We start from the raw sequence: 41,617 nt of genomic DNA, 5'->3' as shown, positions 1-41,617 counted from the left end.
CTCCTACACTTGTAGGAGCCGGCTTGCCGGCGATGCTGGCTCAGATATCCCAGACCAGGTTGATCGCAAAGTTGCGGCTAGGCATGGTCAGGCGGTCGAGGTTGGCGGGAGCGGTGACGGCGGCTTCGCCGAGGCCGTCGTAGCCGCGCACGTCATCCCACTGCCAGTACTTTTTGTCGGTCAGGTTGTACAGGCCGGCGTTGACCGTGATGTCGTCGGTGACCTTGTAGAAGCCGGCCAGGTCGAGCACACCGTAGCCGGGCGTGCGGAACTGCTTGCTGGTGCCGTCGGGAGCGAAGAAGGTGGTGTCGTCAACACGGTCCTTGCGCTTGACCAGCGTCCAGCTCAGCAGTGCACCGTATTGTTCCTGCTCATAGCCCAGTCCCATCACCGCCGTCAGCGGGTTGACGCTGTTGAGCGGCTGGCCGGTGTCGTCGTTGCGGCCACGGGCATAGGCGATCGAGCCCTGGGTGTACAGGCCGTTGGCGGCACCGAAGTGATCCAGGTTCAGGCGGCCCTTGAACTCGGCACCCTTGATGGTGGCGTGCTTGATGTTGTTGGCTTCGAAGGTCTGGCCGAGGTTGCTGCCCTGCACGGCGTCTTCGTTGATGAAGTCGCGGTACTTGTTGTAGAACACCGCCACATCGAAGTTGCCGGCGTCGAAGTTGCCACGCAGGCCGGTTTCGTAGCTTTTGCTCTTCTCCGGTTCCAGGTCGGAATTGCCGCGTACGCTGTAGCCCAGGCCAGGGTTCTCGAAGCGCCCGTAGAGGGATTTTGCCGTAGGGGTACGGAAGCCTTCAGCATACTGGCCGTACCAGGTGTAATTGTTGTTGAAGGCGTACGTCACACCGAGTTTTGGCGATACGCGATTCCAGGTCTTTTCGTCGTCATCGATCGGGTCGGTGCTCGATGCGCCGATGCCGCGCAGGAATTCGTCGGTGATGTGCGGCTTGAGCTGGGTGTAGTCGTAGCGCAGGCCGGGCAGGAAGGTCCATTGATTCCAGCGGATCTCGTCCTGGGCAAACAGGCTGTAGGTGTTGACGGTCGGGTCCGGGAAGTCGCTGACCAGTACCTGGGCGTCGCTGACCTGGCCAATGGCGCGGCAGCTGCCACCCACGTTCAGGCAGGTGCCGGTGCCGCTGCGTGAACCGGTCACTTTCTGGTGTTTGAGGGTGGTGCCGTAGGTCAGCAGATGCTCGGTTTCACCCACGCTGAAGGCCTTGTCCAACTGCGCGTCAAACAGCCATTGACGGTCTTTGTAGGTGGTCTGGCGATCGCGCAGTACCTGGCGGCCAGAGGCGAAGTAGAGCTCTTCGGTGCGCTGGTCGGTCTTGCCGATCTGGTAGTTCAGGCTCCATTTGACGTTGTCGGCCAGCACACTGCCCAGGGCAAACTCGTGATTGATGCCGAAGCGCTCACGGGTCACGGTGTCTTCACCGGTGCGGGCGCGGTAGGAGTTCATCGCCCCGAAGCCCGGAATGAACGGACCACCCACGGCGCTTTTCTGATTCAGGTCGCGGTCGTCCTTGTAGTGCTCATAGGTCAGCGCGAGGCGCGAGTCGTCGGCGTAATTCCAGCCGGCCTTGGCCAGGATGTTGGTGGTGCGGACGTCCTCCGGGTTGGCCTCGGTACGGTTGAGGCCGGTACCGCCGTGTTCGCCGTAAGACTCGGTCTCGTGGCCATTGCGCTGGCTCAGGTGCAACAGGCCGTCGAAGTCGCCTTGACGCCCGGCGACGGTGGCCGAGTTCAGCCAGCTTTCATCCGCCGAGCTGTAGCCGGTTTTCAGCCGTGCACCGACGTCCTGACCCGGCTTGATGATGTCATCGGGGTCGAGGGTGAAGTAGCTGACGGCACCGCCGATGGCGTTGCTGCCGTACAGCACCGAGGCCGGCCCGCGCAGGATCTCCACGCGCTTGATGATTTCAGGGTCGACATAGTTGCGCTGCGTCTGCGCGTAGGGGCCAAAGAAAAAACTGTCGGGAATCGACACGCCGTCGATCTGGGTCAATACCCGCTCACCATCGATGCCGCGGATGTTGTAGCCATTCAGACCACTGCGCTGGCCGGTACCGCTGACCGATACGCCTGGCTCGTAGCGCACCAGGTCCTTGATGTTGTTGACGTTCTGGCGGTCGAGCTGTTCGCGGGTCTGTACGCTGACGGTGCTCGGCACCTGGCTGACATCCTGGGCGCTGCGGGTGGCGCTGACGGTGATCTGCTGCAGGGCGATGGCGTTGGAGCTGCTGCGCTCGATTACTACGTTGCCGCTTCCAAGGGTGCGGTAGCTCAGCCCGGTGCCGCTGAGCAGGCGTTGCAACGCGGCTTCAGGTTTGAGCGAACCCTGTACGCCTGGGGAGGCCACGCCTTCGGCGATCTCTGCGGAGAAACCGACCTGCCAGCCGGTCACCGTGGTAAAGGCGTTCAGGGCCGAGACCAGGGGCTGCTGTTTGATGGCGAAGCGGTAATCACCCATGCGCGGGGCGCTGGCCTGGGCGGGTTCAGCCGCCAGCGCGGGCAGGCTGCAGGCGCCGCTGGCGAGCAGGGCCAGGGTCAACAGGGAGAGCGTGCAACGCTGCAGGCCGGGTTTACGTGAAGTGTCTGAAGACCGACGAGTGAAACCAGTAGACATCGATAGCGCTCCCTGTCGCGCAGTTATAGGTATGACCGATTCAAAAATAAGAATCAGTTGCATTGGCTATAACGAGACGTATCGCCTCAAGGGATCGCGTAAAAAAACTTTCCAGTCAGTTAATAATGACCACGGCGGGGAACTCGTGGAGTTGCGCCGAGGTGATGTGCGCCAGGGCACGCAAGGTTTCCAGTGGCTGGTCCAGGCGGTAGTTGCCGGTGACCGCGACCTGCTCCAGACGTTCGTTGCGGGAAATGATCAGGCCCGGGTAGTAACGGCGCAGTTCGGCCAGCACCTGGTTCAGCGGGCAGTTCTCGAACACCAGCCGGCCCTGAACCCAGGCCAGGTCCTTCTGGGCGTCAACGCGTTCACGCTGGCCGAAACCGTTGGGGCCGACGCGAATGCTGTCGCCGCTGGACAGGCGAATGCGCTGGTCGCTGCTGGCCTGCAGGTCGACATCGCCACGCTGAACGCGCACCTGGGCTTCGCCATCGAGGTAACGCACGGCGAAATCGCTGTCGCGGACACTGGCGCGCAACGGGCCTGCCTGCAGTTCCAGTGGCTGGTTCAGGCCGGCGGGCACTTCGAAGAACGCCTCGCCCTGGTACAGGCGGGCGACGCGCTGGCGGGCGTCGATGTCGCTGGAGAATGCCGAGTTGGTGTTCAGCAGGACCTTGGAGCCATCCTCCAGCTGCAGGCGCTGGCGTTCGCCGACCACGGTGAGGTGATCGGCCTGCAGGCGGACGGGCAGGTTACCGACGGTGAACACGCCGATCAGCAGCACGGCGGCAGCGCTGAGTGGCTTCCAGTGCGGGCGCAGGCGTGCCAGGCGCGATGGCCGTTGGGCCTGGGCAATCTGGCTGGCGGCCTGGCGCAGGGTATCGCCTTGCCACAGCGCTTCGGCTTCGACGTAGGCCTGGGCATTGGCCGCATCAGCTTCCAGCCAGGCCTCGAAGGCCCGGGTGTCTTCGGCGGTGGCGCACTGCAGGCGGATCAGCCAGTCCAGCGCCTGGTCCATGGCGCTGTCGCTAGCGGCCACGTGGGGCGGCGAAGGGCGATCAGGGGCGCTATCGGTCACGGCAAATCCTGCGGGGTCTTGTAATTCTAATTATGATCAAGCGTAACGGCGTGCGTGGCAAGCCGGGGTCAATCGCGATTCAGACGGTTGGCGACGCCGACACAGATGGCCATGATCAGTTTCAGTTCCTTCTGAACCGTGCTCGACGACACATTCAATTGCTCGGCAATTTCCAGATAGCTGGCACCATGCAGGCGGCTGAGGATGAAAATTCGTTGCTGACGCGAGGTCAATTGGCCCAGGCTGACACTCAGGCGCTTGAGCAGTTGCTCGGCATGGGCGGCGTCTTCGGCGCTGCTGCTGGGGGCTGCGACGTTGTGCAGGACCTGCTCGGGGACATCGTCCACCAGGTTGCGCGCTTGCGTGCGGCGGGCGCGCAAATGGTCAAGTGCCAGGTTGCGGGCGGTCTGGAAAACAAAGGGTTCCAGGTGCTCGATCGGGCGTTCGCCCAAGGCCCGGGTGACGCGCAGGTAGGTCTCCTGCAGCAGGTCTTCGGCGGTGCTGGGGTTATCGACCATGCGCTGCAAGGTTCGCAGCAAGCTGACCCGCTGGGCGAGAAATACAGTGTTGAACTGAGACTGGCTCACAGCAATACCCGACCAATACGAAGCGAATGATAATGCTTATCATCAACGTATTGGTCAAGTCCTACTTTTTTTGTGGCGGATACCTACACGGCGTTACACAGTGCCAGGCAGTTATCCAGCATGCGGTTGGAGAAGCCCCATTCGTTGTCGTACCAGGCCATGACCTTGAGCATGCGGCCACTGACCCGGGTGTGGTTGGCATCGAAAATCGACGACAGCGGGTTGTGGTTAAAGTCGCAGGACACCAGCGGCAAGCTGTTGTACCCCAGCACTTTGGAGTGGCGGCTGGCCTCCTTGAACAGGTTGTTGACCTCCTCGACGCTGGTGTCGCGCTTGAGGTTGACCGTCAGGTCGACCAGCGACACGTTGATCACCGGCACCCTTACTGCCATGCCGGTGAGTTTGCCGGCCAGCTCCGGCAGCACCAGGCCAACGGCTTCAGCCGCGCCGGTTTTGCTCGGGATCATTGACTGGGTTGCCGAGCGCGCACGGTACGGGTCGCTGTGAAATACGTCGGTCAGGCTCTGGTCATTGGTGTAGGCATGGATAGTGGTCATCAGGCCCTGCTCGATGCCCAGCTCGCGTTGCAGCACCTGCGCCACGGGCGCCAGGCAGTTGGTGGTGCACGATGCACTGGAGATGATCTGGTGCGAAGGGCGCAGAATGTCATGGTTGACCCCATACACAATGGTCGCGTCGGCACCCTTGGCCGGTGCCGAAATAATGACTTTGCCCGCGCCGGCAGTAAGATGGGCGGCAGCCTTGGCCCGCTCGGTGAATAGCCCCGTGCATTCGAACACCACATCGATGGCTTCTGCTTTCCACGGCAGCTCCGCGGGGTTGCGAATGGCGCTGACCGCAATACGGTCGCCATTGACCGTCAAACTTTCATGATCGGACTCGACGCTGGCAGCGAAAATGCCATGGACACTGTCGTACTTGAGCAGGTGCGCATTGATCGCGCTGTCGCCCAGGTCATTGATCGCGACGACCTGCAGGTCCTGGCGGTAGCCTTGGGTATAGAGTGCGCGAAGGACGTTGCGACCGATGCGGCCAAAGCCATTGATTGCGATACGAAGGGTCATGGAGCTACCTCTGGCAGACCGGGTGAAGCCCGTGGCAAATGAGGAACTGCTTCACTGAATCTGATTTTGTTGTTGGAATTACAAGATTATTCGTAAAAAAATAGAAAACAAGCGTTTTTGCTGGCAGTATTTTATTCAATCTACAACGAGCGATCGGCCAAGCCGTCCCTCCTGCAACCGTTGCCCCTGCCTTTGAGCCTAGGTGGCGATCGTTGAAATGGGAAACTGCCGCAGAGGTCGCAACCACCGTTAGCCTGGAGTCCAGTACATGCATCCGCGCATTCTTGAGGTCACCCAACGGCTGATCGCACGCAGCCGTCCCACCCGCGAGCGCTATTTGCAGTTGATTCGCGGGGCGGCCAGTGACGGGCCGATGCGGGCCAAGCTGCAATGCGCCAACTTTGCCCACGGCGTGGCCGGTTGTGGCACCCAGGACAAGAACACCCTGCGGATGATGAACGCCGCCAACGTCGCGATCGTCTCCGCCTACAACGACATGCTCTCGGCGCACCAGCCTTACGAGCATTACCCCGAGCAGATCAAACAGGCCCTGCGTGAAATCGGCTCGGTCGGCCAGTTCGCCGGTGGCGTGCCGGCGATGTGTGACGGTGTCACCCAGGGTGAGCCGGGCATGGAACTGGGCATCGCCAGCCGCGAAGTGATCGCCATGTCCACCGCCATCGCCCTGTCGCACAATATGTTCGACGCCGCGCTGATGTTGGGTATATGTGACAAGATCGTGCCGGGTCTGTTGATGGGCGCACTGCGTTTCGGTCATCTGCCGACCATTTTCGTGCCGGGCGGGCCGATGCCTTCGGGGATCTCCAACAAGCAGAAGGCCGACGTGCGCCAGCGCTACGCCGAGGGCAAGGCCAGCCGCGAAGAGCTGCTGGAGTCGGAGATGAAGTCCTATCACAGCCCCGGCACCTGCACCTTCTATGGCACCGCCAACACCAACCAGTTGCTGATGGAAGTGATGGGCCTGCACCTGCCGGGCGCTTCGTTCGTCAACCCGTACACCCCGTTGCGTGATGCCCTGACCATCGAGGCGGCGCAGCAGGTTACGCGCATGACCAAGGCCAGCGGTGACTTCATGCCGCTGGGCGAGATTGTCGACGAGAAATCCCTGATCAACTCGATTGTCGCCCTGCATGCCACGGGCGGCTCGACCAACCACACCTTGCACATGCCGGCGATTGCCCAGGCGGCCGGCATCCAGCTGACCTGGCAGGACATGGCCGAGCTGTCCGAGGTGGTGCCGACCCTGTCGCACGTCTACCCGAACGGCAAAGCCGACATCAACCATTTCCAGGCTGCCGGTGGCATGGCCTTCCTGATTCGCGAGCTGCTCGATTCAGGGCTGCTGCATGAGGACGTGAACACCGTGGCCGGCCATGGCCTGCGTCGTTATACCCGGGAACCTTTCCTCGAGAACGGCAAGCTGGTCTGGCGCGAAGGGCCGCAAGCGAGCCTGGATGAAGCGATCCTGCGTCCGGTGGCCCGGGCGTTTTCGCCTGAAGGTGGCTTGCGGGTGATGGAGGGCAACCTCGGTCGCGGGGTCATGAAAGTCTCGGCGGTCGCGCCCGAGCATCAGGTGGTTGAGGCCCCGGCGCGCGTGTTCCATGACCAGCAGGCACTGGCCGATGCCTTCCAGGCCGGTGAGCTGGAGTGTGATTTCGTTGCCGTGATGCGCTTTCAGGGGCCGCGCTGCAATGGCATGCCTGAGCTGCACAAGATGACGCCGTTTCTGGGCGTGCTGCAGGACCGTGGTTTCAAGGTCGCGCTGGTTACCGACGGGCGCATGTCTGGCGCGTCGGGGAAAATTCCTGCCGCCATTCACGTCTGCCCTGAAGCCTTCGACGGCGGGCCGCTGGCCCGTGTGCGTGATGGCGATATCGTGCGGGTCGACGGCGTCGCCGGCACCCTGAGTGTGAAGCTCGATGCTGCGGAACTGGCCGATCGTGAGATCCCGCCGGCACCCACCGGCAATGACCTGGGCTGCGGCCGCGAACTGTTCGGTTTCATGCGCATGGCCCTGAGCCCGGCAGAGCAGGGCGCCAGTGCCTTTACCTCGGCGCTGGAGACACTCAAGTGAAGCGCGCCCTGGTCGGAGATATCGGCGGCACCAACGCCCGCTTTGCCCTCTGGGAAAACGACCGCATGCACGCTGTGCAGGTCTTCGCCACCGCCGATTACACCAGCCCCGAACAAGCCATAGGTGCCTACCTTGCCGCGCAAGGGCTGGCCAAGGGCGATCTGGGGGCGGTGTGCCTGGCGGTCGCCGGTCCGGTCAGCGGTGATGAGTTTCGCTTCACCAACAACCACTGGCGGCTCAGTCGCCGGGCATTCTGCGAGACCCTGCAGGTCGAGCAGCTGTTGTTGATCAACGACTTTACCGCCATGGCCCTGGGCATGACCCGTCTGCAGGACGGTGAGTACCGCACGGTGTGCGAGGGACACGCCGAACCGGGGCGCCCGGCCGTGGTGATCGGTCCGGGTACCGGTTTGGGTGTGGGTACCTTGCTGGGCCTGGCCGATGGCCGCTGGATTGCCTTGCCGGGTGAAGGCGGGCATGTCGACTTGCCGGTCGGCAATGCCCGTGAGGCGCAGATCCGTCAACACATCGAAAGCGAGATTGGCCACGTCAGTGCCGAAACGGTGCTCAGTGGTGGCGGCCTGCTGCGTTTGTACCAGGCCATCTGTGCGCTGGAGGGGCAACCACCGGTGCTGCTCACCCCGGCGGCCATCACCGATGCGGCATTGGCCGGTGAGCCGCTGGCGCTGATGGTCATCGAGCAGTTCTGCCGCTTTCTCGGGCGGGTGGCGGGCAACAACGTGCTGACCCTGGGTGGGCGCGGTGGTGTCTATATCGTCGGGGGCATCATTCCGCGCTTTGCCGAGTTGTTTCTGCGCAGCGGTTTTGCCGACAGCTTTGCTCAGAAGGGCTGCATGAGCGGTTATTTCAACGATGTGCCGGTGTGGTTGGTGACAGCCGAGTTTTCCGGTTTGCTGGGGGCGGGCGTCGCCTTGCAACAGACGCTGAACTAAGGTGAACAGCGGGCGTTTCGACCCGCGTCGACAAGGATGAGCTGTAGTGAGTACTGCCGGTAGATCGATCCTGATGGTCGACGACGATCAGGACATCCGTGAGCTGTTGCAAACCTACCTGAGCCGCGCCGGTTTCAGTGTGCAGGCGGCCGCCGACGGTCAGGGCTTTCGCCAGGCGCTGGACAGCAGCGACTGCGACCTGGTGATCCTCGATGTCATGCTGCCCGATGAAGACGGCTTCAGTCTGTGCCGCTGGGTGCGTCAGCACCCGCGCCTGGCCCAGGTGCCGATCATCATGCTGACCGCCAGTTCCGATGAGGCCGACCGCGTCATCGGCCTGGAGCTGGGGGCGGATGATTACCTCGGCAAGCCCTTCAGCCCTCGCGAACTACAGGCGCGAATCAAGGCCTTGCTGCGCCGCGCCGGCTTCGTTCACGAGCGCAACGGCGGCGATGTCCTGGCGTTCGATGACTGGCGGCTTGATACCGTCAGCCACCGCCTGTTTCACCGTGACGGTGAAGAAGTGATCCTGTCGGGCGCCGACTTTGCTTTGCTCAAGCTGTTCCTCGATCACCCGCAACAGATCCTCGACCGCGACACCATCGGCAACGCCACCCGCGGCCGCGAACCCATGCCGCTGGATCGTATTGTCGATATGGCGGTCAGCCGCTTGCGTCAGCGCCTGCGCGATACCGAAAAGCCGCCCCGGCTGATACGCACCGTGCGTGGTAGCGGTTACCTGTTGGCGGCCAGCGTTGCGCCCGCGCACTGAAGGGGGCTGGCGATTGCCGCTGCCGCGTTCATTGCTGGGGCGCATGCTGCTGTTGACCCTGCTGGTGGTGTTGCTGGCCCAAGGCTTGTCGAGCCTGATCTGGTTGTCGCAACTGCGCGCCAGCCAGCTGGAAGGCCTGGTGGCCAGCGCACGCAGCCTGGCGCATTCGATGAGCGCCAGCGTCAGTTACTTTCGCTCCCTGCCGTTGGCCTATCGGCCGATGGTGCTCGATCAGTTGCGCAGCATGGGTGGTACGCGCTTTGTCGTGTCGCTCAACGACAAGCCGCTGCAGATGCAGGCCATGGCGAACACCCCACGCAAACAGGCGGTGATCGAGGCGGTGGATGATGTGCTGCGCCAGCGCCTGGGCGCGCAGATGGACATCAGTGTCGAGTTCGTCAGCCCCCAGGACCTGAGGATCTTCAACAGCGGTTTGAAGCTCGATGAGCTGCCCCGTTCCTGGGCGCACTATGCCTTGACGCTGGAGCCGGTCAACCCGCCGGTGCTGGTCACCCAGATCCGCCTGGGCGAGGAAGAATGGCTGTACATTGCCTCGCTGATGCCCGAGCCCTACACCAGCCTTGAGGATGAGGGGCTGCCACGTCAGCAGGTGTGGTTCATCGGCCTGACCAGCTTCTTCCTGTTGCTGTTCATCGGTTTGCTCGTGCACTGGCAGAGCCGCCCGCTCAAGCGCCTGGCCCGTGCGGCGCGGGAAATGTCGCTGGGTGCCGACGTGCCGCCGGTGGCGGAGGGTGGTGGTAGCGAGGTGGTCGAGGTCGGGCGGGCGTTCAATGCCATGCGTGAACGTATCAGCCGTTATTTAACCGAGCGTAGCCAGTTGTTCAGTGCCATTTCCCATGATTTGCGCACGCCGATCACCCGCCTGCGCCTGCGTGTCGAACTGCTTGAAGACGAACAACAGCAGGCCAAGTTCAGCCGCGACCTGGACGAGCTGGAGATGCTGGTCAAAGGCGCCTTGCAGTGCGTCAAGGACACCGACATCCACGAGAACATCGAACCGATCGACCTCAATCAGGCCCTTGACTGCCTGATCGAACCCTACCTCGCCAGTGGCCGGGTGACCCTGCAGGGCAGGGCGCTGGCGCCGTACCCGGGCAAGCCGCTGGCCCTGCGCCGGTGCATGGGCAACCTGATCGACAATGCCTTGAAGTACGGCGAGCGTGCGCACCTGCGTGTGCTCGACAGCGAGTCGGGCTTTGTGCTGCAGGTTGATGACGAAGGGCCAGGCGTGCCCGAGCAGCGCCAGGAGCAGGTGTTCGAGCCGCATTTTCGCCTGGCCGGGCAGCAGCAGGGCTACGGCCTGGGGTTGGGGATTGCCCGCAATATCGCCCACAGCCATGGCGGTGAAGTAAGTTTGCGCAACCTGCGCGAAGGTGGCTTGCGGGTGACCTTGAGCCTGCCGCGCAGCAACGACTGAGCGAATGTCACCGGTCGGTGACAATTGCACATCCCTTCGTTACTTCCGCCGGTCGGGGGGCTGGTTAGACTCCGATGCAAGCGCAAGCACCACGACTTGCACCTGCATAACAACAAGAAAAGGTTACTTTTGATGAATGCGATCAATCGCCTCGCCGCTGTCATTTCTCTCGCCTCCTTGTTGCCCCTGAGCGCCCTTGCTGCCGATACCGGCACCGTTGAAGTCCTGCACTGGTGGACCTCCGGTGGCGAAGCCAAGGCCGTGGAAACCCTCAAGCAGCAAGTCACCAAAGACGGATTCATCTGGAAGGACAACGCCGTGGCCGGTGGCGGTGGCGCGGCGGCCATGACCGTGCTGAAGACCCGCGCTATTTCCGGCAACCCGCCGGCAGCGGCGCAGATCAAGGGGCCGGATATCCAGGAGTGGGGCGCGCTCGGCCTGCTCACCGAGCTGGATGAAGTGGCTGCGGCCAACCAGTGGGACAAGCTGCTGCCCGCTAAAGTCGCCGAAATCATGAAGTATGACGGTCATTACGTGGCAGTACCGGTGAACATTCACCGGGTCAACTGGCTGTGGATCAACCCGCAGGTGTTCGAGAAAGCCGGCGCCAAGGTCCCGACCACCCTCGATGAGCTGTTTGCCGCGGCCGACAAGCTCAAGGCGGCCGGCTTCATTCCGCTCGCCCACGGCGGGCAGCCGTGGCAGGACAGTACCGTATTCGAAGACCTGGCCCTGAGCATTCTCGGCCCCAAGGGCTATCACGCCGCCTTTGTCGATCTGGATGAGAAGACCCTCACTGGCGAGCAGATGGTTGCCGTGTTCAAGACCTTGCAGCGCCTGGGCACCTACATGGACCCCAACCGTGCAGGGCGTGACTGGAACATCGCCGCCGCCGAGGTCATCAACGGCAAGGCGGGCATGCAGATCATGGGCGACTGGGCCAAGAGCGAATGGACTGCGGCCGGCAAGGTTGCGGGCAAGGACTACCAGTGCGTCGCCTTCCCGGGGACCCAGGGCAGCTTTGCCTACAACATCGACTCGCTGGCGATGTTCAAGCTCAAGAACGACAACGACATCAAGGCCCAGAACGACCTCGCCAAGGTCGCCCTGGAGCCTGAGTTCCAGACCGTGTTCAACCAGAACAAGGGCTCGCTGCCGGTGCGCCAGGACATGGACATGAGCCAGTTCGACGCCTGCACGCAGAAATCGGCCTTGGACTTCAAGGAGGCCGAGAAGGGCGATGGCCTGCAGCCGAGCATGGCCCACAACATGGCCACGACCCTGGCGGTGCAAGGCGCGATCTTCGATGTCGTGACCAACTTCCTCAATGACCCGAAAGCGGATCCCGCACAGGCGGTCAAACAGCTGAACTCGGCGATCAAGTCAGCCAAGTAATCCTGCAATCCACTGTGGGAGCTGGCTTGCCAGCGATGCGGTGCACAGCACCGCCCTCCAACCGAGATCAAACCGATGAGCACTGTTGCCACAATCAACAAGGCCTCGCCGTTCGATGCCTTGCAGCGCTGGCTACCGAAACTGGTGCTGGCGCCGAGCATGCTGATTGTCCTGGTGGGCTTTTACGGCTACATCCTCTGGACCTTCGTCCTGTCGTTCACCAACTCCAGCTTCATGCCCAGCTACAAATGGGTGGGCCTGGCGCAATACGCCCGGCTGATGGAAAACGACCGCTGGTGGGTCGCGAGTAAAAACCTGCTGGTGTTTGGCGGGATGTTCATCGCCATCAGTCTGGTGATCGGCGTGTTGCTGGCGGTGCTGCTGGATCAGCGCATCCGTCGCGAAGGGGTTATCCGCACGATCTATCTGTATCCCATGGCGCTGTCGATGATCGTCACCGGTACCGCCTGGAAATGGCTGCTCAATCCGGGCCTGGGCCTGGACAAAATGCTTCGCGACTGGGGCTGGGAAGGCTTTCGCCTGGACTGGCTGGTCGACCCGGACCGGGTGGTCTACTGCCTGGTGATCGCCGCCGTGTGGCAGGCCTCGGGTTTTGTCATGGCGCTGTTTCTGGCCGGCTTGCGCAGTGTTGACCAGTCGATCATCCGCGCCGCCCAGGTCGATGGTGCGAGCCTGCCGAGCATTTACCTGCGCATCGTCCTGCCGAGCCTGCGCCCGGTATTCTTCAGTGCGCTGATGATCCTTGCACACATCGCCATCAAGAGTTTCGACCTGGTGGCGGCCATGACCGCAGGTGGGCCGGGCTATGCTTCCGACCTGCCGGCCATGTTCATGTACTCCTTCACCTTCAGCCGCGGACAAATGGGCATGGGCTCGGCCAGTGCCATCCTGATGCTGGGGGCGATCCTGTCGATACTGGTGCCTTACCTGTATTCGGAACTGAGGAACAAGCGCCATGACTAGATCCCTGGCTCCCCGCGCTTTCAGTTTCAGCCGCCTGGCGATCTACTCGACGCTGTTGCTGGCCTGCGCGCTGTACCTGATTCCGCTGATCGTGATGCTGCTGACCAGCTTCAAGTCACCGGAAGACATCCGTACCGGCAACCTGCTGAGCTGGCCGGCCGTGATCACCGGCATCGGCTGGATCAAGGCCTGGGACACTGTCGGTGGCTACTTCTGGAACTCGGTGAAAATCACTGTGCCGGCCGTGGTGATTTCCACCCTGCTGGGTGCCCTCAACGGCTATGTCCTGTCGATGTGGCGCTTTCGCGGCTCGCAGCTGTTCTTCGGGTTGTTGCTGTTTGGCTGCTTCCTGCCGTTCCAGACCGTGCTGCTGCCGGCATCGTTCACCCTCGGCAAGCTCGGCCTGGCCAGTACCACCAGTGGCCTGGTACTGGTGCATATCGTCTACGGCCTGGCCTTCACCACGCTGTTCTTTCGCAACTACTACTGCAGCGTGCCTGACGCCCTGGTGCGGGCGGCACGCCTGGATGGCGCGGGATTTTTCACCATCTTCGGGCGCATCCTACTGCCGATGTCGGTGCCGATCATCATGGTCTGCCTGATCTGGCAGTTCACCCAGATCTGGAACGATTTTCTCTTTGGTGTGGTGTTCGCCAGTGGCGATGCGCAACCGATCACCGTGGCCCTCAACAACCTGGTCAACACCAGCACCGGGGTCAAGGAATACAACGTCGACATGGCGGCGGCGATGATCGCCGGGTTACCGACCCTGTTGGTCTATGTGCTGGCTGGCAAGTATTTCCTGCGCGGGCTCACGGCCGGCGCGGTCAAGGGGTAAGACAACATGGCAACGCTTGAACTGCGCAACGTCAACAAGACCTACGGCAACGGTTTGCCGGACACCTTGAAGCACATCGACCTGTCGATCGACTCGGGAGAGTTCCTGATTCTGGTCGGGCCTTCGGGCTGCGGAAAGTCGACCCTGATGAACTGCATCGCCGGCCTGGAGCAGATCACCGGCGGGGCGATCCTGGTGGACGATGCCGACATCAGCGGCATGAGCCCCAAGGACCGTGACATTGCCATGGTCTTTCAGTCCTATGCGCTGTACCCGACCATGAATGTGCGCGACAACATCGCCTTCGGCCTGAAGATGCGCAAGATGCCAGCGGCCGCCATCGACGAGGAGGTGGCGCGGGTGGCCAAGCTGCTGCAGATCGAGCATTTGCTGACGCGCAAGCCCGGTCAGCTCTCCGGGGGCCAGCAACAGCGGGTGGCCATGGGCCGGGCATTGGCGCGGCGGCCGAAGATCTACCTGTTCGACGAGCCGCTGTCCAACCTCGACGCCAAACTGCGGGTGGAGATGCGCACTGAAATCAAGCTGATGCACCAGCGCCTGAAAACCACCACGGTGTATGTCACCCACGACCAGATCGAGGCCATGACCCTGGGTGACAAGGTGGCGGTCATGAAAGATGGCTTGATCCAGCAGTTCGGTACCCCGCAGCAGATCTACAACGATCCGGCCAACCTGTTTGTCGCCAGTTTCATCGGTTCGCCTCCCATGAACTTCATTCCTGTGCGCCTGCAGCGCAAAGAAGGGCGTTTGCTGGCCGTGCTCGACAGCGGGCAGGCCCGTTGCGAGCTACCGTTGGGCATCAGTGATGCGGAGCTTGAAACACGTGACCTGATTCTCGGCATACGCCCTGAGCAGATCAGCCTGGCGCCGGCAGTTGCCAACGGCTTGCCCGGTGTTCAGGCCGACGTGCAGATCACCGAACCCACCGGGCCGGACCTGCTGGTGTTCGTCACCCTCAACCAGACCAAGGTCTGCTGTCGGCTGGCGCCGGATGTGCCGACCCGGGTCGGCGACACCCTCAACCTGCAGTTCGACCCGGCGCGGGTGTTGCTGTTCGATGCTGCCAGCGGTGAACGCCTGGGGGTCAACGTCACGCCACGGCAAACCGGTGCAGATAACGTGGCGCAATTCAAAGGCCGCTGAATTCGTTTCAAGTCGTACAAGCCCATCAAGAACAATAAAATGAGGAAACAAAGGATGGATCACTTCAAACGCATCAAGCCACTGTCGCCGCTGACCTTGCTGGCGGCGCTCGGGGTCAGTTGCGGAGTGCAGGCTGCCGATGCCTTTGCCCCGGAGTCGCAATGGATGACCGGCGACTGGGGCGGTACCCGTACCGAACTGCTGGAGAAGGGTGTCGACATCAAGATCGACTACGTCGGTGAAGTCGGCGCAAACCTCAATGGCGGTTTCAACGATGACAAGACGGCACGCTACAGCGACCAGTTCGGTCTGGGGGCCGCGCTTGATCTGCAAAAGCTGCTGGGCTGGGATAACACCCAGGCCAAGATCCAGCTGACGAACCGAAACGGCGAGAACATTTCCAATGACCGCATCGGCGACCCGCGTGCCGGCACCCTGAGCTCATCGCAGGAAGTCTATGGCCGGGGGCATATGGTGCGCCTGACTCAGCTGTGGATTCAGCACCAGTTCTTCGACAACAAACTCGACATCAAGGCCGGTTACTTCGGCGAGGGCGAAGACTTCAACACCTTCCCGTGCGAGTTCCAGAACCTGGCGTTCTGTGGCTCCCAGGTGGGTAACTGGGCAACCAACATCTGGTACAACTGGCCTGTCAGCCAGGCGGCGATCCGCTTCAAATACAACATCAATGATGAACTCTATGCGCAAGTCGGGGCGTACAACCAGAATCCCTCTCAGCTGGAGCACGGCAACGGCTTCAAACTCAGCGGCAGCGGTACCGCCGGTACGGTTTTGCCGGTGGAACTGGTCTGGTCACCGAAAATCAACAGCCTGCCGGGCGAATACCGTGTGGGTTACTACAAGAGCACGGCCGATGCCGATGACGTGCGTGAGGACGACAACGGCCAGGATGCGGCGACCACGGGTAACAGCTATCGCGTGCATGACAGCAAGCACGGCTACTGGTTTGTCGCGCAACAGCAGCTCACCCGTCATAACGGCGATGCCAGCCGTGGCCTGAACATCGCGGCAAACGCCACCTTCCATGACAAGGACACCAACTTCATCGACAACTACCAGTCGCTGATGCTCGTCTACAAAGGCCCGTTCGATGCACGTCCGAAGGATGACATCGGTATCGGTTTTGCCCGTATCCATGTCAATGACGACGTGAAGAAAAACGCCGAGTTGATCAATGCCGCCAACGGTGTCAGCAATTACGAAGACCCGCTGTTCTCGCCGTTGCGCACTACCGAGTACAACTACGAGCTCAATTATGGCTTCCACGTCACCAACTGGCTGACTGTCCGTCCCAATCTGCAGTACATCACCCACCCGGGTGGGGTTGATGAAGTGGACAACGCGCTGGTCGCGGGTTTGAAGATTCAGTCGTCGTTCTGAGGCAATATGTTGTAAATTTACGCCATATTGCGGCCGGTCGCTGGCAAGCAGCTCCGTAGGGGCTGTTTGGCCAGCAATCAGGCACTCACTAACAACAAGAGTTTCCAGTCATGCCAGAGCACCCGCTACAACGTTTCTTTACTTCGCAGCGGCCCAGGCCGACCTTCGAGTGGGAGCGTTATCAACAGCGCGATGTGCTGATCATCGATCACCCGCAGTGCCAGGCCGTGTTCAGCCGCCAGGGCGCACAGTTGTTGCATTTTCAACCCAAAGGCGAACGCCCCTGGCTGTGGTGTGCGGCGCAGTGGCCGCAGGTCGGCGCCATTCGTGGCGGCGTTCCGGTGTGCTGGCCCTGGTATGGGCGTCACCCTAGCGAAGACATGTGGCCGGCGCATGGCTGGGCACGGTTGCTCGACTGGAAACTGATCGACAGCGATGAAGATGAGCACGGCGTGAGCCTGAAATGGCGTTTGCAGCTGTGTGACTGGCAGGTGGACCTGTCGGCGCGCCTGGGCAGCAGCATGGAATTGCAGCTCAGCACCGAACACCAGGACAGCTTGCCTTGTCAGTTGAGTCATGCTCTGCTGGCTTACTGGCGTATTAGTGACGTTTCTGAGATAGCGCTATCTGGGCTAGAAAACATTGAGGGTTACGACCGCTTGAACCGTCAGGCCTGCCGCCAGAAAGGCGCGCTGAAGGTGCATGGCGGCTGTCAGCGGGTGTTTCCCGGGGCACCGACCGTGCGGTTGCATGATTCGGCCTGGCAGCGTCAGCTGAGCATCGATACCGGTGACAGTGAAGACACCGTGGTCTGGCACCCGGGCAGTCGGCCGTTGATGGGTGTCAGCAGCAGCGAAACATTGGGCTTCGTCTGCGTCGAGGCGGCCAGTGGCAGCAGTGACAGCCTGAGCCTGGCGCCGGGCGAACAGGCACACCTGCGGTTGCAGGCACAGATGCTCAGTTGAGTTCGTCGTCGACCGGGTAACGGCTGGCGTTCAGGCTTTCCTTGATCTTGCGCAGGTGCGGCTGGAAGTCCACGCCACGACGCAGGGTCATGCCGGTGGCCAGTACGTCGAGCACGGTCAACTGGATGATCCGCGAAGTCATCGGCATATAGATGTCGGTGTCTTCCGGTAGCGGAATGTTCAGGCTCAGGCTGCTGGCTTTGGCCAGGGGCGAGTCGGCGGCGGTCAGGCCGAGTACCGAGGCGCCGTTTTCCCGGGCCAGGCGTGCCACCTCGACCAGTTCGCGGGTGCGTCCGGTATAGGAGATGATCACGAACAGCTCGCCGGTGTGGGCGACCGACGCCAGCATGCGTTGCATCAGCACGTCGGCATGGGCCGAAACGGCAAGGTTGAAACGGAAAAACTTGTGCTGGGCATCCAGTGCCACTGGCGCGGAAGCACCGAGGCCGAAAAAGTGGATCTGCCGGGCCTGGATCAGCATGTCGACAGCGCGGCTGATCAGCTGTGGATCGAGCTGCTGGCAGGCGCTGTCGAGCGAGGCAATGGCGCTGCCGAAGATCTTTTGCGTGTAGGACGCCGGATCGTCGTCGGCTTCGACCGCACGGCTGACATAGGCAGCGCCGCTGGCCAGGCTTTGCGCCAGTTGCAGTTTGAGCTCCGGGTAGCCGCTGACGCCGAACGAGCGGCAGAAACGGTTGACCGTCGGCTCACTGACCTTGGCCGCCTGGGCCAGGGCAGCAATGCTGAAACGGGTGGCTTGCTGGGGGTTGAGCAGGATGACTTCGGCGACTTTGCGCTCAGCCTTGTTCAGTTCTTCGAGGCGTCCCTGGATCTGCTCCAGGAGATTTCGCACACGGTCCATGGGTAGGGTCCTTGGGTCGATGAGACAGCCCGCTGCCGGCAGCGGCGGGCGTGTGACACGGTGGCCTATCGTACTGATGGCATGAATGGCACACCACTTGAATCTGTTTGTCGGATGTAATGTTGTTGTTTTTACTACATTACCCCTTGAAAACTCGGTTTGAAACCGGTATTTCTACGTCAACTTGATAAAAGAACCAACATCATGGCATTGATCAGCGTTGAACCTTGCACCTTTGCCCTGTTTGGCGCTCTTGGCGACCTGGCCTTGCGCAAGCTGTTTCCGGCGCTCTATCAGCTGGATCGCGCCGACCTGCTGCATGCCGACACCCGCGTGCTGGCCCTGGCGCGTGAGCCCGGCAGCGCCGAGGAGCACCTGGCGTCGATTGAAGCGCACCTGCAAGAATTCGTGCCGGCCGGGCAGGTCGAGGCCTTGGTGTTGCAGCGCTTTCTGGCGCGCTTGCGCTATGTGCACGTGGATTTTCTCAAGTCCGAGGACTATGCGCTGCTGGCTGCCGAGGTGGATGACAACAGCCAGCTGATCGCTTACTTCGCCACACCAGCGGCAGTGTACGGTGGCATCTGCGAGAACCTCGACAAGGCCGGCCTTGCTGCGCGGACCCGGGTTGTACTGGAGAAGCCCATCGGTCATGACCTGGAGTCTTCACGGCGGGTAAACGACGCGGTGGCGCAGTACTTTCCGGAAAACCGCGTGTATCGCATCGATCATTACCTGGGCAAGGAAACCGTACAGAACCTGATCGCCTTGCGCTTTGCCAACAGCCTGTTCGAAACCCAGTGGAACCAGAACTCGATCTCCCACGTTGAAATCACCGTGGCCGAAAAGGTCGGAATCGAGGGGCGCTGGGGCTACTTCGACAAGGCCGGGCAGTTGCGCGACATGATCCAGAACCACCTGTTGCAGCTGCTTTGCCTGATTGCCATGGACCCGCCCAGCGACCTGTCTGCCGATAGCATCCGCGACGAGAAGGTCAAGGTGCTAAAAGCCCTGGCGCCGATCACCGGCGAAAGCCTGAGCACCTGTGTGGTGCGTGGCCAGTACATTGCCGGCTACAGCGAAGGCAAGTCGGTGCCCGGCTATCTGGAAGAAGAAAACGCCAACGCGCAGAGCGATACCGAAACCTTTGTTGCCCTGCGCGCCGACATCCGCAACTGGCGCTGGGCCGGGGTGCCGTTCTATCTGCGTACCGGCAAACGCATGCCGCAAAAACTGTCGCAGATCGTCATCCACTTCAAGGAAACCCCGCACTACATCTTCGCCCCGGAACAGCGTTTGCAGATCGGTAACAAGCTGATCATCCGCCTGCAGCCGGACGAAGGCATTTCGTTGCGGGTGATGACCAAGGAGCAGGGGCTGGACAAAGGCATGCAACTGCGCAGCGGCCCGTTGCAGCTGAATTTTTCCGATACCTGGCGCAGTGCGCGGATTCCGGATGCCTATGAGCGTTTGTTGCTGGAAGTGATGCGTGGCAATCAGAACCTGTTTGTGCGCAAAGACGAAATTGAATACGCGTGGAAGTGGTGCGACCAGCTGATCGCAGGCTGGAAGAAAAGCGGCGATGCGCCCAAGCCCTATGCGGCGGGTTCCTGGGGGCCAATGAGCTCGATTGCACTGATTACCCGTGATGGGAGGTCTTGGTATGGCGATATCTGAACTGCAACTGCCGGCGAACGTGACGGCGCACACCTTTGATTCTGCGTCGCAACTGGCGACCGGGCTGGCGAACGATGTTGCCCGGCGACTGGAGGCGGCCATCGTCAGTAAAGGCGAGGCGACCCTGGTGGTGTCGGGCGGTCGTAGCCCGGTGGCATTCTTTGAAGCACTGGCCAGGCAGCCGCTGGCGTGGTCGAAGGTGCTGGTGACCCTGGCTGATGAGCGCTGGGTGCCGGTTGAACACGCCGACAGCAATGCCGGGCTGATCAAGCGTCATCTACTGGCCGGTAATGCGGCCAAGGCGCGCTTCCTGAATCTTTATCGCAGCGCGGCCAGCCTGGAGGCGGCCGCACTGAACGCCGATCAGGCCCTGGCTGAACTGCCGGGTATTGATGTACTGGTGTTGGGCATGGGCGATGACGGTCACACGGCGTCGTTGTTTCCCAATAGCCCTAACCTTGAAGAAGGGCTCGACCCGCTTGGCACCCGGCGCTGCCTGCCGATGCTGGCGCCGACGGTGCCCCATCAACGCCTGAGCATGACCCGCGCCCTGCTGGCGACTGCCGGTTTTACCGCCTTGTCCGTGCAAGGCCCGGGCAAACTCGCTACCCTGCGCGCCGCGCTGGCAGGTGCAGACCTTGCTGAGATGCCGATTCGCGCCTTTCTACACGACCCTCTGGATATTTACTGGTGCCCATGAGCCAAGGATCCGCTGTTATGACCACCCATGAACTGAAGCAGCCGGGAGTTTCCATGGCCGATAAAATTGCCCGGATCGATCAGATCTGCACCCAGGCGCGCATTCTGCCGGTGATCACCATCGCTCGCGAAGCAGACATCCTGCCGCTGGCCGATGCCTTGGCCGCCGGAGGCATCAGGACCCTGGAAGTAACCCTGCGCTCGCAGCACGGCCTGAAGGCCATCCAGGTACTGCGAGAGCAGCGGCCGGAGCTGTGTGTCGGCGCTGGGACGGTTCTCGATCGCAAGATGTTTGCGGCCGTAGAAGCTGCGGGTGCGCAGTTTGTGGTCACGCCAGGTATCACCGAAGACATTCTCAAGGCGGGTGTGGAAAGCGAAGTACCGTTACTGCCAGGGATCAGCACGCCGTCGGAACTGATGATGGGTTATGCCCTGGGGTATCGCCGCTTCAAACTGTTCCCGGCGGAAATCAGCGGCGGGGTGGCAGCAATCAAGGCTTTCGCCGGCCCGTTTGGTGACGTGCGCTTTTGTCCCACCGGCGGGGTCAACCCCGGCAACGTGCGCAACTACATGGCGTTGGCCAATGTGATGTGCGTGGGCGGCACCTGGATGCTGGACAGTGGCTGGATCAAGAATGGCGACTGGGCAAAGATCGAAGCCTGCAGTGCCGAGGCGCTGGCCTTGCTGGACTGAAACTGAATTTGTTGTGTGCTTTACGGCTTATGGGGCGCTTGGTCAGCGCCCCTTTTTTTGTGCCAAAACTTGTGTTCTGTACATGCTGTGCTGCCTGGGTCAGGGTGCACGGCAGGCATATTTTTATAAGCTTTTTCGAGATGAGGAAAGACATCCGTATGGGTGCGCTCGACCAGGTCTCATAGTCTCATGCACTCCAATAGTATTCAGAGGTGTGTGATGGAAGAGTATGAGCATTTATCACCCGATGACTTTCCACGCTTGAGCGGTTCCTATCTGATTGAGAAGTACCTTGTTGGCGTAGATGAGTTTCATCGAGGCTGCTGGGTAGAGGGTGAAACAGTTCATGGCAAGTTTGCGCTCCCCACAGGAAGCAATAATGTATTTACCCGACCTGTGTTTGCCTACCTTGATTACTTGGGTACCTATCCTGCGCTAGGGATTGAAGAGTGTGAGCTTGAATTCCGTCGCACCCGCGGACATGAAGTCTGGTTTGCTCATCAGGCCGAGCGCTTTGCTGCGCCCAAAGCGCTTGAACTGGTCAATGTGGTTTCGGAGTTGCTTTCTGGCATCTGCCCTTCGGAAAGTTGGCAACCGCAATCATTGGTAGAGCATGCGGTGCGTGTGGCCGGGGCTGAGCGCTATGTAGCGTGTCAGATGAAGGTGGTTTATGCGCATTGGTTGAAAGGGGGCGCGTCCGAGTGTGCGGATTTGTTCTCTGTGCAGCCAGCGTCTGTACGGGATGCCAGGGAAGGGGGTTTTTTTCTCTCCACGGTTGCCACGGACTTGGTACTGGTAAGGCCGGCATCAATCGAAATCAATGCGCCACTTTCGCGCAAGATGATTTACCACTTGGTATTCAACCTGGCATTTGAAGCGACCGGTTCCAATGGCTGGAACTTCAATGAGCAGGCAGCCGATAGCAATTTTTTACAATACTGACCAAGTGGAGATGATGTTATGAGTAACTTGATAGATGAAGTCCCTCGGTATCCGTTAAAGAGGGGGTCCTACGAAATCGAGCAGTATTTGATTGGCGATGAGCTCAAGGCCGGTTGCTGGATCGATGGTGATACGAAATATGGTGATGTGCACTGTGGCAACCAGAATTGGACCACCTATACGCGGCCTGTCTTCGCCTACCTGCAGCATGTCGCCACGATTCGATCCAATGTACAGACGGAGCATGAGCGTGAAGTGGTCGTTTGCGAGGGTTTCAGCAGGAACTTTTCCAAAAGTGTCCAGTTTTCGGTAGGTTTCTCTGCCGACTTCGGTGCAGTCAATGTGGGGGCGGAACTGTCCGCCATGTTTTCGGCAACGGAAACCATCAGCAGTTCTGAATCAATCAAGCGCACCCTGAAGGTCAAAGGAGAAGGGACAATCATGGTGTATCAAGTGCACCTGGTTTACGCCCACCATTTGACGTCTGCCGGTGTTCTGGGGGGGGTAGTCCCTTACACCAGGCGTGCAGATGTATTCGATAAAAATGGTCGGCTCATGCGCGAAGACCTTACTATGCTTTCTTCAGTGGTTTGTGATCAGCTTGTTCCGGTTGAACTGGAAAAATCAATAACACCCTTGACCTGGAAGCAAGTCAATCAGGCTGTCTTGTTCAATCAATATGAGAAAGAGCCAGGCGCCAGGCGATGGACCTTCGATTTCTCCGTCGGGTGAACGACGACTCGTAATAAAAAGCCCGCTTCCAGGAAGCGGGCTTGATGCATGCCGATATTACTCAGGCTGCCTTGGCATCCTGCAGGCTCAGCGAACGGTTCAATGCACTGAACAGGGCCTTGAAGCTGGCCGTAGTGATGTTTTCATCGATGCCCACGCCATGCACCGGGCGGCCACCGGCCACGCGCAGTTCAATGTAGGCCGCGGCCTTGGCATTGGTGCCTGCACCAATGGCGTGCTCGTTGTAGTCCATGATCTCCACGGCAATCGGCAGGCCGGCGACCAGCGCTTCCAGGGCGCCGTTACCCTTACCGCGCCAGTGCAGGGTGGTTTCGCCTTCACCGGCAACTTCCACTTCCACGGCGCTGTGGCCGTTTTCTTCCTGCAGGCGGTGGCTAACCAGCGCATACGGGGCATTGGCCTGGAGGTATTCCTTCTGCAGCAGGCTGTAGATCTGCTTGGCGGTCATTTCCAGGCCCAGGCGATCGGTTTCACCCTGTACCACCTGGCTGAACTCGATCTGCATGCGGCGCGGCAGGCTGATGCCGTATTCCTGCTCGAGCAGGTAGGTAATGCCGCCTTTGCCCGACTGGCTGTTGACGCGGATCACCGCCTCGTAGCTGCGGCCGATGTCGGCCGGGTCGATCGGCAGGTACGGCACTTCCCACAGTTCGCTTTCCTGCTGCTTGGCGAAGCCCTTGCGGATGGCGTCCTGATGCGAGCCGGAGAACGCGGTGTGGACCAGATCACCGACGTACGGGTGACGTGGGTGGACCGGCAGCTGGTTGCACTCTTCGACGACCTTGCGCACGCCGTCGATGTCGGAGAAGTCCAGTTGCGGGTCGATGCCCTGGGTGTAGAGGTTCAGCGCCAGGGTTACCAGGTCGACGTTGCCGGTACGCTCACCGTTGCCGAACAGGCAGCCTTCGGCACGGTCGGCGCCAGCCATCAGGCCCAGCTCGGTGGCGGCGATGCCGGTGCCACGGTCGTTGTGGCAGTGCAGGCTGATGATCACGCTGTCACGGCGGCTGATGTTGCGGCAGAACCACTCGATCTGGTCGGCGTAGATGTTCGGCGTGGCAACTTCCACGGTAGCCGGCAGGTTGAGGATGAGCTTGTGCTCAGGCGTCGGGTTCCACACTTCGATGACCGCGTCGCAGACTTCCTTGGCGAACTCCAGTTCGGTGGCGCTGAAGGTCTCTGGCGAGTACTGGAAGGTCCACTGGGTTTCCGGTTGCTGGGCGGCGTACTTGACGAACAGCTTGGCCGCGTTCACCGCGATGTCCTTCACGCCTTGCTTGTCCTGGTTGAAGACGATGCGGCGGAACGACGGGCTGGTGGCGTTGTACAGGTGGACGATGGCCTTCTTCGCACCGCGCAACGATTCGAAGGTACGTGCGATCAGGTCTTCACGGGCCTGGGTGAGTACCTGGATGGTGGTGTCGTCCGGGATGTGGCCGTCTTCGATCAAGGTGCGCACGAAGTCGAAGTCAGTTTGCGAGGCGGACGGGAACGAGGCTTCGATTTCCTTCACGCCCACCTGCACCAGGGTCTTCCAGAAGCGCAGCTTTTTCTCCGAGTCCATCGGCTCGATCAGCGACTGGTTGCCATCACGCAGGTCCGAGCTGCACCAGATCGGCGCTTCGGTGATGGTCTTCGACGGCCAGGTACGGTCAGGCAGGTCGATGGTCGGGAAAGCGCGGTACTTCTTCGATGGGTCTTTGAGCATGGTCATGAAAGCAATCCTTGAGTGTGCGGCCTGGAAAAGGGCCTGCCGTACGAAAACGAGATGAAAAGGCGAGGCGACGCGATTCAGCTTGGTAGTCGTGCACTGACCAGGCAGAGGCTGCGATGTTGACGAAGCAGGATGAGGGTGTGAAAGGTCTTCATGGCTTCAACCCTAACCAGTGGGGTTAAAGATGGCAAGCCTTGATGGAAAATTGATAGGAATGCTTAAAAAGTGAAAATTGTCGAGATTTTATAGCGCCCCGCAAATAAAAAGACCGCGCCAGTTGCGCGGTCTTTTTGATTGGCGCAAGCCAGGGCTCAGGGCTGGAATGCCCCGATGAAAATTGCCGGATCAACCCGGGCGTCGTTGAGGCTGATATTCCAGTGCATGTGCGGGCCGGTGGCGCGCCCCGTCGAGCCGACCCGGCCGACCACCGCGCCACGACTGAGTTGCTGGCCCGGTTTCACGTCGATCTTCGACATGTGGCAGAACATGCTGATAAAGCCCTGGCCATGGTCAACGAAGACGGTGTTGCCGTTGAAGAAGTAGTTGCCGACCAGGATCACTTTGCCGTTGGCCGGGGTCTTGATCGGCGTACCGGCAGGCACGGCGAAATCCAGGCCGGCATGCGGATTGCGTTCTTCGCCATTGAAGAAGCGGCGCACGCCGAATTTGCTCGACAGCGGGCCGTTGACCGGTTTGTCGAGGATCAGGTTGCTCGGCAGGGTCGGGCTGAAGCTGCGGTAGGCCTTGATCTGTTCGGCAAGCTCGGCCTCGATGCGCTTGAGGTCGGCCGGGTCGGGGTTGACCTGGCGCTTGTTTTTCAACGTGATGCGTTGCTCCGGGTACTTCTTGCTGCCGACGGTGAAAGTCAGCGTGCGAGTGCCCTGGGTCAGCTGCGCCTGGCCGGGCTTCTGCGTCAGCGGCAAACCGACAATGGCCAGCCAGTTGTCCTGCTCCCTGACCACCAGTACCGGTTTGCCGTCAAAACGCGCACTCGGGGCCTGGGCCGCCGGGCCGAGGTCTACGACCGCGACGCCACCGGGGACGGGCTTGTTCAACTGACGGGTGATGTAACTGGCCTGGGCACTGCTGGCAAACGCCAGGCACAACAGCAACAGCGGGGCAAACAGACGGGGCATGGTTCAGTCCAGTAGTGAAAGCGTGACCGGGGTCAGGTGGTTGTCTTCGACCCGCACGTGCAATTCGCCCTCACCCAGGCGCGCGCTCAGGCGTTGACCGTTGTGGGTCTGGGTTGCGCTGCGGATCGCCTGGCCGCGTTCGTCGAGGAGAATGCTGTAGCCACGACCGAGCGTGGCCAGCGGGCTGACCACATGCAGGGTTTGTACCTGGGCCTGAAGACGCTGGCGGCGGTCCTTGAGCGTTTCGCGCATGGCCCGTGGCAGGCGTTCGGCGAGGCTGTCCAGGCGCTGCTTGAGCAGGGCCAGGGTACGGCCGGGGTGTTGCGCTGCCAGGCGGGTGTCGAGGCGCGCGAGGCGTTCGCGGCGCTGGTTCAGGCGCTGCTCGAAGGCCCGGCGCAGGCGCATGTCCAGGTCGTCCAGGCGCTGCGCCTGCTGGCGCAGGCGTTCGCCCGGGTGGCGCAGGCGTCGGGTCAGGCTGTCGAGGCGCAGGCGGTCGTGCGTCAGGCGGCTCTGGATGCGCAGCAGCAAGCGCCGTTTGAGGCTGTCGATGCGCCGCTGCAGGTCGCTGCTGTCGGGGGCCAGCAACTCGGCAGCGGCCGAGGGTGTAGGCGCCCGCACATCGGCGACAAAGTCACTGATCGAGACATCGGTTTCGTGCCCGACGGCGCTGACGATGGGTGTCACGCAGGCGGCGATGGCACGTGCCACAGCTTCTTCGTTGAAGCACCAGAGGTCCTCCAGCGAGCCGCCGCCGCGGGCCAGGATCAGCGCGTCGAAGCCGCGGCCGTCAGCCAGTTGCAGGGCACGAACGATCTGGTTGATCGCCTCGCGGCCCTGCACGGCGGTTGGGATCAAGGTCAGCTCGACCTGCGGTGCCCGACGCCCGAATACACTGATGATGTCGCGGATGACCGCGCCAGTGGGCGAACTGACGATGCCGATGCGTTGCGGGTGCGTGGGCAGGGCTACCTTGCGCTCGGCGCTGAACAGGCCTTCGGCGCCGAGCTTTTCCTTCAGCGCCTCGAAGGCCAGGCGCAGGGCGCCATCACCGGCCGGTTCGACGGTGTCGAGGATCAGTTGATAGTCGCCGCGGCCCTCGAACAGCGAGACCTTGCCGCGCACCTTGACCGCCAGGCCATCGCGCAGGGCCTGGCGAACGCGGGTGGCGTTCTGCCGGAACAGTGCGCAACGCACCTGGGCGCCGCTGTCCTTGAGGGTGAAGTAGATGTGGCCGGAGGCCGGGCGGGCGAGGTTGGAAATCTCGCCTTCAACCCAGACATTGCGGAACACGTCTTCAAGCAGCACCCGGGCGCGGCCGTTGAGCTGGCTGACGGTGAGGACTTCGCGGTCCAGACCGAGTCTTTCGAAGGGGTCTTTGATCATGGGCTGCATCATAAAGGATTGTGGCGAAGGGGTGTCAGTGGTTCGGCCCGCGCATATGGGCGATGAACTGCTGCACCAATGGCCCGGCATCGCGACGATAGGCAATTGCTACGGTGCTGCTGCAACCTTCGTCCGTCAGGCCGATAAAGCGCAGTGATGGCGGAGCGATCTCCTGCATGCATTGCGGCAGCAAGGCCACGCCAAAGCCGGCCTGGATCAACTGCAACTGCGTGGTCTTGCGCGACACGACCCGGGCAGCGGTCGGGAAGAACCCTGCAGCCATGCACAGTTCGGCGGACAGGTAACTCAAGCCGCCGCGCTGACGATGGGGGATGGATATGAATGGCTCGTCACGCAGTTGCGCCAGGGCAACGCGGGTTTCACCGGCCAGTGGATGATCGCCGGCCACCGCCAGCAGCAGGGGTTCTTCGAACAGCGGCAGCACACTCAACCCTTCATGCTGGCGCAGCACCGGCAAGCGCAGCAGGCCGACATCAAGACGATCGTCGGCGAGCTCTGCAAGCTGCGCCTCGGATGAATGCTGGGCGATCTCCATGGCCACGCCCGGGTGGTCGTGCAGGTAGCCACTGAGCCGGGTCAGCAACTGCCCGGTCAGTGGCACCGTGCTCGAATGGTTCAGGCGCAGGCTGCCCTGCACGCCATGGCCGACATCGCGGGCCAGGCGCTGGGCTTTTTCCAGATCGACCAGCAGGGTGCGGGCCCTGGGCAAGAACGCCAGGCCTGCCGCTGTGAGGCGCGGCTGACGAGCAGTACGTTCGAACAGCAGGGTGTCGAGCTGCGACTCCAGTTCCTTGATCTGGCGGCTCAGGGCCGATTGGGCAATGAACAGCCGCTCGGCGGCGGCGCTGAAACTGCCGCTTTCGGCAATTTCAACGAAGTAGCGCAACTGACGGGTAGAAATCATGGCTGATATGCTGTTTTGAGATGGCTGAAGGCATAATTGCATATTAGTCGCATGACTGGGTGCTGGCTAAAGTTTGCGCACCACTCCTGTTGGCGATCTCCATGCTCTCGACCCTGTTTGCCCAGCAACCCTTCATGCCCCTCGACTGGCTGCCGATCCTGCTCGGTGTGGGCGCCGCCTATATCGTCTTCGGCATCGCCGGTTTCGGCACAGCGCTGGTCGCCGGGCCGGTACTGATCCACTTCATGCCCCTGTCGCGGATCATCCCCTTGCTGGTGTTGCTGGATTTTCTTGCTGCGTTCGGCAACTGGTTGCCTGCGCGTCAGGCGGTGGCGCGCTCGGAGTTGCTGCGCCTGCTGCCGTGCATGGCGCTGGGTTGCACCCTCGGCGTGCTGTCCTTGCTTAGCCTCAAGTCTGACCTGCTGTTGCTGTTGATGGGGTTATTCATCAGCGCCTATGCCCTGTACAGCCTCGCAGTGAAGGTCAGGCCGGCCCGGCTCTCGGCTGCCTGGGCGGTGCCGGTGGGCACGATGGGCGGCCTGTTTGGTGCCTTGTTTGGCAGCGGCGGCTTTCTTTATGCGCTCTACCTTAATGCCCGCCTGCCTTCCAGTGAGCAGGCGCGGGCGACCCAGAGTGCGCTGATCAGTTGCAGTACGGTGGTGCGCCTGAGCCTGTTTCTGGTCGCCGGCGTGTATGCCGACGCGTCGCTGTGGTTACTGGCCCTGTGCTTGCTGCCGATGATGGCGATCGGGCTGTACCTGGGCCGGCGCCTGACCCTGAAGCTGTCGCGCGAAGCCTTCGTGCGCCTGGTTACCTGGCTGGTGCTGGCCAGCGGCATTGCCCTCATCGGTCGCTACCTGAGTGAGGTAAACTGGTCGCTTTGAGCATGTTTGGCTGCCGTCATGATTACCCAGAGCATCATTGTCCCGAAGATCTCCACTGTTCCTGTGCATGAGGCGCGCGCGCGGGCGATTCTGCGCTGGCTGGTGCGCGAGAAGGTCATCGAGGAGCAGTTGAGCACCTGCGGCAGCACCGGCAACCGCATGGCCTATGCCATCGCCGAGGGCGCGCGCAAGGTGGTGGAACGCCCGGAACTGTTGCCGTTCGGGCAGATGATCAATGGCCTGGAAGTGATCACCAAGCGTTGCATCTATACCCCTCTGGACGGCTTCCTCGAGGAAGCCGGCTGCGCTGAATGCCGCCGCGAGGTGGGCGTGGCGCTGTTCGAAAGCCTGGAGGAGTGGATGCCGGGGCAGACGGACAATTTCATTTGCCCGCTGTGCGCGCATGAAGATGACATCAACGGTTTTCTGTTCCTGCAACCCTGCGCGTTTTCCAACCTCGGCTTTATCTTCAACAACTGGGGCGCGGCGGGTTTCAGGCAGGCTTTTCTCGACGACTTTGCCGATTGGCTGGACCAGCCAGTGGCCGTGGTGCAGGTAACCCACGCAGACAACTGACCGAAGGCCCATCTTTGCATTGAGCGAAGGGCTCTGGATGAGTATAATGGCGCGCTTCCATTTTTCCCGCCCGGGAGCCCCCGCGATGCTGCGTATCAGCCAAGAAGCCCTGACCTTCGACGACATTCTCCTAGTGCCTGGTTATTCAGAGGTACTACCCAATGAAGTCAGTCTCAAGACCCGTTTGACCCGTGGCATCGAGCTGAACATTCCGTTGGTTTCCGCCGCCATGGATACCGTGACCGAAGCCCGCCTGGCCATTGCCATGGCACAGGAAGGCGGCATCGGCATCATCCACAAGAACATGACCATCGAGCAGCAAGCTGGCGAAGTGCGCAAGGTCAAGAAGTTCGAGGCCGGCGTGGTCAAGGACCCGATCACCATCGAAGCCGATGCTACGGTGCGTGACCTGTTCGAGCTGACGCGCCTGAACAACATCTCCGGCGTTCCGGTGCTGCACAATGGCGACCTGGTCGGCATCGTCACCTCCCGCGACGTTCGCTTCGAAAACCGCCTGGACGCCACTGTCCGTGAAGTGATGACGCCTAAAGAGCGCCTGGTCACGGTCAAGGAAGGCGCCGACAAGAACGAAGCGCGCGAACTGCTGCACAAGCACCGCATCGAGCGCGTGCTGATCGTCGACGACAACTTCGTGCTCAAAGGCATGATGACCGTTAACGACATCGAAAAAGCCAAGGCCTACCCGCTGGCCAGCAAGGACGACCAGGGTCGTCTGCGCGTTGGTGCTGCGGTCGGTACCGGTAAAGACACCGGTGACCGTGTTGCGGCACTGGTAGCAGCCGGCGTTGACGTGGTGGTGGTTGACACCGCTCACGGTCACTCCAAGGGCGTGATCGATCGCGTTCGCTGGGTGAAGGAAAACTTCCCGCAGGTTCAGGTCATCGGCGGCAACATCGCCACCGGCGCTGCTGCCAAGGCCCTGGCCGAAGCAGGCGCTGACGCCGTCAAGGTCGGTATCGGCCCAGGCTCGATCTGCACCACCCGTATCGTTGCCGGTGTCGGCGTGCCGCAAATCAGCGCCATCGCCAATGTCGCCGCCGCGCTGGAAGGTACCGGTGTTCCGCTGATCGCCGACGGTGGCATCCGCTTCTCCGGTGACCTGTCCAAGGCCATCGTTGCCGGCGCCTCCGCCGTGATGATGGGTTCGATGTTCGCCGGTACCGAAGAGGCCCCGGGCGAAATCGAACTGTTCCAGGGTCGCTCCTACAAGGCGTACCGCGGCATGGGTTCGCTGGGTGCAATGTCCCAGGCCCAGGGTTCTTCGGACCGTTACTTCCAGGACTCCTCGGCCGGTGCCGAGAAGCTGGTACCGGAAGGTATCGAAGGCCGTGTTCCGTACAAAGGCACCCTGACCGCGATCATCCACCAGCTGATGGGTGGCCTGCGCTCCTCGATGGGTTACACCGGTTCTGCCAACATCGAAGAAATGCGCACCAAGCCTGAATTCGTGCGCATCACCGGTGCCGGCATGGCCGAGTCCCACGTGCATGACGTACAGATCACCAAAGAAGCGCCAAACTACCGCGTAGGTTGATGCTTCAGGCAACACTTGCTAGCGGGGCTGTTTTCGACAGCCCCGCGTCGTTTCCGATTTCCACTGACGAGATTGAGTCATGGCCCTCGACATTCACGCTCACCGAATCCTGATCCTCGACTTCGGTTCCCAGTACACCCAGCTGATCGCGCGCCGCGTGCGCGAAATCGGCGTGTACTGCGAACTGCACCCGTTCGATATGGACGACGAGGCGATTCGCGAATTCGCCCCACGCGGCATCATCCTCGCTGGCGGCCCCGAGTCCGTGCACGAAGCCAACAGCCCGCGCGCGCCACAGGCCGTCTGGGACCTGGGCGTACCGGTATTCGGTATCTGCTACGGCATGCAGACCATGGCCGAGCAGCTGGGCGGCAAGGTTGAAGGTTCCGAGCTGCGTGAGTTCGGTTACGCCCGTGTCGACGTAGTCGGCAAGAGCCGCCTGCTCGATGGCATCGAAGACCACGTTGACGCCGACGGCGTGCTGGGCCTGGACGTGTGGATGAGCCACGGTGACAAGGTCACCCGCATCCCGCAGGAATTCCACATCCTGGCCAGCACTCCGAGCTGCCCGATCGCCGGCATGGCCGACGACACCCGTGGCTACTACGGCGTGCAGTTCCACCCGGAAGTGACCCACACCAAACAGGGCGGTCGCATCCTCTCGCGCTTCATCCTCGACATCTGCGGCTGTGAAGCCCTGTGGACGCCTTCGCACATCGCCGAAGACGCCATTGCCCAGATCCGTGCCCAGGTCGGCACCGACAACGTCCTGCTCGGCCTGTCGGGCGGCGTCGACTCCTCGGTTGTAGCCGCGCTGCTGCACAAGGCCATCGGCGACCAGCTGACCTGCGTCTTCGTTGACAACGGCCTGCTGCGTCTGCACGAAGGTGAGCAAGTGATGGCCATGTTCGCCGAGAACATGGGCGTCAAAGTGATCCGTGCCAACGCTGAAGAGCAGTTCCTGACCAACCTTGCCGGTGAGTCGGACCCTGAGAAGAAGCGCAAGATCATCGGTCGTACCTTCATCGACGTGTTCGATGCCGAGTCGAACAAGCTTGAGAACATCAAGTACCTGGCCCAGGGCACCATCTACCCGGACGTGATCGAGTCGGCTGGCGCCAAGAGCGGCAAGGCCCACGTGATCAAGTCGCACCACAACGTTGGTGGCCTGCCTGAGGAAATGAACCTCAAGCTGGTCGAGCCACTGCGTGAGCTGTTCAAGGATGAAGTGCGTCGCCTTGGCCTGGAGCTGGGCCTGCCGTACGACATGGTCTACCGTCACCCGTTCCCGGGCCCGGGCCTGGGCGTGCGGATCCTCGGTGAAGTGAAGAAGGAATACGCCGACCTGCTGCGTCGCGCTGACCACATCTTCATCGAAGAACTGCGCAAAGCCGACTGGTACCACAAGGTCAGCCAGGCGTTCGTGGTGTTCCAGCCGGTGAAATCGGTGGGTGTGGTCGGTGACGGCCGTCGTTACGCCTGGGTCGTGGCCCTGCGTGCGGTAGAAACCATCGACTTCATGACCGCACGTTGGGCGCACCTGCCTTACGAGCTGCTGGAAACTGTCAGCGGCCGGATCATCAACGAGATCGAAGGCATCTCGCGCGTAACGTACGACGTTTCGAGCAAGCCGCCAGCAACCATCGAGTGGGAATGATCGGGCGCCGGCACTGACCGGCACCTGGTAGCAACCTGCAGCAAAAAGCCCGCATCTTGGCGGGCTTTTTGCTGTCTGAGCGATGCGTCAGCGCAATTACCAGCCCAGCTGCTTGTTGAACGACAGCGCATCATAGTAATCATGCTGCGAGGCGATCTTGCCGTCCTTGAGCCTGATGAAACTCACGCCCTTGAACGACAACGGCTTGTTGGTCGCCGGGGTCTCGGGTGCCCAGGCGCCAGTGTTGTGTCCATCGAACTGCCACTCGAAAGCGATGTTGTCGCCCTCGACGACGGGCTGGCCGACCATCTGCCATTTCAGGTCAGGTACGGCGTCGATGAACAGCTTGATGACTTCGACCCGGGCGGCTTCCCGGCCGACTTTGGGTACGCCCACGGAGGCGTCGAGAAACTCCCCGTTTTCGGCAAAGTACTGTGCCGCGGCATCAGGGTCGTGTTTGTTCCAGGCACTCATGTAGGCGTTGATGACCTCCAGGGTCTTTTCTTTGTCCGCCGCCACCGAGAACTGGGCAAACAGGACAAAGGCCAGAACACTGACAAGGCGAAGCGAGAGTCGCTGCATGGTATTTCCTCTTCGATTGTTGCTGTTGTTGTAGAGACGCAAGCCCACGAACCGTTTGGTGGGTAATTGTAGTGTCTCCGGCGCAGGGCATCTGTCTGCCTGCGGCAACAGTTCACTTAATCTTTCTCACTTGCAGGTGTATCGTATTCGCCCTTGATCGGCGGTACCTGGCAAGGTACCGACCTGTTGTTCCTGGCAATTCGAGGTAGCTGCTGCATGTCTTTTACCCGGCGACAAATACTCGGCGGCCTGACCGGCCTGGTGGCAATCGGTCTGGGCGCTGGCGGTGCATCCCGCTACTGGCTGGGGCGCAGTGATCCGGATGCCGGACATGACTACGAGCTGATCGCCGCGCCGCTGGACGTCGAACTGGTCTCGGGCTACAAGACCGAGGCCTGGGCCTTCGGCCCGTCGGCGCCGGGTACTGAATTGCGGGTGCGCCAGGGTGAATGGCTGCGGGTACGCTTCATCAATCACCTGCCGGTCGAAACCACCATCCATTGGCATGGCATTCGCCTGCCGCTGGAGATGGACGGGGTGCCCTACGTGTCACAACTGCCGGTCAAGCCCGGTGAGTACTTTGACTACAAATTCCGCGTGCCGGATGCCGGCAGCTACTGGTACCACCCGCATGTCAGCAGTTCCGAAGAGCTGGGGCGTGGCCTGGTCGGGCCGCTGATTGTCGAGGAGCGCGAACCGACCGGGTTCCTTCACGAGCGTACGCTGAGCCTGAAGACCTGGCATGTGGACGAGCAGGGCGCATTCATGCCCTTCAGTGTGCCCCGCGAGGCGGCGCGCAACGGCACTGCGGGGCGGCTGATCACCATCAACGGCCAGGCCAACTCGGTTACCGAGTTGCCGGCGGGGCAAGTGGTGCGGGTGCGGCTGCTGAACCTGGACAACACCTGGACCTACCGCATCAACCTGCGCGGTAACTGCGAAGCGATGATCTACGCCCTCGACGGCAACCCGATCACGCCGCGTCCGCTGAAGAAGGATTACTGGCTCGGCCCGGGCATGCGCATCTGCCTGGCGATTCGCATTCCTGAAGCGGGCGAGGAGATTTCCTTGCGCGACGGCTCGGTACGCCTGGGCACGCTGCGCTCGCTGGCGAGCACGCAGGCGCCCGGCGACTGGCCGCCTGCGCTGCCGGCCAATCCGATCGCCGAGCCCGACCTGGCCAATGCCGAAAAGCTCAACTTCAATTTCGAGTGGGTCGGCAAGGTTTCGGTAAATACCGAGAACGGCAAGCCGCCGAGCCTCTGGCAGATCAATGGCCAGGCCTGGGACATTACCGACAAGACGTGCGCCGACCGGCCGATTGCCACGCTGAAAAAGGGCAAGAGCTATGTTTTCGAGCTCAAGAACATGACCCAGTACCAGCACCCCATTCATTTGCACGGCATGAGTTTCAAGGTGCTGAGTTCGAACCGGCACAAATTCCAGGAACAGTACTTCACGGATACCTACCTGCTGGGCAAGAACGAAAGCGCGCAAGTGGCACTGGTGGCCGATAACCCGGGTACCTGGATGTTCCATTGTCATGTGATCGACCATATGGAAACCGGCCTGATGGCCGCGATCGAGGTGGTCTGATGCGTCAGCCGCAGATCATCGATCGCAGCCGTGATCAGGAGTTCATGCGCCAGGCTCTGGCGCTGGCGGAGCAGGGCGCTGCCCTGGGAGAGGTGCCGGTGGGCGCCGTGCTGGTGCAGCACGGTCAGGTGATTGGCCGGGGCTTCAACTGTCCGATCAGTGGTAGTGATCCGAGCGCCCATGCCGAAATGGTCGCCATTCGCGCTGCAGCCCAGGCAGCGAGCAACTATCGCCTGCCCGGTAGCACGCTCTACGTGACTCTGGAGCCGTGCAGCATGTGCGCCGGGCTGATCGTGCACTCACGCATCGCGCGGGTGGTGTACGGGGCGCTGGAGCCCAAGGCGGGCATCGTGCAGAGTCAGGGGCAGTTCTTTACCCAGGGGTTTCTCAACCACCGGGTCTTGTTCGAAGGCGGCGTGCTGGCCGAGGAGTGCGGGACGATTCTTTCCGAGTTCTTCAAGGCGCGCCGGGCCAAGGCTTGACCATTAGGGATCACTGCCTGGGTGCCGCAGCGAAACCGCGTCACCGTTCTTCGCGGGCAAGCCACGCTCCTACAGGTTCACAGGGGCGGTGAGGGCTCGGGCGGCTTGGTCTTGTCGATGCCCGGTACATGCAGGTTGCCATCGGCCACCTGGCTGCCCTCCAGCTGAGGCTGGGTCACCCAGGTGAGGATGTCGTAGTAACGCCGGATGTTGGCCACGAAATGCACCGGCTCCCCGCCGCGGGCATAGCCGTAGCGGGTCTTGCTGTACCACTGCTTTTGCGAAAGGCGCGGCAGCATTTTTTTCACGTCCAGCCACTTGTTCGGGTTCAAGCCCTCGCGTTTGGCCAGTTTGCGCGCATCGTCCAGGTGTCCGCCGCCGACGTTGTAGGCCGCCAGGGCGAACCAGGTACGGTCCGGCTCCTTGATCGAGTCGTCCAGCTGCTCCTTCACGTGCATGAAGTACTTGGCCCCGCCACGAATGCTCTGCACCGGGTCCAGGCGGTTTGACACACCCATCGCCTGGGCGGTGCGCTGGGTCAGCATCATCAGCCCGCGCACGCCGGTCTTGGAGGTGACTTCGGCCTGCCACATGGACTCCTGGTAGCCGATGGCGGCCAGCAGGCGCCAGTCGACCTGCTCTTTCTTGGCCGACGCCTTGAAGTGTTTCTCGTAGCGCGGCAGGCGTTGCTGCAGGTGTTGGGCGAAGGTGTAGGCGCCTACGTATCCGAGTACATCGACATGACCGTAGTAGCGGTCTTTGAGGCGCTGCAGGGTGCCATTCTTCTGAACTTTGTCGAGAAATTCGTTGATCTCGTTGAGCAGACTGTTGTCGTCGCCGGCAGCGACGGCCCAGCGCTGGTCGCGGGAATCACCGAGATCGAAGGCCACCCGCACGTTGGGGAAGTAGACCTGGTTCATCGCCAGTTCGTTGGAATCGACCAGGGTCAGGTCGATCTGCCCTTCATCGACCATGCGCAGCAGGTCGACCACCTCAACCGCGTCGGACTCTTCGTATTCCAGGGCCGGATACTGCTTTTTCAGTTCTGCCAGCTGTTCGGCGTGGGTGCTGCCTTTGAGCACCATGATCTTCTTGCCCACCAGGTCCTTGGCGTCGGTCGGCCGCGAACGGCCGTTGCGGTAGATGATCTGCGGGGTGACTTCAAGGTACGGGTGGGAAAAACGTACCTGTGACTTGCGCCGTTCGCTGCTGACCAGGCCGGCGGCGGCCAGTACCGGGCCGGAGGGTTTGCCAAGCTGATCGTAAAGCTCGTCGAGGTTGTCGGCGGTCTCGATCTTCAGCTCTACGCCCAGGTCGTCGGCAAAACGCTTGACCAGTTCGTACTCGAAGCCGGTTTCACCGTTGCGGTCTTCGAAGTAGGTGGCGGGGCTGTTGCGGGTAATCACGCGCAGCACGCCGTCCTCCTTGACGCGCTCGAGGGTGCTGGGTTTTTCAACACAGGCACCGAGCATCAGGAAGAGTCCGATTGCGAAGAGCCATTTGGCGCAACGCTGGCGCAGAGCAGTTTGGGCGAACATAGGTTGCAGTATACGCAAAGGACTGATCCCGCCATATCTCGACAACGGATGGCTTGTCTGCTAGCACAGTTTGCGCTAGGCACGGAAAGCAAACGCAAGGGAGGTGGTTTTTTGACCCCCGAGTCCGGTTTGCCCCATCGACAGGCGCACGCGTCGGAATGCGCTGTTGCGGGTGCCGGAAGCCACGGATTTAGGCTAGAATGCACGGCCTCTAAGCACACCCCCTTCCTGAGGCTGTCCCGACGATGTTGATCCTGCGCGGCGCTCCTGCCCTTTCTGCCTTTCGCCACGGTAAATTACTCGAGCAATTGAGCCAGAAAGTCCCCGCTGTTAGTGGTTTGTACGCTGAATTTGCTCATTTCGCCGAGGTTGACGGCGATCTGACCGCCGACCAACAGCAAGTACTCGCACGCTTGCTCAAGTACGGCCCGAGCGTACCGGTACAGGAGCCAAGTGGCCGCCTGTTCCTGGTTCTGCCACGATTCGGCACCATCTCGCCCTGGTCGAGCAAGGCCAGCGACATCGCCCATAACTGCGGCCTGGAAAACATCCAGCGCCTGGAGCGCGGCATTGCCTACTACGTCGCCGGTGAACTGAGCGACGCCGACGCGGCACTGGTCGCCCAGGTTCTGCACGACCGCATGACCCAGATCGTCCTGGCCCGCCTGGAAGATGCAGCGGGCTTGTTCAGCCATGCGCAGCCCAAGCCGATGACCTCGGTGGACATCCTCGGCGGTGGCCGTGCCGCACTGGCACAGGCGAACGTCGACCTCGGCCTGGCCCTGGCCGAAGACGAGATCGACTACCTGGTCGACGCCTTCCAGACCCTGGCACGCAACCCGAACGACATCGAACTGATGATGTTCGCCCAGGCCAACTCCGAGCACTGCCGTCACAAGATCTTCAACGCCAGTTGGGATATCGACGGCGAGAGCCAGGAAAAAAGCCTGTTCGGCATGATCAAGAACACCTACCAGATGCACAGCGAAGGCGTGTTGTCCGCTTACAAGGACAACGCCTCGGTGATCGTCGGTAGCACCGCCGGGCGCTTCTTCCCGAACCCTGAGACCCGCCAGTACGGTGCGGTGCAGGAACCGGTGCACATCCTGATGAAGGTCGAGACCCACAACCACCCGACCGCCATTTCGCCGTTCTCCGGTGCCTCCACCGGTTCCGGTGGCGAGATCCGCGACGAGGGCGCAACCGGCCGTGGTGCCAAGCCCAAGGCCGGCCTCACCGGTTTCACCGTGTCCAACCTGCGCATCCCGGGCTTCGAACAGCCATGGGAGAAGGCGTACGGCAAGCCGGAGCGCATCGTCAACGCCCTCGACATCATGGTCGACGGTCCGCTGGGCGGCGCCGCCTTCAACAACGAATTCGGTCGTCCGGCCCTGACCGGTTACTTCCGTACCTTCGAGCAGTCGATCACTACCCCGCACGGTGAAGAAGTGCGCGGTTACCACAAGCCGATCATGCTGGCCGGTGGTATGGGCAACATCCGCGAAGATCACGTGCAGAAAGGCGAAATTACCGTCGGTGCCAAGCTGATCGTCCTCGGTGGCCCGGCCATGCTGATCGGCCTCGGCGGTGGTGCGGCATCGTCCGTCGCTACCGGTGCCAGCTCCGCTGACCTGGATTTCGCCTCGGTACAGCGCGAGAACCCGGAAATGGAACGCCGCTGCCAGGAGGTCATCGACCGTTGCTGGCAGCTGGGCGACAAGAACCCGATCGCCTTCATCCATGACGTCGGCGCCGGCGGCATTTCCAACGCCTTCCCCGAGCTGGTCAACGACGGTGGTCGTGGCGGCCGTTTCGAACTGCGTAACGTGCCTAACGACGAGCCGGGCATGGCCCCGCACGAAATCTGGAGCAACGAGTCCCAGGAGCGTTACGTGCTGGCGGTCGATGCGGCCGACTTCGAACGCTTCCAGGCTATCTGTGAGCGCGAGCGCTGCCCGTTCGCCGTGGTCGGCGAAGCCACTGCAGAGCCGCACCTGACCGTTACCGACAGCCACTTCAACAACAGCCCGGTGGACATGCCGCTGGAAGTGTTGCTGGGCAAGCCGCCGCGCATGCACCGTTCGGTCACCCGTGAAGCCGAGCTGGGCGATGACTTCGACCCGAGCGCACTGGAACTCAAGGACTCGGTCGAGCGCGTTCTGCGTCACCCGGCCGTGGCCAGCAAGAGCTTCCTGATCACCATTGGCGACCGCACCATTACCGGTCTGGTTGCCCGCGACCAGATGGTTGGTCCGTGGCAGGTGCCTGTGGCCGACGTCGCGGTCACCGCCACCAGCTTTGACGTGTACACCGGCGAAGCCATGGCGATGGGCGAGCGCACGCCGCTGGCGCTGCTGGATGCCCCGGCATCCGGGCGCATGGCGATCGGCGAAACCCTGACCAACATGGCCGCTTCGCGTATCGAGAAGCTGTCCGACATCAAACTGTCGGCCAACTGGATGTCCGCTGCCGGTCACCCGGGTGAAGACGCGCGTCTGTATGACACCGTCAAGGCCGTCGGCATGGAGCTGTGCCCTGAGCTGGGCCTGACCATTCCGGTGGGCAAGGACTCGATGTCGATGAAGACCAAGTGGAGCGAAGAGGGTGCGGAGAAGTCCGTCACCTCGCCGCTGTCGCTGATCGTCACCGGTTTTGCGCCGGTTACCGACATTCGCAAGACCCTGACGCCTGAACTGCGCATGGACCGGGGCGAGACCGACCTGATCCTGATCGACCTCGGGCGCGGCAAGAACCGCATGGGCGCCTCGATCCTGGCCCAGACCCACGGCAAGCTCGGCAGCCAGGCACCGGACGTCGACGACGCCGAAGACCTCAAGGCCTTCTTCGCCGTGATCCAGGGCCTGAACGCCGACGGTCACCTGCTGGCCTACCACGACCGTTCCGATGGTGGCCTGATGACCACCGTGCTGGAAATGGCCTTCGCCGGTCATTGCGGCTTGAGCCTGGAGCTGGACACCCTGACCAGCAAGCGTGAAAAGATCGCCGCCATCCTCTTCAACGAAGAGCTGGGCGCGGTCATCCAGGTGCGTCAGGACGCTACCCCGGACGTGCTGGCGCAGTTCAGCGCTGCCGGCCTGGGCGAAGACTGCGTTGCCGTGATCGGCAAGCCGGTCAACAGCAACGAAGTGCTGATCCAGCACATGGGCGAAGACCTGTTCCAGGGCGAGCGTGGCCAGTTGCAGCGTCAGTGGGCTGAAACCAGCTACCAGATCCAGCGTCTGCGTGACAACGCCGACTGCGCCGATCAGGAGTTCAACGCCCTGCTCGAAGAGGACAACCCGGGCCTGAGCGTCAAGCTCGGTTTCGACGTCAACCAGGACATCGCTGCGCCTTACATCAAGAAAGGCATTCGTCCTCAGGTGGCTGTCTTGCGCGAGCAGGGCGTCAACGGCCAGGTCGAAATGGCGGCAGCCTTCGACCGTGCCGGCTTCAACGCCATCGACGTGCACATGAGCGATATCCTCGCCGGGCGCATCGACCTGAACGAATTCAAAGGTCTGGTCGCCTGTGGCGGCTTCTCGTACGGCGACGTACTGGGTGCCGGTGAGGGCTGGGCCAAGTCGGCACTGTTCAACAGCCGTGCCCGCGAGGCGTTCCAGCAGTACTTCGAGCGTACCGACAGCTTCACCCTGGGTGTGTGCAACGGTTGCCAGATGATGTCCAACCTGCACGAGCTGATTCCGGGCACCGAGCTGTGGCCGCACTTCGTGCGTAACCGTTCCGAGCAGTTCGAAGCCCGTGTGGCCATGGTTCAGGTCCAGGAGTCGAACTCGATCTTCCTGCAGGGCATGGCCGGTTCGCGCATGCCGATCGCCATCGCGCACGGTGAAGGCCATGCCGAGTTCGCCAGCGAAGAAGCCTTGCTCGAAGCCGACCTGTCCGGCTGCGTGGCCCTGCGCTTCGTCGACAACCACGGCAAGGTCACTGAAACCTACCCGGCCAACCCGAACGGTTCGCCGCGCGGGATCACCGGCCTGACCAGCCGCGACGGTCGCGTCACCATCATGATGCCGCACCCTGAGCGTGTTTTCCGTGCCGTGCAGAACTCCTGGCGTCCGGACGACTGGAACGAAGACGGTGCGTGGATGCGTATGTTCCGCAACGCGCGGGTCTGGGTGAACTAAGGGTGTACAAACTCGCGTTCTTCGTCCCGCCCAGCCATGTGGACGTGGTCAAGGCCGCTGTGTTCGCCGCTGGCGGCGGACGCATCGGTGACTACGACTGCTGCGCCTGGCAGGTGTTGGGCCAGGGCCAGTTCCGCCCACTGGACGGCAGCCAGCCGTTCATTGGGCAGCGCGGTGTGGTCGAGCAGGTTGAAGAATGGCGGGTGGAGCTGGTAGTGACCGACGCGCTGATCCAGCCGGTGGTCGCTGCGCTCAAGCAGAGCCACCCTTACGAAACACCGGCGTATGAGGTCTGGCAACTCGCCGACTTCTGATGCCTGTAAAAAAGCCGCCCGCCGGGGGGGGCCCGGGGGGGCGGGGGCCCCCCCGGGGGGGCGGGGGGAGGGCCCCCCGGGGGGGGGCCCAGGGGGCGAGCCCGAAAAGGGGGGGCGGGGGGG

34 protein-coding genes are annotated in these 41,617 nt (G+C 61.8%); 23 read left to right on the top strand and 11 right to left on the bottom strand.

Going from position 1 to position 41,617, the window contains the following annotated elements:
- Positions 1-40: 40 nt before the first annotated feature.
- The 4 genes from I5S59_RS24170 to gap all read right to left on the bottom strand — a co-directional run bounded on the left by I5S59_RS24170 (position 41) and on the right by gap (position 5,379).
- Positions 41-2,629: a TonB-dependent receptor gene (locus tag I5S59_RS24170; protein WP_197878811.1), complete on the bottom strand. Its 2,589-nt coding sequence runs from the start codon at positions 2,627-2,629 to the stop codon at positions 41-43.
- Between the two features lie 115 nt (positions 2,630-2,744).
- Positions 2,745-3,707: a FecR family protein gene (locus I5S59_RS24165; RefSeq protein WP_197878810.1), complete on the bottom strand. Its 963-nt coding sequence runs from the start codon at positions 3,705-3,707 to the stop codon at positions 2,745-2,747.
- A 68-nt stretch (positions 3,708-3,775) separates the two neighbouring features.
- The gene (locus I5S59_RS24160; RefSeq protein WP_197878809.1) at positions 3,776-4,294 is read right to left on the bottom strand and encodes an RNA polymerase sigma factor; all 519 of its coding nucleotides are present in this window, start codon (positions 4,292-4,294) and stop codon (positions 3,776-3,778) included.
- 83 nt (positions 4,295-4,377) lie between these two features.
- Positions 4,378-5,379, bottom strand: coding sequence for a type I glyceraldehyde-3-phosphate dehydrogenase (gap, locus tag I5S59_RS24155; RefSeq protein WP_197878808.1), 1,002 nt, complete (start codon positions 5,377-5,379; stop codon positions 4,378-4,380).
- A gap of 268 nt (positions 5,380-5,647) precedes the next feature.
- Between gap and edd the strand changes: the two genes are divergently transcribed.
- From edd to I5S59_RS24105, 10 genes are all read left to right on the top strand, one after another.
- Positions 5,648-7,474 carry a phosphogluconate dehydratase gene (gene edd, locus I5S59_RS24150; protein ID WP_197878807.1) on the top strand — a complete coding sequence of 609 codons (1,827 nt, stop codon included), beginning with the start codon at positions 5,648-5,650 and terminating at the stop codon, positions 7,472-7,474.
- On the top strand, positions 7,471-8,427 hold the full coding sequence (locus tag I5S59_RS24145) for a glucokinase (RefSeq protein ID WP_197878806.1): 957 nt from the start codon (positions 7,471-7,473) through the stop codon (positions 8,425-8,427). The genes edd and I5S59_RS24145 overlap by 4 nt, the downstream gene beginning before the upstream one ends.
- Before the next feature lie 46 nt (positions 8,428-8,473).
- A complete protein-coding gene (locus tag I5S59_RS24140) occupies positions 8,474-9,199 on the top strand; it encodes a response regulator (RefSeq protein ID WP_197878805.1) in 726 nt (241 codons plus the stop codon).
- A gap of 19 nt (positions 9,200-9,218) precedes the next feature.
- A complete protein-coding gene (locus I5S59_RS24135) occupies positions 9,219-10,637 on the top strand; it encodes an ATP-binding protein (RefSeq protein ID WP_197878812.1) in 1,419 nt (472 codons plus the stop codon).
- A gap of 132 nt (positions 10,638-10,769) precedes the next feature.
- A complete protein-coding gene (locus tag I5S59_RS24130; RefSeq protein WP_197878804.1) occupies positions 10,770-12,032 on the top strand; it encodes an ABC transporter substrate-binding protein in 1,263 nt (420 codons plus the stop codon).
- Between the two features lie 75 nt (positions 12,033-12,107).
- Positions 12,108-13,016 carry a carbohydrate ABC transporter permease gene (locus I5S59_RS24125; RefSeq protein WP_197878803.1) on the top strand — a complete coding sequence of 303 codons (909 nt, stop codon included), beginning with the start codon at positions 12,108-12,110 and terminating at the stop codon, positions 13,014-13,016.
- Positions 13,009-13,854, top strand: a complete 846-nt coding sequence (locus I5S59_RS24120) for a carbohydrate ABC transporter permease (protein WP_128322537.1) — start codon at positions 13,009-13,011, stop codon at positions 13,852-13,854. The genes I5S59_RS24125 and I5S59_RS24120 overlap by 8 nt, the downstream gene beginning before the upstream one ends.
- A 6-nt stretch (positions 13,855-13,860) precedes the next feature.
- Positions 13,861-15,018, top strand: a complete 1,158-nt coding sequence (locus tag I5S59_RS24115; RefSeq protein ID WP_197878802.1) for an ABC transporter ATP-binding protein — start codon at positions 13,861-13,863, stop codon at positions 15,016-15,018.
- A 54-nt stretch (positions 15,019-15,072) separates the two neighbouring features.
- Positions 15,073-16,419: a carbohydrate porin gene (locus I5S59_RS24110; RefSeq protein ID WP_420066474.1), complete on the top strand. Its 1,347-nt coding sequence runs from the start codon at positions 15,073-15,075 to the stop codon at positions 16,417-16,419.
- 110 nt (positions 16,420-16,529) lie between these two features.
- Positions 16,530-17,384, top strand: a complete 855-nt coding sequence (locus I5S59_RS24105) for a D-hexose-6-phosphate mutarotase (protein ID WP_197878800.1) — start codon at positions 16,530-16,532, stop codon at positions 17,382-17,384.
- Here I5S59_RS24105 and hexR read toward each other — a convergent pair.
- Positions 17,377-18,237: a DNA-binding transcriptional regulator HexR gene (gene hexR, locus I5S59_RS24100; protein ID WP_206617366.1), complete on the bottom strand. Its 861-nt coding sequence runs from the start codon at positions 18,235-18,237 to the stop codon at positions 17,377-17,379. The genes I5S59_RS24105 and hexR overlap by 8 nt on opposite strands.
- A gap of 213 nt (positions 18,238-18,450) precedes the next feature.
- Here hexR and zwf point away from each other — a divergent pair, with 213 nt between their 5' ends.
- The 5 genes from zwf to I5S59_RS24075 all read left to right on the top strand — a co-directional run bounded on the left by zwf (position 18,451) and on the right by I5S59_RS24075 (position 22,986).
- The gene (zwf, locus tag I5S59_RS24095; RefSeq protein WP_197878799.1) at positions 18,451-19,920 is read left to right on the top strand and encodes a glucose-6-phosphate dehydrogenase; all 1,470 of its coding nucleotides are present in this window, start codon (positions 18,451-18,453) and stop codon (positions 19,918-19,920) included.
- Positions 19,907-20,620: a 6-phosphogluconolactonase gene (gene pgl, locus I5S59_RS24090; RefSeq protein WP_197878798.1), complete on the top strand. Its 714-nt coding sequence runs from the start codon at positions 19,907-19,909 to the stop codon at positions 20,618-20,620. The genes zwf and pgl overlap by 14 nt, the downstream gene beginning before the upstream one ends.
- A 17-nt stretch (positions 20,621-20,637) precedes the next feature.
- Complete coding sequence (locus tag I5S59_RS24085; protein ID WP_197878797.1) at positions 20,638-21,312, top strand: bifunctional 4-hydroxy-2-oxoglutarate aldolase/2-dehydro-3-deoxy-phosphogluconate aldolase; 675 nt, start codon at positions 20,638-20,640, stop codon at positions 21,310-21,312.
- Positions 21,313-21,531: 219 nt separating this feature from the next.
- Positions 21,532-22,254, top strand: a complete 723-nt coding sequence (locus tag I5S59_RS24080; RefSeq protein WP_197878796.1) for a monalysin family beta-barrel pore-forming toxin — start codon at positions 21,532-21,534, stop codon at positions 22,252-22,254.
- A gap of 18 nt (positions 22,255-22,272) precedes the next feature.
- Entirely contained in the window at positions 22,273-22,986 is a 714-nt protein-coding gene (locus I5S59_RS24075; protein ID WP_197878795.1) for a monalysin family beta-barrel pore-forming toxin, read from the top strand.
- Between the two features lie 61 nt (positions 22,987-23,047).
- On the opposite strand, the gene leuA is transcribed toward I5S59_RS24075, so the two are convergent.
- The 4 genes from leuA to I5S59_RS24055 all read right to left on the bottom strand — a co-directional run bounded on the left by leuA (position 23,048) and on the right by I5S59_RS24055 (position 28,165).
- A complete protein-coding gene (gene leuA, locus I5S59_RS24070; RefSeq protein ID WP_197878794.1) occupies positions 23,048-24,721 on the bottom strand; it encodes a 2-isopropylmalate synthase in 1,674 nt (557 codons plus the stop codon).
- Positions 24,722-25,032: 311 nt separating this feature from the next.
- Entirely contained in the window at positions 25,033-25,857 is an 825-nt protein-coding gene (locus I5S59_RS24065) for a peptidoglycan DD-metalloendopeptidase family protein (RefSeq protein WP_197878793.1), read from the bottom strand.
- Positions 25,858-25,860: 3 nt separating this feature from the next.
- Positions 25,861-27,240, bottom strand: coding sequence for an exodeoxyribonuclease VII large subunit (xseA, locus tag I5S59_RS24060; protein ID WP_197878792.1), 1,380 nt, complete (start codon positions 27,238-27,240; stop codon positions 25,861-25,863).
- Positions 27,241-27,274: 34 nt separating this feature from the next.
- A complete protein-coding gene (locus I5S59_RS24055) occupies positions 27,275-28,165 on the bottom strand; it encodes a LysR substrate-binding domain-containing protein (protein WP_197878791.1) in 891 nt (296 codons plus the stop codon).
- A 113-nt stretch (positions 28,166-28,278) separates the two neighbouring features.
- Between I5S59_RS24055 and I5S59_RS24050 the strand changes: the two genes are divergently transcribed.
- The 4 genes from I5S59_RS24050 to guaA all read left to right on the top strand — a co-directional run bounded on the left by I5S59_RS24050 (position 28,279) and on the right by guaA (position 32,837).
- The gene (locus tag I5S59_RS24050) at positions 28,279-29,049 is read left to right on the top strand and encodes a sulfite exporter TauE/SafE family protein (protein ID WP_420066475.1); all 771 of its coding nucleotides are present in this window, start codon (positions 28,279-28,281) and stop codon (positions 29,047-29,049) included.
- A gap of 18 nt (positions 29,050-29,067) precedes the next feature.
- Positions 29,068-29,625: a sugar ABC transporter ATPase gene (locus I5S59_RS24045; RefSeq protein ID WP_197878789.1), complete on the top strand. Its 558-nt coding sequence runs from the start codon at positions 29,068-29,070 to the stop codon at positions 29,623-29,625.
- Positions 29,626-29,710: 85 nt separating this feature from the next.
- Positions 29,711-31,180, top strand: a complete 1,470-nt coding sequence (gene guaB / locus I5S59_RS24040) for an IMP dehydrogenase (protein ID WP_128322521.1) — start codon at positions 29,711-29,713, stop codon at positions 31,178-31,180.
- Positions 31,181-31,259: 79 nt separating this feature from the next.
- A complete protein-coding gene (gene guaA, locus I5S59_RS24035; protein ID WP_128322520.1) occupies positions 31,260-32,837 on the top strand; it encodes a glutamine-hydrolyzing GMP synthase in 1,578 nt (525 codons plus the stop codon).
- 96 nt (positions 32,838-32,933) lie between these two features.
- Here the strand turns inward: guaA and I5S59_RS24030 are convergent, their stop codons facing one another.
- Positions 32,934-33,419: an ester cyclase gene (locus I5S59_RS24030; RefSeq protein ID WP_197878788.1), complete on the bottom strand. Its 486-nt coding sequence runs from the start codon at positions 33,417-33,419 to the stop codon at positions 32,934-32,936.
- Between the two features lie 216 nt (positions 33,420-33,635).
- On the opposite strand from I5S59_RS24030, the gene I5S59_RS24025 reads away from it, so the two are divergent.
- Positions 33,636-35,015, top strand: a complete 1,380-nt coding sequence (locus I5S59_RS24025; protein ID WP_197878787.1) for a multicopper oxidase family protein — start codon at positions 33,636-33,638, stop codon at positions 35,013-35,015.
- Entirely contained in the window at positions 35,015-35,497 is a 483-nt protein-coding gene (gene tadA, locus I5S59_RS24020) for a tRNA adenosine(34) deaminase TadA (RefSeq protein ID WP_197878786.1), read from the top strand. The genes I5S59_RS24025 and tadA overlap by 1 nt, the downstream gene beginning before the upstream one ends.
- A 77-nt stretch (positions 35,498-35,574) precedes the next feature.
- Here the strand turns inward: tadA and mltF are convergent, their stop codons facing one another.
- Positions 35,575-37,035, bottom strand: a complete 1,461-nt coding sequence (gene mltF / locus I5S59_RS24015) for a membrane-bound lytic murein transglycosylase MltF (RefSeq protein WP_197878785.1) — start codon at positions 37,033-37,035, stop codon at positions 35,575-35,577.
- 245 nt (positions 37,036-37,280) lie between these two features.
- Here mltF and purL point away from each other — a divergent pair, with 245 nt between their 5' ends.
- Positions 37,281-41,180: a phosphoribosylformylglycinamidine synthase gene (gene purL / locus I5S59_RS24010; protein ID WP_197878784.1), complete on the top strand. Its 3,900-nt coding sequence runs from the start codon at positions 37,281-37,283 to the stop codon at positions 41,178-41,180.
- 2 nt (positions 41,181-41,182) lie between these two features.
- A complete protein-coding gene (locus tag I5S59_RS24005) occupies positions 41,183-41,494 on the top strand; it encodes a YqfO family protein (RefSeq protein WP_197878783.1) in 312 nt (103 codons plus the stop codon).
- The last annotated feature ends 123 nt before the right edge of the window (positions 41,495-41,617 follow it).

The sequence above is a fragment of the Pseudomonas alkylphenolica genome (assembly GCF_016009175.1).
In the GTDB taxonomy this organism is placed as follows: Bacteria; Pseudomonadota; Gammaproteobacteria; order Pseudomonadales; family Pseudomonadaceae; genus Aquipseudomonas; species Aquipseudomonas alkylphenolica_B.
This window is presented reverse-complemented; position numbering and strand designations above follow the sequence as displayed.

Bases quoted from the DNA above. Each gene is read 5' to 3' on its own strand.
- I5S59_RS24170 (WP_197878811.1), bottom strand. From the start codon at position 2,629: ATGTCTACTGGTTTCACTCGTCGGTCTTCAGACACTTCACGTAAACCC.
- gap (WP_197878808.1), bottom strand. From the start codon at position 5,379: ATGACCCTTCGTATCGCAATCAATGGCTTTGGCCGCATCGGTCGCAAC.
- edd (WP_197878807.1), top strand. From the start codon at position 5,648: ATGCATCCGCGCATTCTTGAGGTCACCCAACGGCTGATCGCACGCAGC.
- I5S59_RS24130 (WP_197878804.1), top strand. From the start codon at position 10,770: ATGAATGCGATCAATCGCCTCGCCGCTGTCATTTCTCTCGCCTCCTTG.
- I5S59_RS24125 (WP_197878803.1), top strand. From the start codon at position 12,108: ATGAGCACTGTTGCCACAATCAACAAGGCCTCGCCGTTCGATGCCTTG.
- I5S59_RS24120 (WP_128322537.1), top strand. From the start codon at position 13,009: ATGACTAGATCCCTGGCTCCCCGCGCTTTCAGTTTCAGCCGCCTGGCG.
- I5S59_RS24115 (WP_197878802.1), top strand. From the start codon at position 13,861: ATGGCAACGCTTGAACTGCGCAACGTCAACAAGACCTACGGCAACGGT.
- I5S59_RS24110 (WP_420066474.1), top strand. From the start codon at position 15,073: ATGGATCACTTCAAACGCATCAAGCCACTGTCGCCGCTGACCTTGCTG.
- I5S59_RS24105 (WP_197878800.1), top strand. From the start codon at position 16,530: ATGCCAGAGCACCCGCTACAACGTTTCTTTACTTCGCAGCGGCCCAGG.
- zwf (WP_197878799.1), top strand. From the start codon at position 18,451: ATGGCATTGATCAGCGTTGAACCTTGCACCTTTGCCCTGTTTGGCGCT.
- pgl (WP_197878798.1), top strand. From the start codon at position 19,907: ATGGCGATATCTGAACTGCAACTGCCGGCGAACGTGACGGCGCACACC.
- I5S59_RS24085 (WP_197878797.1), top strand. From the start codon at position 20,638: ATGACCACCCATGAACTGAAGCAGCCGGGAGTTTCCATGGCCGATAAA.
- I5S59_RS24080 (WP_197878796.1), top strand. From the start codon at position 21,532: ATGGAAGAGTATGAGCATTTATCACCCGATGACTTTCCACGCTTGAGC.
- I5S59_RS24075 (WP_197878795.1), top strand. From the start codon at position 22,273: ATGAGTAACTTGATAGATGAAGTCCCTCGGTATCCGTTAAAGAGGGGG.
- leuA (WP_197878794.1), bottom strand. From the start codon at position 24,721: ATGACCATGCTCAAAGACCCATCGAAGAAGTACCGCGCTTTCCCGACC.
- I5S59_RS24065 (WP_197878793.1), bottom strand. From the start codon at position 25,857: ATGCCCCGTCTGTTTGCCCCGCTGTTGCTGTTGTGCCTGGCGTTTGCC.
- xseA (WP_197878792.1), bottom strand. From the start codon at position 27,240: ATGATCAAAGACCCCTTCGAAAGACTCGGTCTGGACCGCGAAGTCCTC.
- I5S59_RS24055 (WP_197878791.1), bottom strand. From the start codon at position 28,165: ATGATTTCTACCCGTCAGTTGCGCTACTTCGTTGAAATTGCCGAAAGC.
- I5S59_RS24045 (WP_197878789.1), top strand. From the start codon at position 29,068: ATGATTACCCAGAGCATCATTGTCCCGAAGATCTCCACTGTTCCTGTG.
- guaB (WP_128322521.1), top strand. From the start codon at position 29,711: ATGCTGCGTATCAGCCAAGAAGCCCTGACCTTCGACGACATTCTCCTA.
- guaA (WP_128322520.1), top strand. From the start codon at position 31,260: ATGGCCCTCGACATTCACGCTCACCGAATCCTGATCCTCGACTTCGGT.
- I5S59_RS24030 (WP_197878788.1), bottom strand. From the start codon at position 33,419: ATGCAGCGACTCTCGCTTCGCCTTGTCAGTGTTCTGGCCTTTGTCCTG.
- I5S59_RS24025 (WP_197878787.1), top strand. From the start codon at position 33,636: ATGTCTTTTACCCGGCGACAAATACTCGGCGGCCTGACCGGCCTGGTG.
- tadA (WP_197878786.1), top strand. From the start codon at position 35,015: ATGCGTCAGCCGCAGATCATCGATCGCAGCCGTGATCAGGAGTTCATG.
- mltF (WP_197878785.1), bottom strand. From the start codon at position 37,035: ATGTTCGCCCAAACTGCTCTGCGCCAGCGTTGCGCCAAATGGCTCTTC.
- purL (WP_197878784.1), top strand. From the start codon at position 37,281: ATGTTGATCCTGCGCGGCGCTCCTGCCCTTTCTGCCTTTCGCCACGGT.